This is a genomic window from Pseudomonas sp. FP1154 (assembly GCF_030687245.1).
Taxonomy (GTDB): domain Bacteria; phylum Pseudomonadota; class Gammaproteobacteria; order Pseudomonadales; family Pseudomonadaceae; genus Aquipseudomonas; species Aquipseudomonas rhizophila.
Genome location: NZ_CP117465.1, coordinates 1,204,694 through 1,262,364, shown reverse-complemented (window position 1 = coordinate 1,262,364; position 57,671 = coordinate 1,204,694). Strand labels below are relative to the sequence as shown.

50 protein-coding genes and 2 pseudogenes (2 of these 52 running past the window's edge) are annotated in these 57,671 nt (G+C 60.4%); 15 read left to right on the top strand and 37 right to left on the bottom strand.

Translation table 11 applies throughout. From position 1 onward, the window contains the following. The 8 genes and pseudogenes from rpoS to PSH91_RS05640 form a co-directional block, all read right to left on the bottom strand. Positions 1–575, bottom strand: partial view of an RNA polymerase sigma factor RpoS gene (gene rpoS / locus PSH91_RS05675; RefSeq protein WP_047227588.1) — the 5' portion only. The gene continues 433 nt to the left of window position 1, outside the view; 575 of the gene's 1,008 nt are visible here — the first part of the coding sequence; the start codon lies at positions 573–575; the stop codon falls past the left edge of the window. A 106-nt stretch (positions 576–681) separates the two neighbouring features. Continuing rightward, entirely contained in the window at positions 682–1,527 is an 846-nt protein-coding gene (locus tag PSH91_RS05670; protein WP_047227587.1) for a peptidoglycan DD-metalloendopeptidase family protein, read from the bottom strand. A 226-nt stretch (positions 1,528–1,753) separates the two neighbouring features. Next, positions 1,754–2,389, bottom strand: coding sequence for a protein-L-isoaspartate(D-aspartate) O-methyltransferase (locus tag PSH91_RS05665; protein ID WP_171061419.1), 636 nt, complete (start codon positions 2,387–2,389; stop codon positions 1,754–1,756). Positions 2,390–2,430: 41 nt separating this feature from the next. Further along, positions 2,431–3,180, bottom strand: a complete 750-nt coding sequence (gene surE, locus PSH91_RS05660) for a 5'/3'-nucleotidase SurE (protein WP_047227585.1) — start codon at positions 3,178–3,180, stop codon at positions 2,431–2,433. After that, positions 3,168–4,226 carry a tRNA pseudouridine(13) synthase TruD gene (gene truD / locus PSH91_RS05655; RefSeq protein ID WP_305467549.1) on the bottom strand — a complete coding sequence of 353 codons (1,059 nt, stop codon included), beginning with the start codon at positions 4,224–4,226 and terminating at the stop codon, positions 3,168–3,170. Before truD ends, surE begins: the two co-directional genes overlap by 13 nt. Continuing rightward, positions 4,223–4,696: a 2-C-methyl-D-erythritol 2,4-cyclodiphosphate synthase gene (gene ispF / locus PSH91_RS05650; RefSeq protein ID WP_047227583.1), complete on the bottom strand. Its 474-nt coding sequence runs from the start codon at positions 4,694–4,696 to the stop codon at positions 4,223–4,225. The genes truD and ispF overlap by 4 nt, the downstream gene beginning before the upstream one ends. A gap of 93 nt (positions 4,697–4,789) precedes the next feature. Further along, positions 4,790–5,638 carry an S-formylglutathione hydrolase gene (gene fghA, locus PSH91_RS05645; protein ID WP_305467547.1) on the bottom strand — a complete coding sequence of 283 codons (849 nt, stop codon included), beginning with the start codon at positions 5,636–5,638 and terminating at the stop codon, positions 4,790–4,792. A gap of 8 nt (positions 5,639–5,646) precedes the next feature. Next, positions 5,647–6,760, bottom strand: a pseudogene (locus tag PSH91_RS05640) (S-(hydroxymethyl)glutathione dehydrogenase/class III alcohol dehydrogenase). A gap of 107 nt (positions 6,761–6,867) precedes the next feature. Between PSH91_RS05640 and PSH91_RS05635 the strand changes: the two are divergent. Beyond that, on the top strand, positions 6,868–7,764 hold the full coding sequence (locus PSH91_RS05635; protein ID WP_047227581.1) for a LysR substrate-binding domain-containing protein: 897 nt from the start codon (positions 6,868–6,870) through the stop codon (positions 7,762–7,764). Positions 7,765–7,899: 135 nt separating this feature from the next. Here the strand turns inward: PSH91_RS05635 and ispD are convergent, their stop codons facing one another. The 23 genes from ispD to rpsB form a co-directional block, all read right to left on the bottom strand. Beyond that, on the bottom strand, positions 7,900–8,607 hold the full coding sequence (gene ispD, locus PSH91_RS05630) for a 2-C-methyl-D-erythritol 4-phosphate cytidylyltransferase (RefSeq protein WP_288912099.1): 708 nt from the start codon (positions 8,605–8,607) through the stop codon (positions 7,900–7,902). Further along, positions 8,604–8,882 carry a cell division protein FtsB gene (ftsB, locus tag PSH91_RS05625; protein ID WP_047227579.1) on the bottom strand — a complete coding sequence of 93 codons (279 nt, stop codon included), beginning with the start codon at positions 8,880–8,882 and terminating at the stop codon, positions 8,604–8,606. The genes ispD and ftsB overlap by 4 nt, the downstream gene beginning before the upstream one ends. A 170-nt stretch (positions 8,883–9,052) precedes the next feature. After that, positions 9,053–10,342: a phosphopyruvate hydratase gene (gene eno / locus PSH91_RS05620; RefSeq protein WP_047227578.1), complete on the bottom strand. Its 1,290-nt coding sequence runs from the start codon at positions 10,340–10,342 to the stop codon at positions 9,053–9,055. A gap of 159 nt (positions 10,343–10,501) precedes the next feature. After that, entirely contained in the window at positions 10,502–11,347 is an 846-nt protein-coding gene (kdsA, locus tag PSH91_RS05615; protein WP_047227577.1) for a 3-deoxy-8-phosphooctulonate synthase, read from the bottom strand. 4 nt (positions 11,348–11,351) lie between these two features. Continuing rightward, positions 11,352–12,983, bottom strand: a complete 1,632-nt coding sequence (locus tag PSH91_RS05610) for a CTP synthase (protein WP_047227576.1) — start codon at positions 12,981–12,983, stop codon at positions 11,352–11,354. A gap of 298 nt (positions 12,984–13,281) precedes the next feature. Next, positions 13,282–14,583, bottom strand: coding sequence for a tRNA lysidine(34) synthetase TilS (tilS, locus tag PSH91_RS05605; protein ID WP_173407339.1), 1,302 nt, complete (start codon positions 14,581–14,583; stop codon positions 13,282–13,284). 131 nt (positions 14,584–14,714) lie between these two features. Further along, on the bottom strand, positions 14,715–15,662 hold the full coding sequence (locus PSH91_RS05600; protein ID WP_047227574.1) for an acetyl-CoA carboxylase carboxyltransferase subunit alpha: 948 nt from the start codon (positions 15,660–15,662) through the stop codon (positions 14,715–14,717). A gap of 151 nt (positions 15,663–15,813) precedes the next feature. Further along, positions 15,814–19,335, bottom strand: a complete 3,522-nt coding sequence (gene dnaE, locus PSH91_RS05595; protein ID WP_305467543.1) for a DNA polymerase III subunit alpha — start codon at positions 19,333–19,335, stop codon at positions 15,814–15,816. Positions 19,336–19,431: 96 nt separating this feature from the next. Continuing rightward, the gene (gene rnhB, locus PSH91_RS05590) at positions 19,432–20,076 is read right to left on the bottom strand and encodes a ribonuclease HII (RefSeq protein ID WP_160891751.1); all 645 of its coding nucleotides are present in this window, start codon (positions 20,074–20,076) and stop codon (positions 19,432–19,434) included. Between the two features lie 11 nt (positions 20,077–20,087). Continuing rightward, positions 20,088–21,218, bottom strand: a complete 1,131-nt coding sequence (gene lpxB / locus PSH91_RS05585; protein ID WP_173407340.1) for a lipid-A-disaccharide synthase — start codon at positions 21,216–21,218, stop codon at positions 20,088–20,090. Positions 21,219–21,220: 2 nt separating this feature from the next. Further along, complete coding sequence (gene lpxA / locus PSH91_RS05580; protein WP_047227570.1) at positions 21,221–21,997, bottom strand: acyl-ACP--UDP-N-acetylglucosamine O-acyltransferase; 777 nt, start codon at positions 21,995–21,997, stop codon at positions 21,221–21,223. Further along, the gene (fabZ, locus tag PSH91_RS05575; RefSeq protein WP_047227569.1) at positions 21,994–22,434 is read right to left on the bottom strand and encodes a 3-hydroxyacyl-ACP dehydratase FabZ; all 441 of its coding nucleotides are present in this window, start codon (positions 22,432–22,434) and stop codon (positions 21,994–21,996) included. Before fabZ ends, lpxA begins: the two co-directional genes overlap by 4 nt. 108 nt (positions 22,435–22,542) lie before the next feature. Continuing rightward, positions 22,543–23,598, bottom strand: coding sequence for a UDP-3-O-(3-hydroxymyristoyl)glucosamine N-acyltransferase (lpxD, locus tag PSH91_RS05570; protein ID WP_047227568.1), 1,056 nt, complete (start codon positions 23,596–23,598; stop codon positions 22,543–22,545). Positions 23,599–23,601: 3 nt separating this feature from the next. Continuing rightward, positions 23,602–24,105, bottom strand: coding sequence for an OmpH family outer membrane protein (locus PSH91_RS05565; RefSeq protein WP_047227567.1), 504 nt, complete (start codon positions 24,103–24,105; stop codon positions 23,602–23,604). A gap of 45 nt (positions 24,106–24,150) precedes the next feature. After that, positions 24,151–26,526 carry an outer membrane protein assembly factor BamA gene (gene bamA, locus PSH91_RS05560; protein WP_047227566.1) on the bottom strand — a complete coding sequence of 792 codons (2,376 nt, stop codon included), beginning with the start codon at positions 26,524–26,526 and terminating at the stop codon, positions 24,151–24,153. A 74-nt stretch (positions 26,527–26,600) separates the two neighbouring features. Next, on the bottom strand, positions 26,601–27,953 hold the full coding sequence (gene rseP / locus PSH91_RS05555) for an RIP metalloprotease RseP (protein ID WP_076386185.1): 1,353 nt from the start codon (positions 27,951–27,953) through the stop codon (positions 26,601–26,603). 52 nt (positions 27,954–28,005) lie between these two features. Further along, positions 28,006–29,196, bottom strand: coding sequence for a 1-deoxy-D-xylulose-5-phosphate reductoisomerase (gene ispC, locus PSH91_RS05550; protein WP_047227596.1), 1,191 nt, complete (start codon positions 29,194–29,196; stop codon positions 28,006–28,008). Next, positions 29,193–29,999, bottom strand: a complete 807-nt coding sequence (locus PSH91_RS05545; protein ID WP_047227564.1) for a phosphatidate cytidylyltransferase — start codon at positions 29,997–29,999, stop codon at positions 29,193–29,195. Before PSH91_RS05545 ends, ispC begins: the two co-directional genes overlap by 4 nt. Beyond that, complete coding sequence (gene uppS / locus PSH91_RS05540) at positions 29,999–30,754, bottom strand: polyprenyl diphosphate synthase (RefSeq protein ID WP_047227563.1); 756 nt, start codon at positions 30,752–30,754, stop codon at positions 29,999–30,001. Before uppS ends, PSH91_RS05545 begins: the two co-directional genes overlap by 1 nt. Before the next feature lie 13 nt (positions 30,755–30,767). Next, a complete protein-coding gene (gene frr, locus PSH91_RS05535) occupies positions 30,768–31,325 on the bottom strand; it encodes a ribosome recycling factor (RefSeq protein WP_047227562.1) in 558 nt (185 codons plus the stop codon). Then, positions 31,322–32,065, bottom strand: coding sequence for a UMP kinase (gene pyrH, locus PSH91_RS05530; protein ID WP_024779012.1), 744 nt, complete (start codon positions 32,063–32,065; stop codon positions 31,322–31,324). Before pyrH ends, frr begins: the two co-directional genes overlap by 4 nt. Positions 32,066–32,275: 210 nt before the next feature. After that, positions 32,276–33,142, bottom strand: coding sequence for a translation elongation factor Ts (gene tsf / locus PSH91_RS05525; protein WP_047227561.1), 867 nt, complete (start codon positions 33,140–33,142; stop codon positions 32,276–32,278). A gap of 191 nt (positions 33,143–33,333) precedes the next feature. Further along, positions 33,334–34,071, bottom strand: a complete 738-nt coding sequence (rpsB, locus tag PSH91_RS05520) for a 30S ribosomal protein S2 (protein WP_003198231.1) — start codon at positions 34,069–34,071, stop codon at positions 33,334–33,336. 350 nt (positions 34,072–34,421) lie between these two features. Between rpsB and map the strand changes: the two genes are divergently transcribed. The 3 genes from map to dapC all read left to right on the top strand — a co-directional run bounded on the left by map (position 34,422) and on the right by dapC (position 39,272). Continuing rightward, positions 34,422–35,204, top strand: coding sequence for a type I methionyl aminopeptidase (gene map, locus PSH91_RS05515; RefSeq protein WP_047227560.1), 783 nt, complete (start codon positions 34,422–34,424; stop codon positions 35,202–35,204). A 42-nt stretch (positions 35,205–35,246) separates the two neighbouring features. Beyond that, a complete protein-coding gene (locus PSH91_RS05510) occupies positions 35,247–37,949 on the top strand; it encodes a [protein-PII] uridylyltransferase (RefSeq protein WP_107321573.1) in 2,703 nt (900 codons plus the stop codon). 123 nt (positions 37,950–38,072) lie between these two features. Further along, entirely contained in the window at positions 38,073–39,272 is a 1,200-nt protein-coding gene (gene dapC, locus PSH91_RS05505) for a succinyldiaminopimelate transaminase (RefSeq protein ID WP_047227558.1), read from the top strand. 318 nt (positions 39,273–39,590) lie between these two features. On the opposite strand, the gene PSH91_RS05500 is transcribed toward dapC, so the two are convergent. Then, a complete protein-coding gene (locus PSH91_RS05500) occupies positions 39,591–39,953 on the bottom strand; it encodes a DUF6124 family protein (protein WP_305467536.1) in 363 nt (120 codons plus the stop codon). Between the two features lie 484 nt (positions 39,954–40,437). Here PSH91_RS05500 and PSH91_RS05495 point away from each other — a divergent pair, with 484 nt between their 5' ends. After that, entirely contained in the window at positions 40,438–40,833 is a 396-nt protein-coding gene (locus PSH91_RS05495) for a type II toxin-antitoxin system PemK/MazF family toxin (RefSeq protein WP_210643046.1), read from the top strand. A gap of 9 nt (positions 40,834–40,842) precedes the next feature. Here PSH91_RS05495 and PSH91_RS05490 read toward each other — a convergent pair whose 3' ends face one another. Then, positions 40,843–42,489, bottom strand: coding sequence for a Na+/H+ antiporter (locus tag PSH91_RS05490; protein WP_305467534.1), 1,647 nt, complete (start codon positions 42,487–42,489; stop codon positions 40,843–40,845). A gap of 373 nt (positions 42,490–42,862) precedes the next feature. Between PSH91_RS05490 and PSH91_RS05485 the strand changes: the two genes are divergently transcribed. From PSH91_RS05485 to PSH91_RS05470, 4 genes are all read left to right on the top strand, one after another. Next, on the top strand, positions 42,863–43,171 hold the full coding sequence (locus PSH91_RS05485) for an arsenate reductase (protein ID WP_231990599.1): 309 nt from the start codon (positions 42,863–42,865) through the stop codon (positions 43,169–43,171). Positions 43,172–43,203: 32 nt separating this feature from the next. Beyond that, complete coding sequence (dapD, locus tag PSH91_RS05480; RefSeq protein ID WP_047227554.1) at positions 43,204–44,238, top strand: 2,3,4,5-tetrahydropyridine-2,6-dicarboxylate N-succinyltransferase; 1,035 nt, start codon at positions 43,204–43,206, stop codon at positions 44,236–44,238. A gap of 76 nt (positions 44,239–44,314) precedes the next feature. Next, on the top strand, positions 44,315–45,520 hold the full coding sequence (locus tag PSH91_RS05475; protein WP_160891648.1) for an aminotransferase class V-fold PLP-dependent enzyme: 1,206 nt from the start codon (positions 44,315–44,317) through the stop codon (positions 45,518–45,520). After that, the gene (locus tag PSH91_RS05470; protein WP_305467533.1) at positions 45,517–45,921 is read left to right on the top strand and encodes a SufE family protein; all 405 of its coding nucleotides are present in this window, start codon (positions 45,517–45,519) and stop codon (positions 45,919–45,921) included. Before PSH91_RS05475 ends, PSH91_RS05470 begins: the two co-directional genes overlap by 4 nt. 117 nt (positions 45,922–46,038) lie before the next feature. Here PSH91_RS05470 and tcdA read toward each other — a convergent pair whose 3' ends face one another. Further along, complete coding sequence (gene tcdA / locus PSH91_RS05465; protein ID WP_003198205.1) at positions 46,039–46,851, bottom strand: tRNA cyclic N6-threonylcarbamoyladenosine(37) synthase TcdA; 813 nt, start codon at positions 46,849–46,851, stop codon at positions 46,039–46,041. Between the two features lie 399 nt (positions 46,852–47,250). On the opposite strand from tcdA, the gene dapE reads away from it, so the two are divergent. The 3 genes from dapE (at position 47,251) to PSH91_RS05450 (ending at position 49,671) form a co-directional block, all read left to right on the top strand. Continuing rightward, positions 47,251–48,402 carry a succinyl-diaminopimelate desuccinylase gene (gene dapE / locus PSH91_RS05460; protein ID WP_047227551.1) on the top strand — a complete coding sequence of 384 codons (1,152 nt, stop codon included), beginning with the start codon at positions 47,251–47,253 and terminating at the stop codon, positions 48,400–48,402. Then, positions 48,402–49,211 (top strand): putative RNA methyltransferase, encoded by an 810-nt coding sequence (locus tag PSH91_RS05455; protein ID WP_305467532.1) that lies wholly within the window; start codon positions 48,402–48,404, stop codon positions 49,209–49,211. Before dapE ends, PSH91_RS05455 begins: the two co-directional genes overlap by 1 nt. A gap of 82 nt (positions 49,212–49,293) precedes the next feature. Next, positions 49,294–49,671: a hypothetical protein gene (locus PSH91_RS05450; RefSeq protein WP_047227549.1), complete on the top strand. Its 378-nt coding sequence runs from the start codon at positions 49,294–49,296 to the stop codon at positions 49,669–49,671. 177 nt (positions 49,672–49,848) lie between these two features. Here PSH91_RS05450 and PSH91_RS05445 read toward each other — a convergent pair whose 3' ends face one another. Beyond that, a complete protein-coding gene (locus tag PSH91_RS05445; RefSeq protein ID WP_003184959.1) occupies positions 49,849–50,058 on the bottom strand; it encodes a cold-shock protein in 210 nt (69 codons plus the stop codon). A gap of 226 nt (positions 50,059–50,284) precedes the next feature. Here PSH91_RS05445 and plsB point away from each other — a divergent pair, with 226 nt between their 5' ends. The 3 genes from plsB to PSH91_RS05430 are packed head-to-tail and all read left to right on the top strand — an operon-like array spanning position 50,285 to position 53,958. Then, positions 50,285–52,786, top strand: a complete 2,502-nt coding sequence (plsB, locus tag PSH91_RS05440; protein WP_305467530.1) for a glycerol-3-phosphate 1-O-acyltransferase PlsB — start codon at positions 50,285–50,287, stop codon at positions 52,784–52,786. 51 nt (positions 52,787–52,837) lie between these two features. Next, on the top strand, positions 52,838–53,236 hold the full coding sequence (locus tag PSH91_RS05435; RefSeq protein WP_047227547.1) for a YbaY family lipoprotein: 399 nt from the start codon (positions 52,838–52,840) through the stop codon (positions 53,234–53,236). A 32-nt stretch (positions 53,237–53,268) separates the two neighbouring features. Next, on the top strand, positions 53,269–53,958 hold the full coding sequence (locus tag PSH91_RS05430; protein ID WP_076386199.1) for a DUF4197 domain-containing protein: 690 nt from the start codon (positions 53,269–53,271) through the stop codon (positions 53,956–53,958). Positions 53,959–54,094: 136 nt separating this feature from the next. On the opposite strand, the pseudogene PSH91_RS05425 reads toward PSH91_RS05430, so the two are convergent. Then, positions 54,095–57,165, bottom strand: a pseudogene (locus tag PSH91_RS05425) (efflux RND transporter permease subunit). 6 nt (positions 57,166–57,171) lie between these two features. Next, on the bottom strand, positions 57,172–57,671 hold the final stretch of the coding sequence (locus tag PSH91_RS05420) for an efflux RND transporter periplasmic adaptor subunit (protein WP_305467528.1). The gene runs 601 nt beyond the window's last position; only the last 500 of its 1,101 coding nucleotides appear in the window; its start codon lies beyond the right edge, outside the window; the stop codon is at positions 57,172–57,174.

Here is a 57,671-nt window from a genome sequence, read left to right as displayed (position 1 = left end):
GTGAGTTCACGGGCAGCCCGCAGGTAGACGTTCAGCTCCTTGACCACATGGATCGGCAACCGGATGGTCCGGGTCTGATTCATGATCGCCCGTTCGATGGTTTGACGAATCCACCAGGTCGCGTAGGTCGAGAAACGGAAGCCTCGCTCGGGGTCGAATTTCTCGACAGCGCGAATCAGCCCCAGGTTACCCTCTTCGATCAGGTCCAGCAGCGATAGGCCACGATTGACGTAGCGTCGGGCGATTTTCACCACCAGGCGCAGGTTGCTTTCAATCATGCGTTTTCGCCCGGCCGGGTCGCCACTTTGCGACAGACGCGCAAAATGAACTTCTTCCTCGGGGGAGAGCAGCGGCGAGAAGCCGATTTCGTTGAGGTACAGCTGAGTGGCGTCCAGCGCCCGTGTGTAATCGATGTACTTATGTTGTTTAAGCGAAGCGGAGTGTCTGGATTTGGCACGAACGGAAGGTGGAGTCGCCCCTTCATCATTCGACATCGAATCCATAGCGATGCCGGTCTCCATAAGGAGAACCTCATCGTCGATGTCAAACTCCGGCACTTCTTTACTGAGAGCCATTGTTATAGTCCTTTGGTGAGTTCGACCTCAAGCTCAAGCGACGCCTTTATCCTTGGCAACGCTGGAGCCTGTTCCCTCTACGTGACGGAACAGGCTGACAATCAAATCAACGACGTGGCAGGAATTGCAGCGGATCGACTGGCTTACCTTGTCGGCGAATCTCAAAATGCAGTTTCACCCGGTCCGTTCCCGTTGATCCCATTTCGGCAATTTTTTGCCCGACCTTGACCTGCTGCCCCTCCCGAACCAACAGCCTGCGGTTGTGACCGTAGGCACTGACGTAGGTATCGCTGTGTTTGATGATCACGAGTTCGCCGTAGCCCCTTAAACCACTCCCGGCGTACACAACCGTGCCATCAGACGCGGCTAAAACAGGCTGTCCCAAATCCCCGGCGATATCAATTCCTTTATTCAAACTACCGTTTGAAGAGAATTTTCCAATAAGAACGCCATTAGAAGGCCATCCCCAGCCGCTCGGGCTGGGGCCTGGCGCGGGGGTAGGAGCAGGTGTCGGTTTGCTCGCGACGGACGGTACTGTTGCCGTTGCGGCACCGACCGGACGTTGAATCACCGTGGTTCTACTCGACGACGAAGCCGTCGAACCGGACTGAGTCACCACCGCGGTAGGCGTTGAACCACTGCGCCCATCAAAGCGAATTCTCTGACCCGGATGAATCGTATAGGGCGCAGGAATGTTGTTTCGCGCTGCGAGGGCTTTGTAGTCCCAGCCATAGCGAAAAGCGATGGAAAACAGCGTATCACCGCGACGGACTACATACTGACCGGTCGTTACTGTAGGACGTTGAGGCGTTGCGTTGGTGCGATCGACAACCCGGACGTTACCCGACGGGGTACTGGAGCAACCGACCAGCAAGGTACTCAAGACAAGGCCAGTCACCAGGCGCTGAAAGCTCGTGATACCCATACGCTGCGCAATGACTGTGAGACTCACCCGCCGCTCCCTTTGTGGTGGTTGAAAAATTGGAAACTGCCTGTGCAGGCAACGGTATTACAAATACAGCTGGCCGCAACCCCACCTCTATTAATGAAGCGCGAGGCGCTGCCGCACACGTTTGCTCGACGCCGTTGCAATCCGTTTAACCAATCAACGGTTAATTGATCAGCGCCGGTGTAAGACACAACCCACGCCACGGAATTCAGCGTCTGTTTATAAATGCTCAGGCCAATGGCCCGTTAAGCAACGGAACAAACCGAACCGCCCCCAGCACGTGACGTGAAAAACCCTGTTCTTCGCGCACGATCAGCATCAACTGCTGGACTTCACCAGCCCCCACCGGAATGACCAGCCGGCCGCCGGGGGCCAGTTGATCCAGCAAGGCCTGGGGCACATCAGTGGCAACGGCGGTCACGATGATGCCGTTATAAGGTGCCAGGGCCGGCCAGCCTTCCCAGCCATCACCCCAGCGAAACACCACATTGCGCAGGTTCAGTTCCACCAGGCGTTCCTTGGCGCGATCCTGCAGCACCTTGATCCGCTCCACGGAAAATACCCGCTCCACCAGCTGCGACAACACCGCCGTCTGGTAACCCGAACCGGTGCCAATCTCCAGCACCTTGTCCAGCGGGCCCGCCTCCAGCAGCAACTCGCTCATGCGGGCCACCATATAAGGCTGGGAAATGGTCTGGTTGTGGCCGATCGGCAATGCGGTGTCTTCGTAGGCGCGATGGGCCAAGGCTTCATCGACGAACAAATGCCGTGGGGTACGGCGAATCACTTCCAGCACCTGGGCGTTGGAAAGGCCTTCTTCATACAGCCGTTGAATCAGGCGCTCCCGGGTACGCTGGGAGGTCATGCCGATTCCGCGGCGCAGTATATCGTCTTGCTCGCGAGCCATCAGCGCAGCCCCTCCAGCCAGCCATCGAGCGTTCGAAAAGCATCGTTGAAGGTCCGATCCAGCTGCAACGGCGTTATCGAGACATAGCCTTGCATCACTGCATGAAAATCGGTGCCCGGCCCGCCATCCTCGGCATCACCGGCGGCGGCGATCCAGTAACCGGCCTTGCCCCGGGGATCGACCACCTGCATGGGCTTGGCCGCGCGGGCACGATGACCCAGGCGAGTGAGCTGGATGCCTCGGATGTGATCCAGTGGCAGGTTCGGAATGTTCACGTTCAGCACCGTGCGCGGTGGCAGGTCCAGCTCGCCATGGGCCTCGACCAACTTGCGAGCGAAGTAGGCGGCGGTAGGCAGATTATCGACTTGCCGCGAAACAAACGAAAAGGCAAACGACGGATGCCCGAGGAAACGGCCCTCAAGGGCGGCGGCCACGGTGCCGGAATAAAGCACGTCATCCCCCAGGTTGGCCCCCAGGTTGATGCCCGAAACCACCATGTCCGGCTCGCGCTCCAGCAAGCCGTTGAGGCCCAGGTGCACGCAGTCGGTCGGGGTGCCGTTGAGGCTGATGAAACCATTATCCAGATAGCACGGGTGCAATGGTCGGTCGAGCGTCAGCGAACTGCTGGCGCCGCTTTTGTCCTGGTCCGGGGCGATGACCACACATTCGGCAAAATCCGCCAGCGCAGCATAAAGCGCGGCAAGGCCGGGTGCTGTCACCCCGTCGTCGTTAGAAATCAGAATACGCATGGGCTGTCCGTCTGCCCCACCGGCACCAGATCGACGAGTTCGCGCACCAAGACAGTGGCGAAACATCCGGCCGGCAGGACGAATTCCAGTTGCAGAATGTCAGGCGAGGGATAATGCCACGACAGGCCGCCAATGGGCAGTCGCAGGATGCGACGTTCGTGACTCATTCCCGCGTTTATCAACCAGTCGCGCAGATCGGCCTCCGCCTCGGCGATGGCCTGCTCCAGATCATGGACCGCGCCGGCGGCAGGCGAAGGTCCCTCGCCCCACTGCGGCCCGGTGGGGTGCAGGTCGAGAATCGCTAGGCGTGGGTCACTGCACTCGGCCTCGCCGGCGGGGAAAAAACTGCGGCTGTCGGTGAAGGCCAGCAAGTCGCCCACCTGCGCGTGCTGCCAGGTGCCATCGGCCACCCGAGCCGCCAACACCCGGTTGAACAGAAAACTGCGGGCGGTGGACAACAGCCGCGAACGCACATTGCGCTGTTCCGGCAAAGCCTTGCGCGCGGCCCAGGCGCGGGCATCGACGAGGTTACCGCCGTCATGCCCGAAGCGCTGGGCGCCGAAATAATTGGGAATGCCCAGCCGGGCGATCTGTTGCAGACGCGCATCGATCGCCGCTGGGTCGCCCTTGAACTGGGTCAGGCGCAAAGTAAAGCCATTGGCCGAGTGCGCGCCGCGTTGCAGCTTGCGTTTATGGCGACCGGTCTTGAGGATCTTCAGCGTTTCGTTTTCCGCCGCCGACAGGTCCGGGTCGGCCTTGCCCGGCAACTGGACGCTGAACCACTGGCGGGTCAGCGCCTGGCGGTCCTTGAGACCGGCATAACTGACGGTGCGCAACGATACGCCGGCGGCCTTGGCAATTCGCCGAGCCGCTTCTTCAGTGTTCAAACCGCGTTTTTCAACCCAGATCCATAAGTGCTCGCCTTCGCCCGTGAGCGGGATGTCGAGCACTTCGTCGACCTGAAAATTTTCAGCAGTGGCCTTGAGTACTGCGCTGCCCAGCGACTCGCCGTAGGCACGGGGGCCTAATAGTTCCAGTTCGGTCATGGGCGCAGCAACAAGGCAACGCTATGAACGGCAATGCCTTCTTCGCGACCGACGAAACCAAGTTTCTCGGTGGTGGTGGCTTTCACGTTGACCTGGTCCAGCTCAACTTGCAGGTCCTCGGCAATCAACCGACGCATCGTTTCGATGTGTGGCGCCATTTTTGGCGCCTGGGCGACGATGGTGTTATCGACATTGCCGACTTTCCAGCCCTTGGCGTGGATCAGCGAGACCACGTGGCGCAGCAGCACCCGGCTGTCGGCGCCCTTGAACTGCGGGTCGGTGTCGGGGAAATGTCTGCCAATATCCCCCAGCGCGGCGGCGCCAAGCAAGGCGTCGCTCAAGGCGTGCAGCAGGACGTCACCGTCAGAATGCGCGAGCAGCCCGAAGCTGTGTGCAATACGCACGCCGCCCAGAGTAATGAAGTCGCCTTCAGCGAAACGGTGAACATCGTAGCCGTGGCCAATACGCATAAAAAAACGCCCCGATTTTTGTCAGGGCGTGATTCTACCTGCATTCAGCGTGGGGAGCGCCCTCAATTAGCTCCCTCGCCAAGGGGAAACAGACTAAGAGCCCCCTAAAGCGTGGGCATGATGTTGCAAGTGATCCTCAATGAAGCTGGCGATAAAGAAGTAGCTGTGGTCGTAGCCCGGTTGCAGGCGCAGCTCCAACGGATGACCGGCAGCCTTGGCCGCTTGCTGCAAGGCTTCGGGCTTGAGCTGGTTGGCCAGGAAATCATCGCGATCGCCCTGATCCACCAGCAACGGCAGCTTTTCGCCAGCTTCGGCGATCAATGCACAGGCATCCCACTCACGCCACTTCGAGCGGTCTTCCCCCAGATAACGAGAAAACGCCTTCTGGCCCCACGGGCAATCCATCGGATTGTTGATCGGCGAAAACGCCGACACCGAGCGGTAACGCCCTGGGTTACGCAAAGCGCAGACCAGCGCGCCGTGGCCACCCATGGAGTGACCACTGATGCCGCGCTTATCCGAGGCCGGGAAATGCGCTTCGACCAAGGCCGGCAATTCCTGCACCACGTAGTCATGCATCCGATAGTGCCGCGCCCACGGTTCCTGCGTGGCGTTCAGATAAAACCCCGCACCCAGGCCAAAGTCCCAGGCACCGTCCGGATCGCCCGGCACGTCGGCGCCGCGCGGGCTGGTGTCCGGCGTGACAATAATCAGGCCCAGTTCGGCAGCCATGCGCTGGGCGCCGGCCTTTTGCATGAAGTTCTCGTCGGTGCAGGTCAATCCGGACAACCAATACACCACAGGCAACTTGCCGCCCTGCTCGGCCTGGGGCGGCAGGTACACGGCAAACACCATGTCACAACCAAGCACTTCGGAACGATGCCGGTAACGCTTGTGCCAGCCGCCGAAGCTTTTCTGGCAGGAAATGTTTTCAAGACTCATGACCGACCTCAGAAATGAATAACGGTACGGATGCTCTTGCCTTCATGCATCAGGTCGAACGCCTTGTTGATATCTTCCAGGCCCATGGTGTGGGTGATGAAGGTATCCAGCGGAATCTCGCCCTTCTCGGCCATTTCCACGTAGCTTGGCAATTCGCTGCGCCCGCGCACGCCGCCAAACGCCGAACCGCGCCAGACGCGCCCGGTCACCAACTGGAACGGACGGGTGGCGATTTCCTGGCCGGCCCCGGCCACACCGATGATCACCGACTCGCCCCAGCCCTTGTGGCAGCATTCCAACGCGGCACGCATCAGTTGCACATTGCCGATGCACTCGAAGGAAAAGTCCACGCCGCCGTCCGTCATGTCGACGATGACTTCCTGGATCGGACGGTCGAAATCTTTTGGGTTGACGCAATCGGTGGCGCCCAGTTGCTTGGCGATTTCGAACTTGGCCGGGTTGATGTCGATGGCAATGATGCGCGATGCCTTGGCTTTCACCGCACCAATCACCGCCGACAGGCCAATGCCGCCCAGGCCGAAGATCGCCACGGTGTCACCCGGCTTGACCTTGGCGGTGTTGAGGACCGCGCCGATACCGGTGGTGACGCCGCAACCCAGCAGGCAGACTTTTTCCAGCGGCGCTTTCTTTGGGGATTTTCGCCACGGAAATTTCTGGCAATACGGTGTATTCGGAGAACGTCGAGGTCCCCATGTAGTGGAAAATCGTCTCCCCCTTGTAGGAAAAGCGCGAGGTGCCATCTGGCATCAAGCCTTTGCCTTGGGTGGCGCGAATCGCCTGACACAGGTTGGTCTTGCCCGACTTACAGAACTTGCACTGCCCGCATTCCGGCGTGTACAGCGGAATGACGTGATCGCCCACCGCCACCGACGTCACGCCTTCGCCGATGGCCTCGACAATAGCGCCGCCTTCATGGCCGAGGATCGACGGGAAGATCCCTTCCGGGTCGGCGCCCGACAAGGTGTAGGCATCGGTGTGGCAGACACCCGAGGCCACCACGCGCAGCAACACTTCGCCCGCCTTGGGCATGGCGACGTCGACTTCAACGATTTCCAGGGGTTTCTTGGCCTCGAAGGCAACGGCCGCGCGTGACTTGATCATGGGGAGTCTCCAGCAAATAAAAACAAGACAGGGAGTGTAATCCCTCACCGGACGATGAATAATCCAACCAAAAGCAAAACATTATTGCTGCACAGGGATAATCATTCATGTCCGATAACCGCTGGGAGGGCATTGACGAATTCGTCGCCGTGGCCGAATGCAGCCAATTCACCGCCGCCGCCGAACGCCTGGGGGTTTCGTCTTCCCACATCAGTCGACAAATCGTACGGCTTGAAGAGCGTCTGCAGACACGACTGCTGTATCGCAGTACCCGCCGGGTCACTCTGACCGAGGCCGGCCAGACGTTCTTGCAGCATTGCCAGCGCCTACAGGACGGACGCGAAGAAGCACTGCGGGCGGTGGGCGACCTCACCAGCGAACCCAAAGGCATGTTGCGCATGACCTGTGCCGTGGCCTACGGCGAGCGGTTCATTGTGCCGCTGGTGACACGGTTCATGACGCTTTATCCGCAATTGCGGGTGGACATCGAACTGAGCAACCGCCCCCTCGATCTGGTTCACGAAGGCCTGGACCTGGCGATTCGCCTGGGCCGTTTGCAGGACTCGCGCCTGGTTGCCACGCGCCTGGCGCCACGGCGCATGTACCTGTGCGCATCGGCGTCCTACCTGGAGCGCTACGGTCGCCCCCATAGCTTGTCGGAATTGAGCCGCCACAATTGCCTGATCGGCAGCTCCGACCTCTGGCAACTGGAGCAGAACGGGCGGGAATTTTCCCAACGAGTGCAGGGAAACTGGCGTTGTAACAGCGGGCAGGCGGTGCTGGATGCGGCTTTGCAAGGGGTGGGATTGTGTCAGTTGCCGGATTATTACGTGTTGGAGCATTTGCACAGCGGGGCGTTGATATCGCTGTTAGAGGCTCACCAGCCGCCGAATACAGCGGTGTGGGCGTTGTATCCGCAGCAACGGCATTTGTCGCCGAAGGTGCGCAAGTTGGTGGATTACTTGAAGGAGGGGTTGGCGCAGCGGCCGGAGTATCGGGGGTAACACTGGTTTTTATGTTATCTGAGCGATTGCTATCGCGAGCAGGCTCGCTCCCACACTGGATCTTCAGCGGCTACAAATTTTGTGTACAGCCAAAGTGCCTTGTGGGAGCGAGCCTGCTCGCGATGGCGATTCCACTTAATGGCGATTCGCCCAACGCTGGCGCAACCACTCCAGATCTTCAGGGCGTGTGACCTTGAGGTTATCGGCCCGCCCTTCGATCAGGCGTGGCGCTTGACCTGCCCATTCCATGGCGGACGCTTCGTCGGTAATCATGGCATCGGCCACCAGGCTGTCAGCCAGGGCCCGGTGCAGGGCTCCGAGACGAAACATTTGCGGCGTGTAGGCTTGCCAGATGACGCTGCGGTCAACGGTTTCCACTACACGGCCGTGCTTGTCGACTCGTTTGAGGGTGTCACGCGCCGGCACAGCCAGGAGGCCGCCGACCGGATCATTCGCCAGTTCCCTGAGCAATGTGTCCAGATCGTCCCGGGCCAGGTTGGGCCGGGCGGCGTCGTGCACCAAGACCCAGTCGTGATCATCGGCACCCTGTCCGTGAAGATGCAGCAAGGCATTGAGCACCGAATCCGAACGTTGTTCGCCACCGTCCACGCGCTGGATGCGTGTATCGCTGGCGCAGGCCAGGGTCGGCCAATAAGGGTCATCGTGTGCAACACTGACCACCACGCCTTTTACGGTCGGATGATCGAGGAAACAGCCAAGGCTGTGTTCGAGAATTGTGCGTCCGCCCAGTTGCAGGTATTGCTTGGGACGGTCCGCAGCCATACGGGCGCCAACGCCCGCGGCAGGAATCACGGCCCAGAAGGCCGGCAAACGGATACTCATTGGGCCAACTGGTAGAGGGTTTCGCCCTCTTTAACCATGCCCAGTTCATGGCGAGCCCGCTCTTCAACAGTCTCCATGCCTTTTTTCAGTTCACTGACTTCGGCGTCCATCACCCGGTTACGCTCCAGCAACGCCTCGTTTTCGGCATGCTGTTCGGCAATCTGCTGAGTCAGGTCCGCCACTTGCGCCAGGCTGCCATTACCCACCCAAAGGCGGTACTGCAGGCCAGCCAGCAACAGGAGCAAGACAAGAAACAACCAATTGGGACTGCGCATCGAATCTCAGGTTTCCAGTGAAAAAGACAGCCATGCCACACTTTGAAGCGTCTGATAGCACGAAGCCTGGAAAAACCAGGCTTGTGCTTGATAAGGCATCAGATTAGAGGCAAAACCGCCGCTATTGCGACTTTTTTGACATCATCCGGTGTCTTTTTACCATCTACCGCTTAACCGCGAAACTCGGCACGACCGTTGTACTTGGCCTTGCCGTTCAACTGCTCTTCAATACGCAGCAGTTGGTTGTACTTGGAGACGCGATCGGAACGGCACAGCGAACCGGTCTTGATCTGGCCTGCCGCAGTGCCCACGGCCAGGTCGGCAATGGTCGAATCTTCGGTTTCGCCGGAGCGGTGGGAGATCACGGCAGTGTAGCCGGCGGCCTTGGCCATCTGGATGGCTTCCAGGGTTTCGGTCAGGGTGCCGATCTGGTTGAACTTGATCAGGATCGAGTTGGCGATCTTCTTATCGATGCCTTCTTTCAGGATCTTGGTGTTGGTGACGAACAGGTCGTCGCCTACCAGCTGGGTTTTTTCGCCGATCTTGTCGGTGAGGATTTTCCAGCCGGCCCAGTCGGACTCGTCCAGGCCATCTTCGATGGAGATGATCGGGTAGCGCTCGGTCAGGCCCTTGAGGTAATCGGCAAAACCTTCGGCGGTGAACACCTGGCCTTCACCGGACAGGTTGTACTTGCCGTCTTCGAAGAACTCACTGGCCGCGCAGTCCAGGGCCAGGGTCACGTCGGTGCCCAATTTGTAACCGGCGTTGGCCACGGCTTCGGAGATCACTTTCAGTGCGTCTTCGTTGGACGCCAGGTTCGGTGCGAAACCGCCTTCGTCGCCAACGGCGGTGCTCAGGCCACGGGCCTTCAGCACAGCCTTGAGGTGATGGAAAATCTCGGTGCCCATGCGCAGGCCTTCGGAGAAGGACTTGGCGCCCACCGGCTGGACCATGAATTCCTGGATGTCGACGTTGTTATCGGCGTGCTCGCCACCGTTGATGATGTTCATCATCGGCACCGGCATCGAGTAGACACCCGGGGTACCGTTGAGGTTGGCGATGTGTGCGTACAGCGGCAGGTCCTGGTCCTGGGCGGCAGCCTTGGCAGCGGCCAGGGACACGGCGAGGATCGCGTTAGCGCCCAGGGTGGCTTTGTTTTCGGTACCGTCGAGCTTGATCATCGCGTGATCGAGGGCTTTCTGGTCGGCAGGATCCTTGCCCAGCAACAGGTCACGGATCGGACCGTTGATGTTGGCGACGGCTTTGAGCACGCCCTTGCCCAGGTAACGGCTCTTGTCGCCATCACGCAGCTCCAGCGCTTCGCGCGAGCCAGTGGAAGCACCGGACGGCGCGCAGGCGCTGCCGATGATACCGTTGTCGAGAAGCACGTCCGCTTCAACAGTGGGGTTGCCACGGGAGTCGAGAACTTCACGACCTTTGATGTCGACGATTTTTGCCATTGTTGTAAACACTCCAAAGTTGACGAAACGCTGTAACAGTAAGGCTTGCCGACGACGGTCCCGAAGGACGTCATCGCTGGCAAGCCATGCTCCCACAAAAGCAGTGCGGCCAGCGGGCCAGAGCGATAATCGAGCGGTACTTTACCGGAGAAAACCGCGTTACGCGGTTTCTATCGTCGGAAAACTCTTGACCAGTTCGTCCAACGCCTTGAGCTGAGACAAGAAGGGTTCCAGCTTGTTCAAGCGCAAGGCACAAGGGCCGTCACACTTGGCATTGTCCGGGTCCGGGTGGGCCTCGAGGAACAGACCTGCCAGGGACTGGCTCATGCCGGCCTTGGCCAGGTCGGTGACCTGGGCGCGACGCCCCCCAGCGGAATCGGAACGACCACCGGGCATTTGCAGCGCGTGGGTCACGTCGAAGAACACCGGGTATTCGAACTGCTTCATGATGCCGAAACCAAGCATGTCCACCACCAGGTTGTTGTAGCCGAAGCTCGAACCACGCTCGCAGAGGATCAACTGGTCATTGCCGGCCTCTTCGCATTTGCTCAGGATGTGTTTCATCTCCTGGGGCGCGAGGAACTGGGCTTTCTTGATGTTGATCACCGCACCGGTCTTGGCCATCGCGACCACCAGGTCGGTCTGGCGCGACAGGAAGGCCGGCAGCTGGATGATGTCGCAGACCTCAGCGACCACTGCGGCCTGGGCAGGCTCGTGGACGTCGGTGATGATCGGCACGCCGAAGGCTTGCTTGATGTCCTGGAAGATGCGCATGCCCTCTTCCAGGCCCGGGCCACGGTAAGAGGTCACGGACGAGCGATTGGCCTTGTCGAAACTGGCCTTGAAGACATAAGGGATGCCCAGCTTCTGGGTGACCTTCACGTACTCCTCGCAGACCTGCATCGCCATGTCGCGGCTTTCCAGTACGTTCATGCCGCCGAACAGCACCATGGGCTTGTCGTTGGCAATCTCGATGTCGCCGACGCGAATGATCTTCTGGGCCATCGTTTTATGCCTTCTTCTGGTGTTGAGCCAAAGCGGCTTTCACGAAACCACTGAACAGCGGGTGGCCGTCCCGAGGCGTCGAGGTGAACTCGGGGTGGAACTGGCAAGCAACGAACCATGGATGATCCGGGGCTTCGACCACCTCCACCAGCGCGCCGTCACCGGAACGACCGGAGATTTTCAGGCCGGCTTCGATCAGTTGCGGCAGCAGGTTGTTGTTCACTTCGTAGCGATGGCGGTGACGCTCGACGATCACATCCTTGGCGTAGCAATCGTGCACCTTGGAGCCGGCTTCAAGCAGGCATTCCTGGGCACCGAGACGCATGGTGCCGCCCAGGTCGGAGGCTTCGGTGCGTACTTCCACGGCGCCGGTGGCATCTTCCCACTCGGTGATCAGGCCCACGACCGGGTGACCGCTGGCGCGATCGAATTCGGTGGAGTTGGCGTCCTTCCAGCCCATCACGTTACGGGCGAACTCAATGACCGCCACTTGCATGCCCAGGCAGATGCCCAGGTAAGGCACCTTGTTTTCGCGAGCGTATTGAACAGCGGTGATCTTGCCTTCCACGCCCCGCAAGCCAAAGCCGCCCGGCACGAGGATCGCATCGGCGCCTTCGAGCAGACCGGTGCCCTGGTTCTCGATGTCTTCAGAGTCGATATAGCGCAGGTTGACCTTGGTACGGTTGCTGATACCGGCGTGACTCATCGCCTCGATCAGCGACTTGTAGGCATCCAGCAGCTCCATGTACTTGCCGACCATGGCGATGGTGACTTCGTGTTCCGGGTTGAGCTTGGCATCGACCACCGCTTCCCATTCGGACAGGTCGGCGCTGGCGCACTGCAGGCCGAAACGCTCGACGACGAAATCGTCCAGGCCCTGGGAGTGCAGGATGCCCGGGATCTTGTAGATGGTGTCAGCGTCTTCCAGGCCGATCACCGCACGCTCTTCAACGTTGGTGAACTGGGCGATCTTGCGCCGCGAAGAAATATCGATCGGATGATCGGAGCGGCAGATCAGCACATCCGGCTGCAGGCCGATGGAACGCAGTTCCTTGACCGAGTGCTGGGTGGGCTTGGTCTTGGTTTCGCCAGCGGTGGCGATGTACGGAACCAGGGTCAGGTGCATCAGCATCGCGCGCTTGGCGCCGATTTCGAAACGCAACTGGCGGATGGCTTCGAGGAACGGCTGGGACTCGATGTCACCCACAGTGCCGCCGATTTCGACCATCGCCACGTCGGCGTCGCCGGCACCCTTGATGATGCGGCGCTTGATTTCGTCGGTGATGTGCGGGATGACCTGGATGGTCGCCCCCAGGTAATCACCACGGCGTTCTTTGCGCAGCACGTGTTCGTAGACACGGCCGGTGGTGAAGTTGTTGTTCTGGGTCATGGTCGTGCGGATGAACCGCTCGTAATGGCCCAGGTCCAGGTCGGTCTCGGCGCCGTCGTGGGTGACGAACACTTCACCGTGCTGGAACGGGCTCATGGTGCCCGGGTCGACGTTGATGTACGGGTCCAGCTTGAGCATGGTGACCTTAAGTCCCCGCGCCTCCAGGATGGCCGCCAATGAAGCCGAGGCAATGCCTTTCCCCAATGAAGAAACAACACCGCCCGTGACGAATATGTAGCGCGTCATGAAAAACCCTAGAAGTCTGCGTTAAAGCGGTCCGAGCCGCCGGGGAAAGCGAAGGAAGGCCGAAGCCCCCGATCACCTGCATTAATCACAGTGCACCTTTCAAAAAAACCGCCGCGTTGGGACAGACCGGAAGTGAAATCACCGGTACGTTGCTCGCTACACATTTTTTGGAATCGCCCAGCAAAGACTGCTTGGTAATCGGCAACTCCTGCAATTCAGGCGAATCCACAGAAGTTGTATCAAGAAGGGAGCGTAGTCTACCGGAAAGCCCCTTTCAGCTCAAACCCAGATCTTGGTTTCATGGCTGCCAGATCAGTTGCCAGTTGCCATCAATGCCGCTGTCGAGTCCTGGCAGGTTCGCCACCGCCAGCAATTGCTCGTCCCGATACAGCAGTGGCAATCGACCGCGCGCAAACGCCGGCACGCCTCTTTCGTTGAGCAAACGCTTGAGGTCCCGGTGGCCACGGCCGGGCAACATCATGGCTTCACCTCCCTGACGATAGCGGACGCAGAGCGGTCCGTCGGGCATTTTACCGTCGAGGGTCACCGTGCCGTTGTCTGGCAGGGTCAATGCTTGAGCAGTCAGCGTCCATTCTACGGGGCCTGCGGCCGGTCGCAGCCAGCGGTCGGATAACCACCAGACGCGTCCGCCGGTGCGGTGCAGTTCGCCACCGGCCAGCCGCCAGATCGGCCGGGCATCGTCCGCTGCATCGCGCAACGAGTCCCAGCCAGACCAATGATCACTGTCGGGCAGCGTTGTCATTGAAACCAGCCAATGACTCAACGCATTACGCTGACGGGCCGGCGACAAGGCTCGCAACGGGGCCAACTCAAGCGACCGCAACCCAAGCCAGTCGAACGCGCAGGGCGTGATGGCTCGATCCAGATCGATTCGCGCCAGGTCATCCAGCAAGCCTTGCGCCTCACTCAGGTGCGCAGCGCTGCGGGCGAAGGTCGTCGAGGCTTGGGGCCACTGCTCGGTCAATACCGGGAAAATTCGCTGGCGCAGGAAATTGCGCGCGTACCGGTGATCGTCGTTGGAAGGGTCTTCGATCCAGTTCAAGCCCTGTTGCGTCGCGTAGGCTTCCAGCTCCGCCCGGGACACATCGAGCAAGGGTCGCAGCAAGTACCCCTGGCCCAGAGGACGCTGCCGAGGCATCGCCGACAAGCCCCTCACCCCTGCCCCACGCAACAAACGAAACAACAGGGTTTCAGCCTGATCGTCGCGATGTTGACCGGTGAGTAGCACTTCATTGCTGTGGAGCAGCGCCACGAAGGCAGCATAGCGCGCCTCCCGGGCGGCACGCTCGACGCTGGCACCGGCCGGGACTTGCACGTTCACTACTTCCAGCGGCACCCCAAGGGCCTTGCAGACCGAGCGACAATGGTCCGGCCATGCATCGGCCACAGCCTGAAGGCCATGATGGACGTGGACAGCACGTAACGGTGGCAGGGCTTCATTTTTGGAGAGAGACGCGAGCAGGTGCAGCAGGACGGTGGAATCGAGGCCACCGGAGAAGGCGATGCGCCAGGTGACGGCGTTGCGCCAGGGGGATAGCTGTGTGAGGAGCCGGGTTGGCAGATCCGCGCTTGGGTTCATAGGAGTCAGCCTTGGCACAAACAACTGTGGGAGCGAGCCTGCTCGCGATGGCGGTATATCAGTCAACTCATTTGTTGAATGTTAAACCGTATCGCGAGCAGGCTCGCTCCCACATGGGCATTGCGGTCGGATCAGAGACCGTAGCTCATCAGCCGCTCATAGCGACGGGCCAGCAGCGCCTCGTTGTCGAACTTCTTGAGCATCGACAGTTGCGAACTCAGCTCGGCACGAATCAGCGCCGCAGCCGCGGCCGGATCACGATGAGCGCCGCCTACAGGCTCGCTGATCACTTTATCCACGATACCCAGGCCTTTGAGACGCTCAGCGGTGATGCCCATGGCTTCGGCGGCATCCGGCGCCTTCTCGGCGGTTTTCCACAGGATCGAGGCGCAGCCTTCCGGCGAGATCACCGCGTAGGTGGAGTATTGCAGCATGTTCAGCTGATCGCAGACACCAATGGCCAGCGCACCGCCGGAACCACCTTCGCCGATCACGGTGGCGATGATCGGGGTTTTCAGTCGCGCCATTACGCGCAAGTTCCAGGCGATCGCTTCGCTCTGGTTACGCTCTTCGGCGTCGATGCCCGGATAAGCGCCCGGCGTATCGATGAAGGTCAGGATCGGCATCTTGAAGCGCTCGGCCATTTCCATCAGGCGGCACGCCTTGCGATAGCCTTCCGGACGCGGCATGCCGAAGTTGCGGCGCACCTTTTCGCGGACTTCGCGGCCTTTCTGATGGCCGATGACCATCACTGGCTGGTCGTCCAGACGGGCGACGCCACCCACGATCGCGGCGTCGTCGGAGAAATGCCGATCGCCGTGCAGCTCATCGAACTCAGTGAAGATGTGCTCGATATAGTCCAGGGTGTAGGGACGACGCGGATGACGCGCCAGGCGGGCGATCTGCCAGCTGGTCAGCTTGCCAAAGATGTCTTCGGTCAGCGTGCGGCTTTTGTCCTGCAGACGAGAGATTTCATCGCCGATATTCAGCGAATTGTCATTACCGACCAAGCGCAACTCTTCGATCTTGGCTTGCAGGTCGGCGATCGGCTGTTCGAAATCTAGAAAATTCGGGTTCATAGGCGTCCGTCTTGGGTCGACGTCCAAGAGAGCTTGGGCCGGCCGGTTGTCTATTCGCGCCCTACCTTAAGGGAGAGGCGCGTTCAGGTCGAGATTAAAAATTCGGGTCGAGATCAGGGCCGCTCCAAGGTTCAGGAGTGGCACCTGGCCGTCAACGGTATTGGAGGAAGACGTTGTCTTTGCCGAACTGGTCACGCAAGGCTTGAATCAACGCATCCGCCGGATCGATCCGCCAGCCTTCGCCGAACTGCAGCACAGCCTTGGCGTCGGGGCGCACGTACTCCATGGTAATCGGGCAAGCACCGCGATGGCGCTTGAACAACTCCCCCAGCCAGCGTAGCTGATCGCCCTTGAGATCCTGGGTCTGCAATTTCAGGCGCAGGCTCTCGGCCAGGTTGGTCCGGGCATCTTCCATGCTCATCACCCGTTTGACCCGCAGCCGCAGGCCACCGGAAAAATCGTCGTTGCTGACTTCGCCTTCCACCACAACCATCGCGTCAGTCTGCAACAGCGACTGGGCCGAATGGAACGCATCGGCAAACAACGACGCCTCGATGCGCCCGGAGCGGTCGTCGAGGGTGATAAAGCCCATCTTGTCGCCCTTTTTGTTTTTCATTACCCGCAGGGCAATGATCATACCGGCGACGGTCTGCGTGTCACGCGCCGGCTTCAGATCAATGATGCGCTGGCGGGCGAACCGGCGGATCTCGCCTTCGTACTCGTCGATCGGGTGACCCGTGAGGTACAGGCCCAAGGTGTCTTTCTCACCCTTGAGACGCTCCTTGAGCGTCAGCTCCTTGGCCTTGCGGTGATTGCCGTAGACATCGGCATCTTCCTCGACAAACAACCCGCCAAACAGGTCGGCGTGACCACTGTCATGGGTCCGGGCGGTTTGCTCGGCGGCCTTGATCGCTTCTTCCATGGCCGCCAGCAGCACCGCGCGGTTGCGGTCGATATTGGCCTGGTAGGCCTTGGGTTCATCCTGGAAGTACGGGCCCAGACGGTCCAATGCACCGCTGCGGATCAAACCGTCGAGGGTACGTTTGTTGATGCGTTTGAGATCGACCCGGGCGCAAAAATCGAACAGGTCCTTGAACGGTCCGTCCTGACGGGCTTCGGTGATGGCTTCCACCGGTCCTTCACCCACGCCCTTGATCGCCCCCAGTCCATAAATGATGCGGCCTTCGTCGTTCACCGTGAACTTGAACTCCGAAGCGTTCACGTCCGGCGCGTCGAGGCGCAACTTCATGGTCCGCACTTCTTCGATCAAGGTCACGACCTTGTCGGTGTTGTGCATATCCGCCGACAGTACCGCGGCCATGAATGGCGCCGGGTAGTGGGCCTTCAGCCACGCGGTCTGGTACGACACCAGACCATAGGCGGCCGAGTGGGATTTGTTGAAGCCGTAACCGGCGAATTTTTCCACCAGGTCGAAGATGTTACCGGCCAGGTCCGCATCAATGCCGTTGTTCGCACAACCCTCAATGAAACCGCCGCGCTGCTTGGCCATTTCCTCGGGCTTTTTCTTACCCATCGCCCGACGCAGCATGTCCGCGCCGCCGAGGGTGTAACCGGCCATTACCTGGGCAATCTGCATCACCTGTTCCTGGTACAGGATGATGCCGTAGGTCGGTGCCAGGACCGGCTTGAGGCCGTCGTACTGATAATCCGGGTGCGGGTACGCCAGCTCGGCGCGCCCGTGCTTACGGTTGATAAAGTCATCCACCATGCCCGATTGCAGCGGGCCCGGACGGAACAGGGCCACCAGTGCGATCAGGTCTTCGAGGCAGTCGGGCTTGAGCTTTTTGATCAGCTCCTTCATGCCCCGGGATTCAAGCTGGAACACTGCCGTGGTTTCGGCTTTTTGCAACAAGCTGTAGGTCGGTTTGTCATCCAGCGGAATAAACGCGATGTCCAGCGGCGCATCGCCGACCTTGGCTCGATCACGGTTGATGGTTTTCAGCGCCCAGTCGATGATCGTCAGGGTCCGCAGACCAAGGAAGTCGAACTTCACCAGGCCCGCCGCCTCGACGTCATCCTTGTCGAACTGGGTCACCAGGCCGTCGCCCTCTTCATCGCAATAGATCGGCGAGAAGTCAGTCAGCTTGGTCGGCGCGATCACCACGCCCCCGGCGTGCTTGCCGACGTTACGCACCACGCCCTCAAGCTTGCGGGCCATCTCCCAGATTTCCGCGGCTTCTTCATCGACCTTGATGAAGTCCCGCAGGATTTCTTCCTGCTCGTAGGCTTTTTCCAGGGTCATGCCGACTTCGAACGGGATCATCTTCGACAGACGATCCGCCAAACCGTAGGACTTGCCCTGCACCCGCGCCACGTCACGCACCACAGCCTTGGCGGCCATGGAACCGAAGGTGATGATCTGGCTCACCGCGTTGCGGCCGTATTTCTCGGCCACGTAATCAATCACCCGGTCGCGACCGTCCATGCAGAAGTCGACGTCGAAGTCGGGCATGGACACCCGTTCCGGGTTGAGGAAACGTTCGAACAGCAGGTCATATTCCAGCGGGTCGAGGTCGGTGATCTTCTGCACGTAAGCCACCAGGGAGCCTGCACCCGACCCCCGGCCTGGCCCCACCGGCACGCCGTTGCTCTTGGCCCACTGGATAAAGTCCATCACGATCAGGAAGTAACCGGGGAAGCCCATCTGGATGATGATATCCAGCTCGAAATTCAACCGGTCGACATAGACCTGGCGCTTGGCCTCGTAATCTTCGGTGGTGTCCTTGGGCAAGAGAACGCTGAGGCGCTCATCCAGGCCATCGAAGGACACCTTGCGGAAATACTCGTCGATGGTCATGCCATCGGGGATCGGGAAGTTGGGCAGGAAGTGCTTGCCCAGCTTCACTTCGATGTTGCAGCGCTTGGCAATCTCGACCGTGTTTTCCAGCGCCTCGGGCAGGTCGCTGAACAACTCGGCCATTTCCTCGGCGCTTTTGAGGTACTGCTGATCGCTGTAGTTTTTCGGACGACGCGGATCATCGAGCGCCCGGCCTTCACCGATGCAGACGCGGGTTTCGTGGGCCTCGAAATCTTCCTGCTTGATGAAGCGCACGTCGTTGGTCGCCACCAGCGGCGCGCCGATCCGGTCGGCCAGGGCCACGGCGGCATGCAGGTGTTCTTCGTCGTTGGGGCGATTGGTGCGTTGCACTTCAATGTAGAAGCGGTCCGGGAACACCGCCATCCAATCGCGGGCCAGTACTTCGGCTTCTTCTGGATTGCCACTGAGCAGGGCCAGGCCGATTTCACCTTCCTTGGCCGCCGACAGCATGATCAAACCTTCATTGGCCTCAGCTACCCATTCGCGCTCGATGATGATCGAGCCGTTGCGCTGGCCATCGATAAAACCGCGGGAGATCAACTCGGTGAGGTTGCGGTAACCCACGGCGTTCATCACCAGCAGGCTGATGCGGCTCAGCGGCGCGTCCGGGTCTTTGTTCGACAGCCACAGGTCGGCCCCGCAGATCGGCTTGATCCCGGCGCCCATGGCATTTTTGTAGAACTTGACCAGCGAACACATGTTGTTCTGGTCGGTGACCGCCACAGCAGGCATGTTCATGCCCACCAGGGTCTTGACCAGTGGCTTGATCCGCACCAGGCCATCGACCAGGGAGTATTCAGTGTGCAGGCGTAGATGAACGAATGAAGCCGGCATAGTGATCCTGCGTTAAGTCATGAAAACAACAAGGCCCGGATTGTACCGAGCCTTGGGTAAAACATCAGCATGATTGCCTTGCCACAAAAGCCTGCATCAAGAGACCGCAGTCTGATGACTTACGATCAAACCCTCACGGGCTTCATAAGCCAGTCGCACCGGCGCGAACGAGCGCCGATGGATCGGCGTTGGCCCAAGGCGCGCCAGCGCTTCCAGATGAACGGGTGTCGGGTAGCCCTTGTGGCCGCCGATGCCGTAGCCCGGGTAAATCAATTCAAAGGCGCTCATTTCCCGATCACGGCTGACCTTGGCCAGAATCGATGCCGCCGCAATGGCCGGCACCTTGCCGTCCCCCTGAACGACTGCTTCGGCGCGCATAGACAGCTTCGGGCACCGATTGCCATCGATCATCGCCAGTTTCGGGGTGATGTGCAGGCCTTCCACGGCACGCTGCATCGCAAGCATGGTGGCGTGCAGGATATTCAGCTCGTCGATCTCTTCCACTTCAGCCCGTGCAATGCACCAGCTCAGGGCTTTCTCACAGATTTCGTCGTAGAGCTTTTCGCGACGGGCTTCGGTGAGCTTCTTGGAGTCGTTGAGGCCCAGAATGGGCCGGTTTGGATCGAGAATCACCGCTGCCGTCACCACTGCGCCGCACAACGGACCACGACCGACCTCATCAACACCGGCCACCAGTTCTTCAACTTCAGCCACCAGATTGAAGTCCAGGCCCATCTGCAATTTCACGTTACTCATGGTTTGGCGCCGATCAGGGTCAATACTGCGTCGGCGGCCTGGTTGGAGGCATCGCGGCGCAAGGTACGGTGAATGTCATCAAAGCCCCGGGTCTGCTCCTGGCCACCGTCGATCAAGGGCGACAGCGTACGGGCCAGCGCATCGGCGGTTGCCTCGTCCTGCAGCAATTCAGGCACCAGCAAGCGCTGGGCCAACAGATTGGGCAAGGAGATGTAAGGGCTCTTGACCATGCGTTTGAGGATCCAGAACGTCAACGGCGCCAAGCGATAGGCGACCACCATCGGGCGTTTATACAGCAACGCCTCAAGGGTAGCAGTGCCGGACGCAATCAACACGGCGTCACACGCAGCCAGTGCGAGATGAGAGCGGCCATCGAGCAATGTGACAGGCAGATCGCGCCCGGCCAGCAGCGCTTCAAGCTGAGCCCGTCGCTGCGGGCTGGCACAGGGCAGAACAAAACGCACGCCGGGACGCATCGCTCGCAGACGCTCGGCGGCGTCGAAGAACAAGCCTCCCAGGCGACTGACCTCGCCGCCACGGCTACCGGGCATCAAGGCCACCAGCGGGCCGTCGGGCAGGCCCAACGTTTGACGCGCCGCGTCACGATCCGCTTGCAGGGGAATGGTATCGGCCAGGGTATGGCCGACAAACCGTACCGGCACGCCCTTCTCTTCGTAGAATCGGGCTTCGAACGGCAGCAGCGTGAGCATCAGGTCGCAGCCTTCGCGGATTTTCAACACGCGCTTCTGCCGCCAGGCCCAGACCGAGGGGCTGACGTAGTGCACCGTCTTGATACCGGCCTGACGCAACTTGAGTTCGATATTGAGAGTGAAATCCGGCGCATCGATGCCGATGAACACATCCGGTTTTTCGTCGATCAGGGTCGCGATCAGCTTCTTGCGGCGAGCCAGCAGTTCGCGCAGACGTCCGAGCACCTCAACCAGCCCCATCACCGACAGGCGTTCCATGGGGAAATATGACGCCAGCCCTTCGGCCTGCATCAAGGGGCCACCGACACCGATGAACTCCACTGCTGGGTGCTGCGCCTTGAGCGCACGCATCAGACCGGCACCCAGAATGTCACCGGAAGCCTCTCCCGCCACCAGTGCTATACGCAAGTTAGCCATGGTTAGCGAGTGATGCCGCGAGTCGAGGACTGGATGGAGTCACGGAATATCGCGACTTCCGGGAACTGCGCCGAAGCCTCGGCCAGCTCGACAAGGGCCTGTTCGACGGTCAACCCCTGGCGGTACACAACCTTGTAGGCGCGCCGCAATGCCGTGATCGCCTCTTCGCTGAAACCACGACGGCGCATGCCTTCGAAATTCATACTGCGGGCTTCGGCCGGGTTACCGAACACAGTGACATAGGCCGGTACGTCCTTGCCGATGGCGGTGCCCATGCCCGAGAAGCTGTGGGCGCCGATATGACAATATTGATGGACCAAGGTGAAACCGGACAGGATCGCCCAGTCGTCCACATGCACGTGGCCAGCCAACGCGGTGTTGTTGACCAGGATGCAATGGTTGCCAATGACGCTGTCATGACCGATATGGGCGTAGGCCATGATCAGGTTATGGTTGCCCAGAGTCGTTTCGGAACGATCCTGAACGGTGCCACGGTGAATCGTCACGCCTTCGCGGATCACGTTGTGATCGCCAATGACCAGCCGGGTTTCTTCACCTTTGTACTTGAGATCGGGCGTGTCCTCGCCTACCGAAGAAAACTGGTAGATGCGGTTGTGCCGACCGATCCGGGTCGGACCCTTGAGAACTACATGGGGCCCGATCACCGTACCCTCGCCGATTTCCACACCTGGGCCGATGATCGACCATGGGCCGACCTCGACATCGGCGGCCAGGACTGCCGCCGGATCGATGATTGCGCGAGGGTCAATCAAACTCATAGTTTGCGTTCCGCACAGATGATTTCAGCGGAGCAGACTGGCTTGCCGTCGACCGAAGCCTGGCATTCGAACTTCCAGATCTGGCGCTTGCAACTGATGAATGTGGCTTCGAGGATCAGCTGATCGCCCGGGGTGACCGGCTGGCGAAAACGCAGCTTGTCGGAGCCCACGAAGTAGTAAAGCGTGCCGTCGGCAGGCTTCACGTCGAGCATTTTGAAACCAAGGATCCCGGCAGCCTGAGCCATTGCCTCGATGATCAGCACGCCGGGCATGATTGGATGCGCGGGAAAGTGACCATTGAAGAACGGTTCGTTGATGCTGACATTCTTGTAGGCGCGAATCCGCTTGCCTTCAACGTCAAGTTCCACCACCCGGTCCACCAGCAGGAACGGGTAACGGTGAGGCAGGTATTCGCGAATCTCGTTGATGTCCATCATTTCGGGGGGAAGCCTATGTAAAGATTGGAAGCGCACGATCGACGCGCGCCCCTCTAGCAAATCAAGGAGGCAGTCTAGCGGCTGTGCACACTTGATATGGAAATGGTATCAGCCATCTGATGAAGCATTACCGTCAGGGGTCACGTCCCCTACACGCTTTTCCAACTGACGCAAACGCCGCGCGATGTCATCGAGCTGGCGGATTCGGGCCGCGCTCTTGCGCCATTCGGCCGCCGGTTGCATCGCCGTGCCGGAAGAATAAGCACCCGGCTCGGTGATCGAATGGGTCACCATGGTCATTCCGGTGAGGAATACGTTGTCACAAATATCAATATGCCCCACCAGCCCCACGCCACCGGCGAGCATGCAATGCTTGCCGATCCGGGTGCTGCCGGAAATGCCTACGCAGGCGGCCATGGCGGTGTGATCACCGACCTGGACGTTGTGGGCGATCTGAATCTGGTTGTCGAGCTTGACGCCATTGCCGATGACCGTATCAGACAGGGCACCCCGGTCGATCGCGGTGTTGACACCGATTTCCACGTCATCACCGATGGTCACGCCGCCGATCTGGGCGATCTTTTGCCAGATCCCCTTCTCCTTGGCAAAACCGAAACCTTCACCGCCCAGTACCGCACCCGACTGGATCACCACCCGCTTTCCGATACGCACGTCGTGATACAACGTGACCCGGGGAGCAAGCCAGCCACCCTCACCGATCTCGCAGCGCGCACCGATGAAGCAATGGGCGCCCAGCGTGACGCCCGGGCCGACCCGGGCGGCGCTTTCAATGACGACAAAAGGACCGATGCTGGCCGTGGGATCAACCACCGCATCCGCCGCGATGACCGCGCTGGGATGAATGCCGGGGGCCGACTTGGGCTTGGGGTCGAACAGGTGGGAAATCCGCGCATACGCCAGGTAGGGATCCGGTACGATCAGCGCATCGCCCGCGAACCCGTCAGCATCGGCAGGCTTGAGCAACAGCGCTGCGGCCCGGCTGTCGGCCAGGTATTTGCGATATTGAGGATTTGCCAGGAAGCTCAACTGAGCTGGGCCAGCCTCTTGCAAAGTGGCTAGCCCAGTGATGACCTTCTCCGGGTCGCCACGCAGGGTGGCGCCGAGGAACTCAGCCAGTTGGCCGAGCTTGATAGTCGCTGTCATGGATTACTTCAGCTGATTCATGCGCTCGATAACCTGGCGCGTGATGTCGTACTGGGGTTTGACGTCAATCACTGCACCACGCTCGAACACCAGGTCAAAACCACCTTTCTTGATGACTTCTTCCACCGCCCGATCGAGCTTTGGCTTGAGCTGCTTGAGCATCTCGCGGTCGGCAACGGCTTTCGCTTCGTTCAGCTCCTTGGACTGGAACTGGAAGTCACGGGCCTTTTGCTTGAACTCAAGCTCCAGACGCTCACGCTCGCCCTGGGCCATTTTGTCGCCACCGGAAACCAGACGATCCTGGATACCCTTGGCGCTGCTCTCCAGGCTCTTGAGCTTGGTCAGCTGCGGGCCGAACTTCTTCTCGGCATCCACGGCGTATTTCTTCGCCGCGTCGGATTCCAGCAGGGCCATCTGATAGTTCAGTACGGCAATCTTCATGTCGGCAAAAGCCGGACCTGCGACCATCAAGGTCGCCAGGAGAACCAATTGAGTCAACTTACGCACGATGTACTCCTACAAAATCCATTGTCGTTATCTTGGGTCAGACGCTTAAAACGTCTGGCCGAGGGAGAATTGGAACACTTGGGTTTCAGCGTCATCCGGTTTCTTGATCGGCATCGCCAGGGCGAAGCTCAAAGGACCGAGCGCGGTGACCCAGGTCACACCCACGCCTACGGAACTTGCCATGTTGCTCAGGCTGATGTCGTTGCACTTGGTATTGGACCTGGTGCCGTCGGCGTTGGTGGTGTCCTCGCACGAAGAGTCGAATACGTTACCCACGTCCCAGAATACCGAGGTACGCAAGGAGCGCTGATCCTTGACGAACGGCATCGGGAACAACAGCTCGACACCGCCCTGGATCAGGACATTACCACCGAACGGCAGCGGATCCTGGTCCGGATCACGTATGGTTCCCGGGTTGGTGCCCCGGCTCGGCGTACTGCGCGGACCAAGAGTGCTGTCCTTGAAGCCACGGACCGAGTTGAAACCGCCGGCATAGTAGTTCTCGTAGAACGGCAAGCCGTCGGTGGAACCATAACCGTCGCCATAACCCAGCTCAGTGTGCAGGCGCATGGTGTAATTATCAGACAGCGGCTGGAACAGTTGGCCACGATAGTCGAGCTTGAAGAACGAGAGGTCGCTGCCAGGGGTGGTAGTTTCCAATACCAGGCTCTGGGAACGACCACGGGTCGCCAGCACACCTTTGTTCAGGGTCGATTCGGACCAACCGACAGACGCCTTGAAGTTCAGGTACTTGTCGCCTTCCTTTTCAACGAAGTCAAAAATCTCGTCAACGGTATAACGCCCGGTGCTGATCTCGTCCTGCTGGGCGGTGAGACCGAACGTCAGACGCGAAGTCTCGCTGATTGGATAACCCACGTTGACGCCTGCACCCAGGCTGTCCACGGCATAGCTGGAGATGTCGGAGTCGAGCTCGTCATAGTCAGTGGTGCGATAGAAGGCGTTGTAGCCCAGGCTCACACCGTCTGCAGTCCAGTAGGGGTCGACAAAACCGAAGTTGTAGCGGGTCTGGTATTCGCTGCGGGTCAAGCCAACGCTGACCCGGTTACCGGTACCCAGGAAGTTGTTCTGGGTGATCGAACCACCGAGGATCAGGCCGGCGCTCTGGGCGAAACCGACGCTTGCGGTGATCGAGCCGGACGCCTGCTCTTCAACGCTGTAGTTCACATCGACCTGGTCATCGACGCCCGGTACTGCCGGCGTCTCGACGTTGACTTCCTTGAAGAAGCCCAGGCGCTCCAGACGGGTCTTGGACTGGTCGATCAGGTAGGTCGACGCCCAGCCACCTTCCATCTGGCGCATTTCACGGCGCAGCACCTCATCTTCGGACTTGGTGTTGCCACGGAAGTTGATGCGGTTGACGTAGGCACGCTTGCCCGGATCCACGGCGAAGGTGATGTCGACGGTATGGTCTTCATCGTGCGGTTGCGGCACGCCGTTGACGTTGGCGAAGGTGTAGCCCTCGTTGCCCAGACGACGGGTGATCAGCTCGGAAGTGGTGGTCATCAGCTTGCGCGAGAACACCTGGCCCTTCTGCACCAGCAGCAGAGAGGTGACCTGGTCTTCAGGCACCTTCAGGTCGCCGCTGAGCTTGACGTCACGAACGGTGTACTTGTCGCCTTCGTTGACGTTGACGGTGATGTAGACGTGCTTCTTGTCCGGGGTGATGGACACCTGGGTCGAAGCGATGTCCATGTTGATATAGCCGCGGTCCAGGTAGTAGGAACGCAGACGTTCCAGGTCACCGGAGAGCTTTTCACGGGCGTACTTGTCGTCGTTCTTGAAGAACGACAGCCAGTTGGTGGTCTTGAGTTCGAACAGGTCGATCAGGTCTTCATCAGGGAAAACGGTGTTGCCCACCACGTTGATGTGCTGGATCGCCGCCACGGTGCCTTCATTGATGTTGACCTTCAGGCCTACGCGGTTGCGCGGCTGCGGCACCACTTCGGTGTCGACGGTGGCCGAGTAACGGCCCTGGGCAACGTACTGGCGTTGCAGCTCGTTACGAACACCTTCGAGGGTGGCGCGCTGGAAGATCTCGCCTTCGGCCAGGCCGGACTGTTTGAGGCCCTTCATCAGGTCTTCAGTGGAGATCGCCTTGTTGCCTTCGATCTCGATACTGGCAACCGATGGACGCTCAACTACCGTGATGACCAGTACATTGCCATCACGACCCAGCTGGATATCCTGAAAGAAGCCGGTTTTGAACAGCGCGCGAGTGGATTCCACCAGACGCCGATCATCCGCCTGCTCGCCGACGTTTAACGGCAAGGCACCAAAGACACTACCCGCGGAGACCCGCTGGAGGCCATTGACGCGAATATCAGAGATAGTGAAGGACTCGGCGTGAACTTCGGCGATCATCAATACGGTGAGAACCGCAGTTAGCAGCAGACGTTTCATGAAGTCCTTTCTTATTCCAACTGGCAATAAACAAACTGCCGCAAAATGCGGCAGATTCGCAATTCAGCGAAGCGTTACAGACGACCCAGATCGTTGACCAAGGCAAGCAACATTACCCCGACCACCAAGCTGATACCGATCTGTATCCCCCAACCTTGCACCCTATCCGACAAGGGACGACCACGCGCCCACTCGATCAGATAAAACAACAAATGCCCCCCATCCAGTACCGGAATGGGCAGCAAATTCAGAACCCCCAGGCTAATGCTCAGATAAGCAAGGAAATTCAGGAAATCAGCGACGCCCGACTGGGCAGAAGCGCCCGCCACTTTAGCAATGGTTATCGGTCCACTCAAGTTTTTTACCGAGAGCTCGCCGAACAACATTTTCTTGAGCGAATCGAGGGTCAGGATGCTCATGGTCCAGGTACGACGCGCGCCCTCGCCAATCGCCGCCAAAGGGCCGAAACTGACCTCGCGGATCATTTCCGGTGGCCAGTCGACAGCCTTGACGCCGGCACCCAGATAGCCGGTCGGCGCCTTGCTCTCGCCACGGGCGCCCAGGGTTACCGGGACGTCGATCGGCGCACCATCGCGCTCGACGCGCAGCACTATCTTGCTATCCGGACGTACACGAACCGAATCGACCACCTGCTGCCAGTCACTGACCGGCAGGCCATCGAGCGCCAGCAGCCGATCACCGGTCTTCAGGCCTGCAGCCTGGGCCGGGCCTTTCGGGTCGAGTTCGGCGAGTATCGGCGGCAAGGCCGGACGCCATGGCTTGATCCCCAGGGAACGGATCGGATCCGGCTCGTCGGCGCCCTTGAGCCAGTTGTCCAGGATCAGTTCGCGAGGCGAATCCACCGTGGAACCCTGCTCGCGCACCATCAATTGCAACGAACCGCTCTCACCCAGGCGACGCACCAGTTGCAGGTTGACCGCCGCCCAGCCCGATGTCGGCTCCCCATCGATGGCAACGATTTCCTGCCCGACACCCAGCCCGGCACGGGCGGCGACGCTGCCGGCCTCCACCCCACCGATGACCGGACGCACCTGCTCGCTGCCCAGCATGGCCAGGGCCCAGAAAAAAACCATGGCCAGCAAAAAGTTGGCTATCGGCCCCGCCGCCACGATGGCAATACGCTGACGGACGGTCTTGCGATTGAAGGATTGGTCGACCTGATCGGCCGGCACTTCACCTTCGCGCTCGTCGAGCATCTTCACGTAGCCGCCCAGCGGAATGGCTGCCACAACGAATTCGGTGCCCTTTTTGTCATGCCAGCGCAGCAGCGGCATGCCGAAACCGACGGAAAAACGCAGAACCTTGACGCCACAGCGCCGCGCGACCCAGAAATGACCGAATTCGTGAAAAGTGACCAACACCCCCAATGCAACCAGGGTGCCGACAATCATATAGAGCGCGCTCATCTGTTTTCTCCGCAATCCTGCCCAGGACAATCCTGGCTAACGTACCGCAGCCTCAACGCCCGTGACGCTTCAACCATTGGCCCGCCAGCTCACGAGCCCTGGCGTCCGCCGTGAATACCGCATCAAGGTCATCGAGCGAAACCACAGCCTCGAGGTTCAAGACCTCCTCGATGATACTCGCGATCTCGAGGTAACGGACACGTCCGTCGAGAAACGCTGCAACCGCCACTTCATTGGCAGCATTGAGCATGGCCGGAGCACTGTTGCCTGCCTCAGCCGCTTGTCGCGCCAGACGCAGGCATGGAAAGCGCTGCTCATCAGGCGCCTGGAAATCCAGGCGGGCAATGGCGAACAGGTCCAGCGGCGCCACGCCCGAATCAATCCGCGCAGGCCAGGCCAGCGCATTGGCGATCGGAGTACGCATGTCCGGGTTGCCCAATTGAGCCAGCACCGAACCGTCTATGAAATCCACCAGGGAGTGAATCACGCTCTGCGGGTGAATCACCACTTCCACCTGGGACGGCTTGGCATCGAACAACCAGCAGGCCTCGATCAGTTCCAGGCCCTTGTTCATCATGCTGGCCGAATCCACGGAAATCTTGCGCCCCATGGACCAGTTCGGGTGAGCACAAGCCTGCTCGGGTGAAACATGCACCAACTCTTCCAGCGGAGTCTGCCGGAACGGACCGCCGGAAGCCGTCAGTAAAATCCGCCGGACCCCCACTGCGCCCAGGCCGCGGGAAAAGTCCTGCGGCATGCATTGAAAAATCGCATTGTGCTCGCTGTCGATGGGCAGCAGCACCGAACCGCTTTTGCGCACGGCCTGCATGAACAGCGCGCCGGACATGACCAGTGCTTCTTTATTGGCCAGCAGGATTTTTTTGCCTGCCTCTACCGCCGCCAGCGTTGGACGCAAACCCGCCGCGCCGACAATCGCCGCCATCACCGCGTCGACTTCAGGATCGGAGGCGACCTGACACAACCCTCCCTCCCCCACCAGCACACGGGTAGGCAAGCCTGCCGCGCGCAAGTCGTCCTGCAAGGCGCGGGCAACGCCAGCCTCAGGCACCACGGCGAAACGCGGGGTATGGCGTATGCACAGCGCCAGCAGCTCACTCAAGCGAGTAAAACCACTGAGGGCAAATACCTGATAGCGCTCCGGGTGACGGCCGATGACATCAAGCGTACTCAGGCCGATCGAACCGGTAGCACCCAGGACGGTAATTTGTTGAGGGCGACTCACGATGCCGCCATCCATAGCAGCACGGCAAAGATCGGAATCGCAGCGGTCAGGCTGTCGATGCGATCCAGCACGCCACCATGGCCGGGCAGCAGATTACTGCTGTCCTTGATGCCGGACTGACGCTTGAACATGCTTTCGGTCAGGTCGCCGACCACCGATACAAATACGATGAGAGCAGCCCCAAACAGGCCCATCAGCAACTGCCCGGCACTCCACTCCCGCACGACGCCGACCACCGCTGTGATCACCAGGCTCAAGGCCAGGCCTCCATAGACCCCTTCCCAGCTCTTGCCGGGACTGACCTTGGGAGCAAGCTTGCGCTTGCCAAACGCCCGTCCGGAGAAATAGGCACCGACATCCGCCCCCCAGACCAACACCATCACAGCCATGATCTGCCAGTTGCCCAACGGGCCTTGCTTGATCCAGATCAGCCCTTGCCAGGCCGGCAGCAGGATAAGCAGGCCAATCACCAGCTTCGCGGCAGCACCTGCCCAATGATGCGTGGTCCGCGGATAGGTCAACACCAGGAAGGTCGCCGTGGCCCACCACAATACCGCTGCCCCCAGAACCCAGGGCGCGATACCCGGCACCAGGTACATGACGAACAGCATCGCCGCCACGGCCACGGCATAGGCCACGCGCGCAGACTGCGCCGGGAAGCCCGCCAAGCGCGCCCACTCCCATGCCCCCAAGGTCACGACCAATCCGATGAACAGCGCGAAACTGGCACCTTCAAGCAGGAAAAATCCACCCAGGGCGATGGGCAACAGGATCAGAGCGGTGATGATTCGTTGTTTAAGCATTAAACCCGGGCTCCAGCTTCGATCTGCTCGCTCGTTTTACCGAAACGACGCTGACGGGAAGCGAAATCGGCCAGCGCCGTGCGCATGGCTTCGTGTTTGAAGTCCGGCCAGAACAGGTCGGAGAAATACAGCTCGGCGTAAGCCAGCTGCCAGAGCAGGAAGTTACTGATGCGATGCTCGCCACCGGTACGAATGCACAGGTCCGGCAACGGCAAGTCGCCAGTGGCCAGACAGGTCTGCAGCAGCTCAGGCGTGATGTCTTCCGGCCGCAGATGCCCGGCCTGGACCTCCCGCGCCAGCCGCTGGGCTGCCTGGGCGATGTCCCATTGGCCGCCATAGTTGGCGGCAATCTGCAGGACGAACCGATTGGCACCCGCCGTGGCGGCCTCGGCTTCGCGCATCGCAGCCTGCAACTCGGGATGAAAGCGCGAGCGGTCACCAATGATGCGCAGGCTGATGCTGTTGTCGTTGAGGCGCTTGGCCTCACGCCGCAGAGCCTTGAGGAACAGATCCATCAAGGCGCTGACTTCATCGGCCGGACGCTGCCAGTTCTCGCTGGAGAAGGCGAACAGGGTCAGCACCTCGACCCCGGCCTCGGCACACACCTCGATGACCGCGCGAACTGCATCGACCCCCGCCTTGTGCCCGGCCACGCCAGGCATAAAGCGCTTCTTGGCCCAGCGATTATTGCCATCCATGATGATCGCCACGTGACGCGGAATCGCAAACGGCACGGCCTGTTTGGTCTTTTCCATGAAAACGAGACCCTTATACGGCCATCAGGTCTTTTTCTTTCTGCGCCAAATCCGCATCGATCTTAGCCACGTACTTCTTGGTCAGATCATCAATCTCGCCAGCGGCGCGACGCTCTTCGTCTTCACTGATTTCCTTTTCCTTGACCAGATCCTTGAGCTGGCTGTTGGCATCACGACGGATGTTGCGCACGGCAACGCGAGCGTCTTCAGCCACATCACGGGCCTGCTTGGTGAAGCCCTTACGGGTTTCCTCGGTCAGGGCAGGCATGGAAATCAGCAGCAACTCACCCAGGTTGGTCGGGTTCAGATTCAGGCCGGCACTGCCGATGGCCTTGTCGACCGCGCCCAGCATGTTGCGCTCAAAGGCAACGACTTGCAGGGTCCGGGCATCCTTGACGGTGATGTTGGCCACTTGCTTGATCGGCGTATCAGCGCCGTAGTACGGCACCATCACGCCTTCGAGAATGCTTGGGTGCGCCTGGCCGGTACGAATGCGACCGAAGTTGTGTGCCAGCGATTCCACGGATTTCTGCATGCGCTCTTGAGCGTCTTTCTTGATTTCGTTGATCATTGTTGTACTTCCTCGATCAGTGTTCCTTCGGCGCCGCCATGCACGATATTCAGCAGGGCGCCGGGCTTGTTCATGTTAAAGACGCGCAGCGGCATCTTGTGGTCGCGGCACAGACAGATAGCCGTCAGGTCCATGACACCCAGCTTGCGATCCAGTACTTCATCGTAGGTCAGATGATCGAACTTCTCGGCATGCGGATCTTTGAACGGGTCAGCGGTATAGACGCCATCGACCTTGGTTGCCTTGAGCACGACATCGGCATCGATCTCGATCGCTCGCAAGCAGGCGGCCGAATCCGTGGTGAAGAACGGATTGCCGGTGCCGGCGGCAAAAATCACCACTTCCTTGGCATTGAGGTGGCGCATGGCTTTGCGGCGGTCGTAGTGATCGGTCACGCCGACCATGGAAATGGCCGACATTACGATGGCCGAGATATTGGCACGCTCCAGCGCATCGCGCATAGCCAGGGCGTTCATCACAGTGGCCAGCATGCCCATGTGGTCGCCCGTAACCCGATCCATGCCGGCCGCGCTCAGCGCTGCGCCGCGGAACAGGTTGCCGCCGCCGATGACCAGGCCGACCTGAACGCCAATTCCGACCAACTGGCCGACTTCCAGCGCCATGCGATCCAGCACTTTCGGATCGATCCCGAACTCTTCCGAGCCCATCAGGGCCTCGCCGCTAAGCTTGAGTAGAATGCGTTTATAGCGAGCCTGATAACCACTGCCCTGCTGAGCCATTGCGAATCTCTCCTGCGGCGTATTTTCGAAAATTCTTTCAGGCTGTTTGCAGCCTGCGTTCACTCTAGCTTGACGCTGACACAGCGCCATCGAAACACGGCTTTGTAAGCCAGTTCCGACAGGAAACCAATAAAAATCGGTATCCCATCCAAAAAGAGGCTGCGCGCGTGAGCGGGCAGCCTCTTCAGGGCGACAGTTAAAAAAACCGTCTTATTGCTTGGAAGCAGCCGCTACCTGAGCAGCAACTTCGTCAGCGAAGTTGTCGACTGGCTTCTCGATGCCTTCACCTACCGCAAAGCGAGTGAAGGAAACGATTTCAGCGCCGCCTTTCTTGGCCAGGGCACCCACGGTGATTTCCGGGTCCTTGACGAAAGCTTGCTCAACCAGGCTGGCTTCAGCCAGGAACTTGCTGATGCGGCCGCCGATCATTTTTTCAACGATTTCAGCTGGCTTGCCTTTCATCTTGTCTTCGTTGAGGCTCATGAACACGGCTTTTTCGCGTTCGATGGCTTCAGCGGAAACTTGCGATGGCAGCAGGAACTCAGGGTTGCTGGCCGCTACGTGCATGGCGATGTCCTTGGCCAGTTCAACGGAACCGCCCTTGAGGACAACTGCAACACCGATCTTGTTACCGTGCAGGTAAGTACCGACCACGTCACCTTCAACGCGAGCCAGACGACGGATGTTGACGTTCTCGCCGGTCTTGCCGACCAGAACCAGACGATCAGCTTCACGAGCTTCGATCAGCGGAGCGACATCAGTCAGTTTGTCAGCAAAGGCTTTTTCGACGCTGGCAGCGACGAATGCCTTGAAGTCATCCTGCAGAGCCAGGAAGTCGGTCTGGGAGTTGACTTCCAGCAGAACGGCGACCTTGCCGTCGTCCTTGATGGCGATGGCGCCTTCAGCGGCGACGTTGCCGGCTTTCTTGGCAGCCTTGATGGCGCCCGAAGCACGCATGTCATCAATGGCTTTCTCGATGTCGCCGCCAGCCTTGGTCAAGGCCTTCTTGCAGTCCATCATGCCTTCGCCGGTACGCTCGCGCAGTTCTTTGACCAACGCTGCAGTAATCTCTGCCATTTCAAAATCCTCTTGGATAGGTTTTCAACCATTCCACCCGATTGAACGGGCGTGCAATTCTTCCCGAACCACCCTTGTTAGCCGCTGCACGTTACAGATGCTGTAGCTGCGCTGCTGACAAATGGTTTTCGAGGTGGCAAAAAGGGGGCCAAGCCCCCTTTTTGCTTACTGAGTCAACGCCAGGGCGTCAATTACTCAGCGGCTGCTGCCGGAGCTTCTTCAGCGAAGACTTCGGTGCCGCCATTAACATTGTTGCGACCACGGATAACAGCGTCAGCCATCGAACCCATGTACAGCTGGATGGCGCGGATGGCGTCATCGTTGCCTGGGATGATGTAGTCAACGCCTTCCGGGCTGCTGTTGGTATCGACAACGCCGATGACCGGGATACCCAGCTTGTTGGCTTCGGTGATCGCGATGCGCTCGTGGTCAACGTCGATCACGAACAGTGCGTCAGGCAGACCGCCCATGTCCTTGATACCGCCCAGGGAGCGGTCCAGCTTCTCAAGATCGCGAGTGCGCATCAGCGCTTCTTTCTTGGTCAGCTTGGCGAAAGTACCGTCTTCGGACTGCACTTCAAGGTCACGCAGACGCTTGATGGAAGCGCGAATGGTCTTGAAGTTGGTCAGCATGCCGCCCAACCAGCGGTGATCGACGTACGGCGAACCGCAACGTGCTGCTTCTTCAGCAACGATCTTGCCAGCGGAACGCTTGGTGCCGACGAACAGAATCTTGTTTTTGCCCTGGGCCAGGCGCTCTACGAAGGTCAGTGCTTCGTTGAACATCGGCAGGGTTTTTTCAAGGTTGATGATGTGGATCTTGTTACGCGCGCCGAAAATGTACTTACCCATTTTCGGGTTCCAGTAACGGGTCTGGTGACCGAAGTGCACACCGGCCTTCAGCATATCGCGCATGTTGACTTGGGACATGATAGTTCCTTGATAAGTCGGGTTTGGCCTCCACGTATCCCAATGACCAACCAGCGGCCTATATAAGCCGAAGGCACCCAGGTCATCGTGTCGACACGTGTGTGGATTTAAGCTTGCGGGGTCATCCCCGGAAAGCGGCGCATTTTATACCACAGCAAGGGCGAAAACGGAACACGGATTCTGAAAACCCCTATGGAAGGGGTTTTATCCCCTCGCCACAGAGTTCCATCCAGGCGATAGGGTTCATTGCGCTGATCGTCTGTTAGAATCGCCTCTTTCAGGGCCGCGCTGCTCATCATCCGCCGCCTATTTCGTTTTGAACAGCGCCGCCGGGCGCAGAGAGAGCCTGTATGACCGTCACCCTCAAGACCCCCGAGGACATCGCAAAAATGCGTGTCGCCGGCAAACTCGCCGCCGACGTGCTGGAAATGATTGCCGAACACGTCAAGCCGGGCGTTACCACCGAAGAACTGGACCGGATCTGCCACGACTACATCGTCAACGAGCAGAAAGCCATTCCTGCCCCGCTCAACTATAAAGGCTTCCCCAAGTCGATCTGCACCTCGATCAACCACGTGGTCTGCCACGGCATCCCCAACGAAAAGCCGTTGAAGGATGGCGACACCCTGAACATCGACGTTACCGTCATCAAGGATGGTTACCACGGTGACACCAGCCGCATGTTCCATGTCGGCAACGTGCCGGAATGGGCCCAGCGCCTGTCGAAAGTCACCCAGGAATGCATGTACATGGCCATCGAACTGGTGAAACCGGGCTGCCGCCTGGGAGACATCGGTGAAGTGATCCAGAAACACGCGCAGAAGAACGGCTTTTCGGTGGTGCGCGAATTCTGCGGCCACGGTATCGGCAAAGTGTTCCATGAAGAACCGCAGATCCTGCACTACGGCCGTGCCGGCACCGGCATGGAGCTGCAAGCGGGCATGACCTTCACCATCGAGCCAATGATCAACCAGGGTCGCGCCGACACCAAGGTACTGGGCGACGGCTGGACCGCCATCACCAAGGACCGCAAGCTGTCGGCCCAGTGGGAACATACCTTGCTGGTTACCGAGACTGGGTACGAGATCTTCACCCTGCGCAGCGATGACACCATCGCTCGCGTTTCCGCCTGATCCACAACCCAGCTATAGATAGAAAGAAAGGAAAGCCATTCGATGCCGCAGGTGGATCCCGAACTCTTCGACCGCGGCCAGTTCCAGGCTGAACTGGCCCTGAAGGCAAGCCCCATATCGGCCTTCAAGAAGGCGATCCGCCAGGCTCATGAAGTGCTCGACCAGCGCTTTCGCAGTGGCCGGGATATTCGCCGGCTGATCGAAGACCGTGCCTGGTTCGTCGATAACATCCTGCAAAAGGCCTGGGAGCAGTTCAACTGGAGCGAAGACGCCGACATTGCCCTGGTGGCGGTGGGCGGCTATGGGCGCGGTGAGCTGCACCCTTACTCCGACATTGATCTGCTGATCCTGCTGGACAGCGCCGACCATGAAGTTTTCCGCGACTCCATCGAGCGTTTCCTGACGCTGCTGTGGGACATCGGCCTGGAAGTCGGTCAGAGCGTGCGCTCGGTGCAGGAATGCGCCGAAGAGGCCCGCGCCGACCTGACGGTGATCACCAACCTGATGGAAAGCCGCACCATCGCCGGTCCCGAGCGCCTTCGCCAGCGTATGCTCGAGGTCACCAGCACCGCGCACATGTGGCCCAGCAAGGACTTTTTCCTGGCCAAGCACGCCGAACAAAAGGCCCGCCACCACAAGTACAACGACACCGAATACAACCTGGAACCCAACGTCAAAGGCTCCCCTGGCGGATTGCGGGACATCCAGACCATCCTGTGGGTTGCCCGTCGCCAGTACGGCACTCTGAACCTGCGCGCCCTGGCTGGCGAAGGCTTCCTGGTGGAAAGCGAAAATGCCCTGCTGGCCTCGTCCCAGGAATTCCTGTGGAAAGTGCGCTACGCCTTGCACATGCTTGCCGGGCGATCCGAAGACCGCTTGCTGTTCGATCACCAGCGCTCCATCGCGGGCTTGCTGGGTTTCGAGGGCCAGGATGCCAAGCAGTCCATCGAAAACTTCATGCAGCAGTACTACCGGGTGGTGATGAGCATCGCCCAGCTCAGCGAACTGATCATCCAGCACTTCGAAGAGGTCATCCTCGCCCCCGAAGACGAAGAACCGCCGCAGCCGATCAACTCACGCTTCCAGCTCCACGATGGTTACATCGAAGCGCGCAACGCCAATGTATTCCGCCGTACGCCGTTCGCCATGCTGGAGATTTTCGTGCTCATGGCCCAGCAGCCGGAAATCAAGGGGGTGCGCGCCGACACCATTCGCCTGCTGCGGGAAAACCGTCACCTGATCGATGACGACTTCCGCCACGATATCCGCAACACCAGCCTGTTCATCGAGCTGTTCAAGTGCAGGATCGGGGTGCATCGCAACCTGCGGCGGATGAACCGCTACGGCATTCTGGGGCGCTACCTGCCGGAGTTCGGTTTCATCGTCGGTCAGATGCAGCACGACCTGTTCCACATCTATACGGTCGATGCCCACACGCTGAACCTGATCAAGCACCTGCGGAAGTTGCAATACACCCAGGTATCGGAAAAATTCCCGCTGGCCAGCAAGCTCATGGGCAAGCTGCCCAAGCCCGAACTGATCTACATGGCGGGGCTTTACCACGACATCGGCAAGGGTCGCCAGGGCGACCACTCCGAGATCGGCGCGGTGGATGCCGAGGCGTTCTGCCAGCGCCATCAACTGCCGGTATGGGACAGCCGGCTGATCGTCTGGCTGGTGCAGAATCACCTGGTGATGTCGACCACCGCCCAGCGCAAGGACCTGTCCGACCCGCAGGTGATCCACGACTTCGCCCAGATCGTCGGTGATGAAACACGTCTGGATTACCTCTACGTGCTGACCGTGGCCGATATCAATGCCACCAACCCGAGCCTGTGGAATTCCTGGCGCGCCAGCCTGTTGCGCCAGCTCTACACCGAGACCAAGCGTGCCCTGCGCCGCGGCCTGGAAAACCCGGTGGACCGCGAAGAGCAGATCCGTCGCACCCAAACTGCCGCCCTGGACATCCTGGTGCGCGGCGGCACCGATCCGGACGACGTCGAACAGCTCTGGTCGCAGTTGGGCGATGACTATTTCCTGCGCCACACTGCCGGCGACGTCGCCTGGCACAGCGACGCGATTCTGCAGCAACCGGCCGATGGCGGGCCGTTGGTGCTGATCAAGGAAACCACCCAGCGCGAGTTCGAGGGCGGCACGCAGATTTTCATCTACGCCCCGGACCAGCACGACTTCTTCGCCGTGACTGTGGCGGCGATGGACCAGCTCAACCTCAACATTCACGACGCCCGGGTCATTACCTCCAGCAGCCAGTTCACCCTCGACACCTACATTGTGCTCGACACCGATGGCGATTCGATTGGCGACAACCCGACGCGGGTCAAACAGATCCGCGACGGTCTCACCGAGGCCCTGCGCAACCCGGCGGATTACCCGACCATCATCCAGCGCCGGGTCCCGCGCCAGCTCAAGCACTTCGCCTTCGCTCCCCAGGTAACGATCCACAACGACGCCCAGCGTCAGGTCACGGTGCTGGAGCTCAGCGCCCCGGACCGCCCTGGCCTGCTGGCGCGGGTCGGGCATATATTCCTGGAGTTCGACCTGTCGTTGCAGAACGCCAAGATCGCCACCTTGGGCGAACGGGTGGAAGACGTGTTCTTCATCACTGACGCGCATAACCAGCCGCTGTCCGATCCGCAGCTGTGCAGCCGCTTGCAGGACGCGATTGTCCGGCAGTTGAGCGTCAACCAGGAACCTGATGCTCACCCGACACGGATCAGCATCTGAACGAACAAATTTCCCCCTGTGGGAGCGAGCCTGCTCGCGATGACGGCAGAACATCCAGCACAGATGTTTCCTGACATACCGCTATCGCGAGCAGGCTCGCTCCCACATTAAAAGAGGCCCCCGATGAACAACGCTCTGAACCAGTTGCAGCCCTACCCGTTCGAAAAGCTCCGCGCCCTGCTGGGCAGCGTCACGCCCAACCCGGACAAACGCCCCATCGCGCTGTCCATCGGCGAGCCCAAGCACCGCTCGCCAAGCTTTGTGGCTGAAGCCCTGGCCAGCAATCTGGAAAAAATGGCCGTGTACCCGACCACCCTCGGCATCCCGGAATTGCGTGAAGCCATCACCGGCTGGTGCGAGCGCCGCTTCAACGTGCCGAACGGCTGGCTGGACCCGGCGCGCCACGTGCTGCCGGTCAATGGCACCCGTGAAGCTCTGTTTGCCTTCACCCAGACCGTAGTCAACCGTGGCGACGACGCCCTGGTGGTCAGCCCGAATCCGTTCTATCAGATCTATGAAGGCGCCGCGTTCCTGGCCGGAGCCAAGCCACACTACCTGCCGTGCCTGGACGAAAACGGCTTCAATCCGGATTTCGATGCGGTCTCGCCGGACATCTGGAAACGCTGCCAGATTCTGTTCCTGTGCTCCCCGGGCAACCCGACCGGTGCGCTGATCCCGGTGGATGTGCTGAAGAGGCTCATTGCCCTGGCCGACGAGCACGACTTCGTGATTGCCGCGGACGAGTGCTACAGCGAGCTGTACTTCGACGAACAGACCCCGCCACCAGGGCTGCTCAGCGCCTGCGTCGAGCTCGGCCGCCAGGATTTCAAGCGCTGCGTGGTGTTCCACAGCCTGTCCAAACGCTCCAACCTGCCAGGCCTGCGCTCCGGTTTCGTGGCCGGCGATGCGGACATCCTCAAGGGCTTCTTGCTGTATCGCACCTACCACGGCTGCGCGATGCCGGTTCAGACCCAACTGGCGAGCATCGCCGCATGGAACGACGAAGTGCACGTACGGGCCAACCGCGCGCTGTACCGGGAAAAGTTCGACGCGGTACTGGAAATCCTCAGCCCGGTACTGGACGTGCAACGCCCCGACGGTAGCTTCTACCTGTGGCCGAACGTAGCGGGCGATGATGCGGCGTTCTGCCGTGACCTGTTCGAACAGGAACACGTGACCGTGGTACCGGGCTCGTACCTGTCCCGCGAAGTGGATGGCGTCAACCCAGGCGCCGGACGCGTGCGCATGGCCCTGGTCGCGCCATTGGCTGAATGTGTGGAAGCGGCGGAGCGGATTCGCGCGTTCATTCAGCGTCGGGGTTGATGGCTGCACCAGGACTTGAGCGAACTGCTGTTGTGGCGAGGGGATTTATCCCCGCTGGGCTGCGAAGCAGCCCCAAAGCAGTCGACTCAATTGTCCTGACACACCGAGTTGCCGGGTTTTAGGGCTGCTTAGCAGCCCAGCGGGGATAAATCCCCTCGCCACAGGTTCAGTGCTTTACTGGGATTTTTGTGTTTGCCTTTCGATTTATCGCGAGCAAGCTTTGCTCCCACAGTGGTTTGGTGTTGTTCACAAAGTTTGTGATCGATACCGGATCCTGTGGGAGCAAAGCTTGCTCGCGATGAGGCCGGCACGATTACATCAAGTCCGAAGCTCTACCCGATCCAGGCACTTGTTCGCCAACAACATCCCCAACTCAATCATCTGGGCCACTCCCAATGCTACATGTCGTCGCGAGCCGTCCTGATCGAAGGCAAGGTCATTGAGCACTGCATTGGCCGAAGCCAGGGTTTCGCTGAGATTGGCCAGCAACACTTCGGTGTCGATACCGTCAGCCACAGTGAATAGCTGTACTGAGGGCTTGGGTTCTGACTCGCTGTCGTCAGGTTTGAGATAGTGATCCAGCACACGATCAGCGGCTTCTTGCAGTTTTTCGGGTGCGTAATCGCCGTAGGGGAAAGTGGATGCGGGCTTTGGTGCGTTTTGAGTCTCTTTGTTGTCCATCAAAATTGCTCCCTAGAGCTGAAGTATGTAAAGCCCCGCGCTTGGATAGCGCAGAAGCCCGTGCTCCTAGAGGTTTTGTTCGGATTCTTACGTCCGGTCGCTGAATTGGCAGCGACACCCAGAGGCTAGAGCCCTCGCTTCCGACGGACAACCTTAAAAACTTGTCGGAAACTTCGGCGTGTCTGACAGACCACGGTCTGTCTGCTCAGACAAGAAAAGACATAAAACGTACCGCGAACGCCAAGCCGCTGATTTCGCTTACTTTGTACACCGAAAGATCTCATTCAACCCTGTTACGAGGGTTCAAGCTGGCTTGAATTCGCTATCCCCTGTAGCCATAATCCTCCCCGTCACCAGCGAAAGCTGGCAGGAGTCTGGGTCCCTCTCGAGGTTGACCCAGCGGCGCAGAAAGGGCGAAGCAAGCTCAACTGCGTGTCGATTGAAGCCGCCTTCGGGCGGCTTTGCTTTTTTATGAGGATAAGGAATGCCTCTTTATTACCATCCCAAGCAAGGCGATGTTCTTCTTTGCGACTTCACGCGGGGCTTTGTTGCGCCTGAAATGCTGAAGATCCGCAAGGTGGTGGTGATCTCTCCTACTGCCACACACAGTCGCAAGCTCTGCACTGTGGTGCCGATTTCCTCCACAACTCCACAAACTCAGCAGGACTGGCACCACCTGCTCCGCACCAACCCCCTCCAGTCCGATGGCTACAAAGAGCTGTGGGTGAAGTGCGACATGATTTATACCGTGAGTTTTGAACGTCTGGACAAGCTGCATAAAAAGACTCGATCCAAGGGCCGAGAGTACTTCGTTCCTCGCCTGGGCTCTGAAGACATGCAAGGCGTGATCGCCGGTGTGAAGGCCTACCTTCCGCTCTAACCCCAACCGTTATTTACCCAACCCCAAATTCGCCTCCGCCAGATCCAACTCCCCCAGCACCTCTCGCAGCACATCATCCCCAATCTGGTGATGACGGCTGAGGCGATACAACTCCAGCCGCTGCGCCCGATAGGCCTTCAAGCGCAGCCGGCGTTCCAGCAGGTCCATCTCAAACGCCAGCGCCTGGGCTTCGGCGGAGTCGTTGAACACCTCCAACTGATGGCGATATTCAGACATCAACCGCGCCTTGACCTCGGTCGCCAGCGCCGCTTGGGTCGCGTCGGGCGCGCTGGCAGCCTCGCTCGTTTCGTCCACTTCCAATGCATGGATCGCCGCTTCAGCAGTTTTGCGCCAGGCATCGCGCACTTCGTGGCGGCGCTTGTCATCGGGGCTTTTCTCGATACCTCGCAGCAGCAATGGCAGGGCGATGCAGGCGGCGATCAATGACAGCAGAATCACCCCGGCGGCAATGAAGATCAGCAAGTCTCGCTCGGGAAACGGCTCACCCGCCGCCAACAGCATCGGCACCGACAGCACGCCCGCCAGTGTCACCGCTCCGCGCACCCCGCCGAAGGTCAGCAACCAGCAGGAGCGCGCAGTCGGCACGAGCGTCAGCTCGCCCTTGCCACGCCAGCGGCGCAATAGCCCGGACAGGCGCCAGGTGCTTTGCACCCAGACAAACCGCAGCACCAGCAACACCAGGAAAATCGCCACCACGTCCAGGCAGCGGTAGAACAGCGTCGGCCACAATGTGGTTTCGTGGCTGGTCACCGCCTTGGCGATGTCCGGCAATTGCAGGCCCAGCAGCAGGAAGATCAAGCCGTTGAAGGCGAACTCCAGCAGTGACCAGACGCTGCGGTTGAGCAACCGCGTGCCGGTCTGGCGCGGCAGCAGGTCGAGCCAGCTCTGCATCATGCCGGCCGCCACTGCCGAGAGAATCCCCGAAGCGCCCAAACGTTCAGCCAGCACATAGGCCGCGAATGGCAACAGCAACATGAACACTACGTGGGTGGCCGGGTCGTCCCAGCCGCGCCCGATCATCCAGGCCCGCATACGGCCCACCAGCCAACTCAAGGCCACGCCGACCAGCAGTCCACCGATCGCCACCAGCACGAAGGTCAGGCTCGCGTTGGCCAGGGAAAACACCCCGGTGATGGCCGCCGCCAGGGCGAACTTGAAGGTGACCAGGCCCGAGGCGTCGTTCATCAGCGCTTCGCCCTGGAGCATGTGCATCAGGGGGCCGGGCAAGCGGTCGCGAGCAATCGCCGACACCGCCACCGCGTCGGTCGGCGACAGGACCGCCGCCAGGGCAAACGCCACCGGCAGCGGGATGCTCGGCAGCAGCCAGTGAATGAAATAACCGGCGCCCACCACCGTAAACAGCACCAGCCCCACCGCCAGCGTCAGGATCGGCCCGCGCAGGCGCCAGAATTCGCGCTTGGGCATACGCCAGCCGTCGGAGAACAGCAGCGGTGGCAGGAATAAAAACAGGAACAACTCCGGATTGAGCGTTACATGCAAACCCAGGGATGGCCAGGCCAGCAACGCCCCTGCGCCGATCTGCACCAAGGGCAACGGCAGCGGAATCAACCGCCCGATCAGCCGCGAAACACCCACCAGCGTCAACAGGATCAGCACGGTATAAGCGCTTTGCATAACGAGTTTCCATTTACAGCGACACACATCCGGCAACAGCTTGCCGTTGAAGTGCCATATTAACCGCCTAGCATTAACTTGGCCGTTACACCTATGTCGCAGTCAGCCCTGTGGAATGAGCCTGTGGGAGCAAAGCTTGCTCGCGATGAACGATGGCGCAGTCTTGCAGTTGAACCGTGTCGCCTGTATCGCGAGCAAGCTTTGCTCCCACAGACTCGCCCACAGGTTTGGGTGCATGCCGATCTGGCGTCGCGAAACCGTCCGGTCATGGCATAATCCTTGACCTTTTATTTCCAGCACCTGCAAAGGGGGCAATTCCTTGACCGATTCAAGTAAAACGTTGCACCTTTTCGGTATCAAAGCCTGTGACACGATGAAAAAGGCGCGCACCTGGCTCGATGAACACGCTGTGCACTACGACTTTCACGATTACAAGACCGCCGGCATCGACCGTGAGCACCTGACCCAATGGTGCAACGAGCATGGCTGGCAAGTGGTGTTGAACCGTGCCGGTACGACCTTTCGCAAACTCGACGACGAACGCAAAGCCGATCTCGACCAGACGAAAGCCATCGAACTGATGCTCGGCCAACCCTCGATGATCAAGCGCCCGGTGCTTGATCTCGGTGACCGAACCCTGATTGGCTTCAAGCCAGATATATATGCGGCAGAAATCAAGTAAGCCTGCCCAGTCCATTTTGTAGAGGTAATTTCATGTCCAATACTCTGTTCAGCCTGGCCTTCGGTGTCGGCACGCAAAACCGTCAAGGTAGCTGGCTGGAAGTGTTCTACGCCCAACCGTTGCTCAACCCTTCGGCCGAGATCGTCAAGGCCATCGCGCCGATTCTGGGCTATAGCGAAGGCAACCAGGCCATCACCTTCACCACCGCCCAGGCTTCGCAACTGGCTGACGCGCTCAAGGGCGTCGATGCCGCGCAAGCCGCGCTGCTGACCCGTCTGGCCGAGAGCCACAAGCCGCTGGTCGCCACCCTGCTGGCTGAAGACGCCCCACTGAGCTCCACGCCCGAGGCCTACCTCAAGCTGCATCTGTTGTCGCACCGTCTGGTCAAGCCTCACGGCCTGAACCTGACCGGTATTTTCCCGCTGCTGCCGAACGTGGCCTGGACCAGCCAGGGCGCAATCGACCTGGGCGAACTGGCCGAGCACCAGCTCGAAGCCCGTCTACGCGGCGAGCTGCTGGAAGTGTTCTCGGTGGACAAGTTCCCGAAAATGACTGACTACGTGGTCCCGGCCGGCGTGCGTATCGCCGATGCCGCGCGGATCCGCCTGGGCGCCTACGTAGGCGAAGGCACCACAGTGATGCACGAAGGTTTCGTCAACTTCAACGCCGGCACCGAAGGGCCGGGCATGATCGAAGGCCGTGTATCGGCTGGCGTATTCGTTGGCAAGGGGTCTGACCTGGGCGGCGGTTGCTCGACCATGGGCACCCTGTCGGGCGGCGGCAACATCGTGATCAAGGTCGGTGAAGGCTGCCTGATCGGTGCCAACGCCGGCATCGGCATTCCGCTGGGCGACCGCAACACCGTGGAGTCGGGCCTGTACGTGACCGCCGGCACCAAGGTGGCGCTGCTGGACGAGAACAACCAACTGGTCAAGGTGGTCAAGGCCCGCGAGCTGGCCGGCCAGCCCGATCTGCTGTTCCGCCGCAACTCCGAGACCGGCGCGGTGGAATGCAAAACCCATAAATCGGCCATCGAGCTGAACGAAGCACTGCACGCCCACAACTAAGCCGCTTCACACCATCACCTGTGGGAGCAACCTTGCTCCCACAGGGTCCGGCGTAACTCCAGCAGGGCCCGAAAGCATGTTGATTCCCTCTCCCTGGCGCGCCGATTTCCCGGCCATCGCCGCCTTGCAACGGCAAGGCCAGACCTACCTGGACAATGCCGCCACCACGCAAAAACCCCAAGCCCTGCTGGACGCCCTGGCGCATTACTACGCCAATGGCGCGGCCAACGTGCACCGCGCACAGCATCTGCCGGGCGCCCATGCGACCCAGGCATTCGAAGACAGCCGACTCAAAGTGTCGCAATGGCTCAATGCCGGGGATTGCGGGCAAATCGTCTTCACCCATGGCGCCACTTCGGCGCTGAATCTTCTGGCCTATGGGCTGGAACATCTTTTCAATCCGGGCGATGAAATCGTCATCAGTGCCCTGGAACACCACGCCAACCTGCTGCCGTGGCAACAACTGGCCGAGCGTCGTGCGCTGACGCTGGTGGTGTTGCCGCTGGGTGCCGACGGGGTGATCGATATCAGCGCCGCCGCCGAACTGATCGGCCCACGTACGCGCCTGCTGGCGGTGAGCCAGCTGTCCAACGTGCTGGGCACCTGGCAGCCCTTGCCAGCGCTATTGGCCCTGGCCAAGGTCCAAGGCGCGCTGACGGTGATCGATGGCGCCCAGGGTGTGGTTCATGGCCGTCACGATGTGGAGGCACTGGGCTGCGACTTTTATGTATTTTCCAGCCACAAGCTCTATGGCCCCGAAGGACTGGGCGTGTTGTTCGGCCGCACCGAAGCGCTTCATCAACTGCGTCATTGGCAGTTCGGCGGCGAGATGGTGCAACAGGCCGACTACCACAGCGCCACGTTCCGTCCGGCGCCACTGGGCTTCGAAGCCGGCACGCCGCCGATTGCCAGTGTGATCGGCCTGGGCGCGACCCTCGACTACCTGTCCGGCCTCGACCCGCAGGCAGTCAGCGACCATGAAACTGCACTGCATGACTACCTGCTTCACGGGCTGCTGGCGCGCAATGGCGTCCGCCTGGTGGGCAATCCGAGCCTGGCCCTGGTCAGCTTCATGGTCGAAGGCGTGCACAACGCCGACGTGGCCCACTTGCTGACCGAACAAGGCATCGCTGTACGCGCCGGGCATCACTGCGCCATGCCGCTGTTCAAACATCTGAAGCTGTCGGGGGCGATTCGCGTGTCGCTGGCGCTGTACAACGACTCCGCCGATATCGAACGCTTCTTCGAGGCTCTGGACCAGGCCCTGGAGATGCTCCGATGAGCCTGCCGGCCGACGCGGCCACAGCGCTGCAAGTGTTTCAGGACGCATCGGGTTGGGAACAACGCGCCCGGCTGCTGATGCAATGGGGCGAGCGCCTGCCGCCCTTGAGCGATGCGGATAAGTGCGACGCCAATCTCGTCCATGGTTGTGAAAGTCAGGTGTGGTTGGTGGGACGGCTGCAGGACGGACATTGGCAGTTTGCCGCCAGCAGCGATGCGCGGTTGATTCGTGGGCTGGTGGCGTTGCTGCTGGCGCGGGTCAACGGCTTGTCGGCTGACGAGTTGCAACAGGTGGATTTGCCGGATTGGTTCAATCAGTTGGGATTGTCGCAGCAGTTGTCGCCTTCGCGCAGCAATGGTTTGAATGCGGTGTTGAAGCGGATGCTTGAGTTGACTGAATGATCGCCATCGCGAGCAGGCTCGCTCCCACAGGGGATCCGTGTCGTACACAAAACTTGTGTTCCATGAGATCCAATGTGGGAGCGAGCCTGCTCGCGATGAGGCCATCAGCCCCAGTGCTCAAACCTGAGGCTTAACCCGGTCCGCCGGCCGCCGCACACCCGCCACAATCTTATCCACAGCCTTGGTCGCCGCGACCATGCCGAACGTCGCCGTGACCATCATCACCGCACCAAACCCGCCAGCACAGTCGAGCTTGACGCCATCGCCGACAAAGCTCTTCTGCAAGCAAATGCTGCCGTCCGGTTTCGGGTAGCGCAGTTGCTCGGTGGAGAACACGCAGGGCACGCTGTAATGGCGGGTCACGGTACGGGAAAAACCGTAATCGCGGCGCAGGGTGGAACGCACTTTCGAGGCCAGCGGGTCGTTGAACGTGCGGTTCAAGTCGCACACCTGGATCAACGTCGGGTCGATCTGCCCACCCGCGCCGCCGGTGGTGATGATCTGGATCTTGCGGCGCTTGCACCAGGCGATCAGCGCCGCCTTGGCGTTGACGCTGTCGATGCAGTCGATCACGCAATCGATGTTCGGCGTGATGTATTCGGCCATGGTGTCGCGGGTGACGAAATCCGCCACGGCATGCACCGTGCAGTCGGGGTTGATGCCGCGCAGGCGCTCGGCCATCACCTCGACCTTGGGTTTGCCGACGGTGCTGTCCAGGGCGTGCAGTTGGCGGTTGGCATTGCTGACGCAGACATCATCCAGGTCGAACAGCGAAATCTCGCCCACGCCGCACCGGGCGATGGCTTCCGCCGCCCAGGAACCGACGCCGCCCACCCCGACAATCGCCACATGGGCCGCCCGCAGGCGCTCCAGGCCTTCGATGCCATACAAACGGGCGATACCGGCAAACCGTGGATCTTCTGTACTCATGACCATTACCCCAAAAACCGGCGCGCATTATAGGGCTTTGCTGCGGCAATTCGAGCCGGTCGCGAAATGAATCCGACCAATTTCCCTTGTGGGAGCGAGCTTGCTCGCGATAGCGGTGTGTCAGTCAATATTGATGCGGCTGATCCGACGCCATCGCGAGCAGGCTCGCTCCCACAGGTTTCGTGGTCCAACTGACCAGCACCAGGGGCCCACCGGGGTCGTTTTGCTATAAGATAACCGCCATTTTGTAAGCCTCGACCGAATACAATCCAACGGTCGAACTCAGGACCTGTGGGAGCGGGCTTGCTCGCGAAGGCGTCATCACTGACGCTAAAAGCTTCGCGAGCAAGCCCGCTCCCACATGGACTGTGATCTCCTTTCCAGCTTTCGGAGTTTTCCATGACGGCCCACGCCGACCTCTCGCCGACCCTGCAACTCGCCTGCGACCTGATCCGCCGTCCGTCCGTGACGCCGGTGGATGCCGATTGCCAGAAACTGATGATGCAGCGCCTGGGCAGCGCGGGCTTTACGCTCGAACCGATGCGCATCGAGGATGTGGATAACTTCTGGGCCAGCCATGGCAAGCATGACGGCCCGGTGCTGTGTTTCGCCGGGCACACCGACGTGGTGCCGACCGGTCCGGTTCAAGCCTGGCAGCTCGACCCGTTCGATGCGGTCATCGATGAACACGGCATGCTCTGTGGCCGTGGCGCGGCAGACATGAAAGGCAGCCTGGCGGCTATGGTGGTGGCAGCGGAACGGTTTGTCGCCGACTACCCGGACCACAAAGGCTCGATCACCTTTCTGATCACCAGCGACGAAGAAGGCCCGGCCCACCACGGCACCAAGGCCGTGGTCGAGCGCCTCAAGGCCCGCCAGGAACGCCTGGACTGGTGCATCGTCGGCGAGCCGTCGAGCACCACCCTGGTGGGTGACGTGGTCAAGAACGGCCGCCGCGGCTCCCTCGGCGCAAAACTGACGGTGCGCGGCAAGCAAGGCCACGTGGCCTATCCGCACCTGGCGAAGAACCCCATCCATCTGGCCGCGCCGGCCCTGGCAGAGTTGGCCGCGGAGCATTGGGACCACGGCAACGACTTCTTCCCGCCCACCAGTTTCCAGATTTCCAACCTCAACGCCGGCACTGGCGCGACCAACGTGATCCCCGGCGACCTGGTGGCGGTGTTCAACTTCCGCTTCTCTACCGAGTCCACCGTCGAAGGCTTGCAAAAACGCGTCGCCGATATCCTCGACAAGCATCAACTGGACTGGCACATCGATTGGGCGTTGTCGGGCCTGCCATTCCTCACCGAACCAGGCGCTTTGCTGGATGCCGTGTCTTCGAGCATCAAGGATGTCACCGGTCGCGAGACGAAAGCCTCCACCAGCGGTGGCACCTCCGATGGCCGCTTCATCGCTACCATGGGCACCCAAGTGGTGGAACTGGGGCCGGTCAACGCGACCATCCACCAGGTCAACGAGCGCGTGCTGGCGGCCGACCTCGACGTGCTGACCGAGATCTACTACAAGACGCTGATCAAGTTGCTCGCCTGATGCTCGCCTGCCCGATCTGCAGTGAACCGCTGAACGCGGTGGACAACGGCGTGGTGTGCCCGGCCGGCCATCGCTTCGACCGCGCGCGGCAGGGTTACCTGAACCTGCTGCCGGTGCAGCACAAGAACAGCCGCGATCCCGGCGATAACCAGGCGATGGTCGAAGCCCGCCGCGACTTCCTCAACGCCGGGCATTACGCCCCTGTCGCCCGGCGCCTGGCCGAACTGGCCGCCGAGCGCGCGCCCGGTCGCTGGCTGGACATCGGCTGTGGCGAGGGTTACTACACCGCGCAGATCGCCGACGCCTTGCCGGATGCCGATGGCTACGCCCTGGACATTTCCCGCGAGGCGGTCAAACGCGCCTGCAAACGCGATCCACGGCTGACCTGGTTGATCGCCAGCATGGCCCGCGTACCGCTGGCGGACGGCTGCTGCCAGTTTCTGGCCAGCGTGTTCAGCCCGCTGGACTGGCAGGAGGCCAAACGCCTGCTCAGCCCCGGTGGCGGCCTGATGAAGGTCGGCCCGACCAGCGGCCACCTGATGGAATTGCGCGAGCGACTGTACGACGAAGTGCGCCAGTACACGGATGACAAACACCTGGCCCTGGTGCCGTCGGGCATGGTGCTCGATCACAGCGAAACCCTCGAGTTCAAGCTCATGCTCACAAGTGGCCAGGACCGCGCCAACCTGTTGGCGATGACGCCCCACGGCTGGCGCGCCAGTGCCGAACGCCGCGCCAGCGTGATCGAGCAGGCCGAGCCGTTCGAGGTCACGGTGTCGATGCGCTACGATTATTTCGTTCTTCAATAACTTTTAATTCCCGGCCTCGGGCAACCGCCAGAGGCCAGTTAAATCCGCGAATGGATTTTTCAAGACCGCAGTGAGGACATCCATGCGCCAACCCGATATCGAGATTTACCTCAAAGACGCCGACGTCGATCACAAGGCCATTGCCGCGTGGCTCGGCCAGGCCCTGGGCCCGTGCAGCGACTGGGTCCAGAAAGGCCAGACCTACAAGTGCAAGGCCGGCGATATCCCGGTGACCTGGCTACCCAAGGCCGTGGGTAAATGGAACAGCCTGTACCTGGAAAGCGACCAGACCCCGTGGGAAGACGACATCGCCTGCGCCCGTGCAGCCTTTGCCGCGCTGAACGTCGAAGTGCGCTGCGCACCTGGGTCGTGGGTGGAGGAAGAAGGTGAGGAATCGGCCGATCGCTGGATTCGCATCAGCGCCGATGGGGAAGAAGAGATTACCTGGAAGACGGCGTGACTATCTGAGGGCCACCCTCGCGATGCCCGCCGCAGATACAAAGGTAAAAGCACAACCCATGTGGGAGCGAGCCTGCTCGCGATAGCGGTGTGACAGTCAATGATGCATTGCCTGATACACCGCTATCGCGAGCAGGCTCGCTCCCACAAGGGGTTTTGTGTCGCCAGTGAATGCGGGTTACAACCCCACCACATCCTCAGCCTGCAAGCCCTTCTGCCCTTCCACCACCGCGTACTCGACCTGCTGGCCTTCAGTCAGAGAACGATGGCCTTCGCCACGGATCGCGCGGTAATGCACGAATACATCCGCCCCGCCTTCACGCTGGATGAAGCCGTAGCCTTTGGCGTCGTTGAACCACTTCACATTGCCGGTTTCGCGTGCTGCCATGATTGCTCACTCCCATTTTTATTTTTAAGTCGGCCTTTCGATAGAAAGCCGTACGATCTTCGCCGCCGTCCGGCCGTCCACGAGGAAGGCAGAGGCAGTCAGCCGCCCGAGTATATGACAGACGTAAAAACTCTCAACTGACTTTACTTCGGCGCTTTTTTGCCGATTTTCGACGAATCCGGCACACTAGCCGCCGCTTTATCTTATCCACTCATGCAGAAGCCGTATGACCCGTTCCCCGTTCCGCCGTCTTGTGTTTGGCACCCTGCGCCGACTGTTGTACCTCTGGGTTCGCTCCGAGACGATCAATCAGTCGTCCTTCACCCTCAACCTCGACCGCAGTCGTCCGGTGTTCTACGTCCTGCAAAACCCTTCGCTCACCGACCTGGCGGTGCTCGACACCGAGTGCACCAAGGCTGGCCTGCCCCGCCCGGTACTGCCGGTGTCCGTGGGCAACCTGTTGGAACCGGCGGCGTTTTTCTACCTGACCCCGGCACCGAACTGGCTCGGCCGGCAGGACAAACGTGGCGCACCGCCGACCCTGACGCGACTGGTCAATGCCCTGACCCACAACGCCGCCGAAGACGCACAGATCATCCCGGTCAGCGTGTTTTGGGGGCAGTCGCCCGACAGCGAATCCAGCCCGTGGAAACTGTTGTTCGCCGACAGCTGGGCTGTCACTGGCCGGCTGCGGCGCTTGCTGAGCATCATGATCCTGGGGCGCAAGACCCGCGTGCAGTTTTCCGCGCCGATCCATTTGCGCGAACTGATCGAGCACGACAAGGGCCACGAACGCACCGTGCGCATGGCCCAGCGGATCCTGCGGATACATTTTCGCAACTTGAAAGCGGCGGTCATTGGCCCGGACATTTCCCACCGACGCAACCTGGTCAAGGGGCTGCTGAACCAGCCTCTGGTCAAACAGGCGATTGCCGACGAGGCCGAGCGGGAAAAAATCGCCCCGGAAAAAGCCAAGGCCCAAGCGCTGCGTTACGGCAACGAAATCGCCTCGGACTACACCTACACCGCGATCCGTTTCCTGGAAGTGGTGCTGAGCTGGTTCTGGAACAAGATCTACGACGGTATCAAGGTCAACCACATCGAAGGCGTGCAGAAGGTCGCTCAGGGCCACGAAGTCATCTACGTGCCGTGCCACCGCAGCCATATCGACTACCTGCTGCTGTCGTACCTGCTGTTTCGCAACGGCCTGACCCCGCCGCACATCGCCGCCGGCATCAACCTCAACATGCCGGTGATCGGCGGTCTGCTGCGTCGGGGCGGGGCGTTTTTCATGCGTCGCACCTTCAAGGGCAACCCGCTCTATACCGCGGTGTTCAACGAATACCTGCACACACTGTTCACCAAAGGCTTTCCGGTGGAGTATTTCGTCGAGGGCGGTCGCTCGCGCACCGGACGCATGCTGCAACCCAAGACCGGCATGCTCGCCATCACCTTGCGCAGCTTCCTGCGCTCATCGCGCATGCCCATCGTGTTCGTGCCGGTCTACATCGGCTATGAGCGCGTCCTGGAAGGCCGCACCTACCTGGGTGAACTGCGTGGGGCGAGCAAGAAGAAAGAATCGATCTTCGACATTTTCAAGGTCATCGGCGCCCTCAAGCAGCGCTTCGGCCAAGTAGCGGTGAACTTCGGTGAGCCGATCAAACTGGCGGAGTTTCTCGACGGCGAACAGCCGGGTTGGCGCCAACAGGAGCTGGGCCCGCAATTCAAACCGGCCTGGCTCAACGCAACCACCCACCGCCTCGGCGAGCGGGTGGCCCGGCACCTGAACGAAGCGGCGGCCATCAACCCGGTCAACCTGGTCGCCCTGGCGCTGCTGTCCACCAGCCGCCTGGCCCTGGACGACCGTGCCATGGCCCGGGTGCTGGACCTGTACCTGGCGTTGTTGCGCAAAGTGCCGTACTCGCCTCACACCACCTTGCCCGAGGGCGATGGTCGAGCGCTGATCGAGCACGTCAAAGGCATGCACCTGCTGTCGGAACAGAGCGATGCCCTGGGCAAGATTCTGTATCTGGACGAGCAGAATGCCGTCCTGATGACCTACTACCGCAACAACGTGCTGCACATCTTCGCCCTGCCGGCGTTGCTGGCGAGTTTCTTCCAGAGCACCTCGCGCATGAGCCGCGAACAGATCCTGCGCTACACCCGCGCCTTGTACCCCTACCTGCAATCGGAGCTGTTCATTCGCTGGTCACTGGAAGAACTGGACGCCGTGGTCGACCAATGGCTCGAAGCGTTCGTCGAACAAGGGCTGCTGCGTTTCGAAAAAGACCTGTATCTGCGCCCGGCCCCGAGCTCACGGCATTTCGTGCTGCTGACCCTGTTGTCCAAGAGCATCGCGCAGACCTTGCAGCGCTTCTACATGACCGTCTCCCTGCTGCTCAACAGCGGCCAGAACAGCATCAGCGCCGAAGAACTGGAAGACCTCTGCACGGTCATGGCCCAGCGCCTGTCGATCCTGCACGGCTTGAACGCACCGGAGTTCTTCGACAAGAGCCTGTTCCGGCATTTCATCCAGACAATGCTGGACCTGGACGTACTGCGCCGGGACGAAGCGGGCAAGCTAAGCTATCACGAGCTGCTGGGTGAACTGGCCGAAGGTGCGGCCAAGCGGGTCCTGCCGGCGGAGATCCGTTTGTCGATCCGTCAGGTGGCGTTGCATCGCAGTGAAGATGCGGCAGATCAGGTCATCCCGGTGGTTGCGGACTGACCCCACAGGCGCCAGGTTCTCTCTGGCGCCCTCAATATGGAAATGCCCCCAATGAAAAAGCTTCTTCTCGTCGCCGTTGCCACGTTACTCAGTGCCTGCTCCAGCGCACCGCTGGCGAGCAAAAACAGTCTCGACGGTGAAGTGTTCTACCTGCAGCGCATCGCCCTGCCGCCTACCGCTGTCTTAAGCGTGAGCCTGCAGGATGTGTCCCTGGCCGACGCCCCCGCGGTGGTGCTTGATGAACAGAGCGGTCCGGTCAAGGGCCAGGTCCCGCTGCCGTTTCACCTCAGCTATGATCCGGCCCAGGTCAAACCCGGCCATCGCTATGCCGTGAGCGCGCGCATTGAAGTGGACGGCCAGTTGATGTTCATCACCACCGAACAACACACCGTGCAGCTCGATGGCAAAGATCCACAGCCGCTGAAGATCCGCGTCAACGCCGCCCGCTGATTTCTCTTTCTAATTTTTTCAAGGAAGCTGCCATGCTCCGCTCTACGCTCCGTTTCACCAGCCTGTGCGCCGGCCTGTTGTTCTGCGCCAACACCATGGCCCTGTCCCTGGCCGACCTCTCGCAGAAGGACGCCACCGGCGGCCTCAAGGACGCACTGACCCAGGGCGCCCAAGTAGCCGTCAAGCAGTTGGGCACACCCGGTGGCTTCAGCAACAACCCCGAGGTGAAGATCGAACTGCCGGGCAAGCTCGGTAAAGTCGCCAGCAAGATGAAAGCCTTTGGCATGGGCGATCAGGTCGAACAACTGGAAGCCAGCATGAACCAGGCCGCTGAAGCCGCTGTGGTCCAGGCCCAGCCGATCCTGGTCAATGCCGTGAAGAACATGAGTGTGAGCGATGCCAAGGGGATCCTGAGCGGCGGCAACGATTCCGCCACGCAGTACCTGAACAAGAGCAGCCGCGAGCAGATCCGCGCCAAGTTCCTGCCCATTGTCAAGCAAGCCACCGACAAGGTTGGCCTGGCGCAGAAATACAACACGTTCGCAGGCCAAGCGGCGACCTTCGGCGTGCTGGACGCCAAAAGCGCCAACATCGAAAACTACGTGACCGAACAAGCGCTGGACGGTTTGTTCGAGATGATCGGCAAACAGGAAGCCACCATCCGCCAGAACCCTGCGGCGGCGGCGAGCAGTTTGGCCAAGAAGGTGTTTGGTACGCTCTGAGATTCAGCGCAAAAACACTGTGGGAGCGAGCCTGCTCGCGATAGCGGTATCAGCCATAACATCTGTGTTGACTGATACTCCGCCATCGCGAGCAGGCTCGCTCCCACATTTGATCTTCAGTGCTATCAGGATCGTGTCAGGTCTTCTTGACCCTGAACCACGCCGCATACAACGCCGGCAGGAACAACAGCGTCAACGCCGTCGCCACGATCAGCCCGCCCATGATCGCCACCGCCATCGGGCCAAAGAACAGGCTACGTGACAGCGGAATCATCGCCAGCACCGCCGCCAGCGCGGTGAGCACAATCGGGCGGAACCGTCGCACAGTGGCTTCGATGATCGCCTGCCACGGGGCGAGCCCCGCCTTGATGTCCTGTTCGATCTGGTCCACCAGAATCACCGAGTTGCGCATGATCATCCCCGACAAGGCGATGGTGCCCAACATGGCAACGAAACCGAACGGCTGGCGGAACACCAGCAGGAACAGCGTGACACCGATCAGCCCCAGGGGCGCGGTGAGAAACACCATGGCCGTGCGGGAAAAACTGCGCAGTTGCAGCATCAGCAACGTCAGCACCACGACGATGAACAGCGGCACGCCGGCGTTCACCGATTGCTGGCCACGGGCGGCATCCTCTACCGTACCGCCCACTTCCAGCAGATAACCGTCCGGCAGCTCGGCACGAATCGGGGCCAGGGTCGGGAAGATCTGCTGCACCAGGGTCGCCGGTTGTTCCTTGCCATAGATATCAGCCCGCACGGTCACACTTGGCAGGCGATTGCGGTGCCAGATAACGCCTTCTTCGAAGCCGTATTCCAGCGTCGCGATCTGTGACAGCGCAACGCTTGTGCCATTGTCGGTCGGCACCGCCAGGCTCGGCAGCAGGGACAATTCGGTGCGCTCATGCACCGTGCCGCGCAGCAGAATCTCGATCAGTTCGTTGTCTTCCCGGTATTGGCTGACGCTGGAGCCGGTGAGGGAACTGCGCAAAAAGCTCGACAGGTTAGCCGTACTCACGCCCAACGCTCGGGCGCGGTCCTGATCAACGTTCAGGTACACCACCTTGCTCGGCTCTTCCCAATCCAGATGCACGTTGGCCACGTAGGGATTTTCACGAACCTTGGTCGCCACTTTCCGCGCCAGGGCCCGGACTTGTTCGATGTGCTCACCGGTCACGCGAAACTGCACCGGATAACCCACTGGCGGGCCATTTTCCAGGCGCGTGACCCGCGAGCGCAGGGCCGGGAACTGCTCGTTCAACGTGGTGATCAACCAGCTGCGCAGGGGCTCGCGGTCTTCGATGGTCTTGGCCAGCACCACGAACTGGGCGAAGCTGGGTGCCGGCAGTTGTTGATCCAGCGGCAGGTAGAAACGCGGTGAACCGGTGCCGACATAAGCCACGTAGTTGTCGATGCCCGCGTGGTCCTTGAGCAGCGCTTCAAGGCGCTTGACCTGCTCGGCGGTGTTGCTCAGGGACGCGCCTTCGGCCAGCTTCAGGTCGACCATCAGCTCAAGTCGCCCCGAGGCCGGGAAGAACTGTTGTGGCACGAAACGGAACAGCGCCACCGAGCCCACAAATAACAGCACGGTCAGCACGATGACGGTTTTGCGCCGCCGCACGCACCACTCCACCAAGCGCCGCGCCGGACACGCTGGTAGAACGGCGTGCCGTAGGGGTTGAACTGGCCATCAGCGGTGCCGTGTTTGGCGGCATGAATTTTCGCCAGGTCCGGCAACAGTTTCTCACCCAGGTACGGCACGAACACCACCGCGGCCACCCAGGAGGCCAGCAGCGCCAGGGTAACGACCTGGAAAATCGAACGGGTGTACTCACCGGTGCCTGACTGCGCCGTGGCGATCGGCAGGAAACCCGCAGCGGTGATCAGCGTACCGGTGAGCATCGGGAATGCGGTGCTGGTCCAGGCATAGCTGGCGGCCTTGATCCGGTCGAAGCCCTGCTCCATTTTGATCGCCATCATCTCGACCGCGATGATCGCGTCATCCACCAGCAGACCCAACGCCAACACCAGCGCGCCAAGGGAAATCTTGTGCAGGCCGATGCCCAGGTAATACATCGCGGCGAAGGTCATCGCCAGCACCAGCGGAATCGCCAGGGCGACCACCATCCCGGTTCGCAGCCCGAGGGAGAAGAAGCTCACCAGCAACACGATCGTCAGGGCCTCCACCAGCACCTGGACGAACTCGCCAACACCGGTTTTCACCGCCGCCGGCTGGTCCGAGACCTTACGCAATTGCATGCCGGCCGGCAGGTTGTTCTGGATACGGGCAAACTCCGCCTCCAGGGCCTTGCCCAGAATCAGAATGTCGCCGCCGTCCTTCATCGCCACGGCCAGACCAATGGCATCTTCGGCCATGAAGCGCATGCGCGGGGCTGGCGGATCGTTGAAACCGCGATGCACATCCGCGACATCGCCGATACGGAACGTGCGATCAGCGACACGAATGGGAAAGTCGCGGATCTCTTCTACTGTCTGAAAATTTCCCGATACCCGTAGTTGGACTCGCTCGCTGCCGGTTTCGAAAAAGCCTGCGGTCGATATTGCGTTCTGCTCTTCCAACGCCTGCTGGACTGCCGCCAGCGGCACGCCGAGGGTCGCCAGCTTAACGTTCGACAGTTCGATCCAGATTTTCTCGTCCTGCAAACCCAGCAGTTCGACCTTGCCCACATCCTTGACTCGTTGCAGTTGGATCTGGATGCGATCGGCGTAATCCTTGAGCACGCCGTAGTCAAAACCATCGCCAGTCAGCGCATAGATATTGCCGAAGGTGGTGCCGAACTCATCGTTGAAAAACGGCCCCTGGATGCCCGGCGGCAAGGTGTGACGGATGTCACTGACCTTCTTGCGGATCTGGTACCACAACTCGGGAATCTGCGCCGAATGCAGGGAATCGCGAGCCATGAAAGTCACCTGGGATTCGCCCGGGCGGGAGAACGAGACGATTCTTTCGTAATCGCCGGTTTCCATCAGTTTCTTTTCGATGCGTTCGGTGACCTGGCGAGAAACCTCCTCGGCCGTAGCCCCCGGCCAGTTGGTGCGAATGACCATGGCCTTGAAGGTAAACGGCGGGTCTTCGCTCTGGCCGAGCTTGGTGTAGGAAAGCGCGCCGACGATTGCCAGTAGCAACATCAGGAACAGGACGATCTGGCGGTTACGCAGCGCCCATTCGGAAAGATTGAAGCCCATCGGGGATTACTCCTTGGCCGCCAGATTGACCACGCGGTTGGAGCGATCCACCGGCCGCACCTGCTGGCCGTCGAGGAGCACGTGCACACCGGCTGCGACGACCCAGTCATTGGGGCTCAGCCCTTCAAGCACCGGAACGGTTTTTTCGCCAAACGGGCCGACGCGCACCGGGACTTTTTTCAGGGTGTTATTGCCGTTGACTACCCACACGTAAGTGGCGCCGTTCTCGGCGGTGAGTGCAGACAGCGGCACCGACAGCGACACCTGGTCGCCGGTCTGGATAAACACTCGGGCACTCTGGCCCAACTCAGCCGGAACACTGCCGGCGGTGAAGGCAACGCGAGCGGCGAAGGTGCGGGATCTGGGATCGGCGGCTGGCGACAGTTCGCGGATGCGTCCGCTGAAACGCTGATCGGGCTGGCTCCATAACTCCACCGAGACCGGCTGACCAATCTTGAACCGGCCAAAGCCCTGCTCCGGCAGGCTGATCAGCACTTCACGCTCGC

Coding starts and splice junctions, on each gene's coding strand:
- dapE (WP_047227551.1), top strand. CDS start 47,251: ATGACGGCCCACGCCGACCTCTCGCCGACCCTGCAACTCGCCTGCGAC.
- PSH91_RS05600 (WP_047227574.1), bottom strand. CDS start 15,662: ATGAACCCGAATTTTCTAGATTTCGAACAGCCGATCGCCGACCTGCAA.
- PSH91_RS05470 (WP_305467533.1), top strand. CDS start 45,517: ATGAGCCTGCCGGCCGACGCGGCCACAGCGCTGCAAGTGTTTCAGGAC.
- tcdA (WP_003198205.1), bottom strand. CDS start 46,851: ATGAGTACAGAAGATCCACGGTTTGCCGGTATCGCCCGTTTGTATGGC.
- PSH91_RS05610 (WP_047227576.1), bottom strand. CDS start 12,983: ATGACGCGCTACATATTCGTCACGGGCGGTGTTGTTTCTTCATTGGGG.
- truD (WP_305467549.1), bottom strand. CDS start 4,226: ATGACCGAACTGGAACTATTAGGCCCCCGTGCCTACGGCGAGTCGCTG.
- PSH91_RS05500 (WP_305467536.1), bottom strand. CDS start 39,953: ATGGACAACAAAGAGACTCAAAACGCACCAAAGCCCGCATCCACTTTC.
- fghA (WP_305467547.1), bottom strand. CDS start 5,638: ATGAGTCTTGAAAACATTTCCTGCCAGAAAAGCTTCGGCGGCTGGCAC.
- plsB (WP_305467530.1), top strand. CDS start 50,285: ATGACCCGTTCCCCGTTCCGCCGTCTTGTGTTTGGCACCCTGCGCCGA.
- PSH91_RS05475 (WP_160891648.1), top strand. CDS start 44,315: ATGTTGATTCCCTCTCCCTGGCGCGCCGATTTCCCGGCCATCGCCGCC.
- kdsA (WP_047227577.1), bottom strand. CDS start 11,347: ATGGCCCAGAAGATCATTCGCGTCGGCGACATCGAGATTGCCAACGAC.
- PSH91_RS05455 (WP_305467532.1), top strand. CDS start 48,402: ATGCTCGCCTGCCCGATCTGCAGTGAACCGCTGAACGCGGTGGACAAC.
- lpxD (WP_047227568.1), bottom strand. CDS start 23,598: ATGACAGCGACTATCAAGCTCGGCCAACTGGCTGAGTTCCTCGGCGCC.
- surE (WP_047227585.1), bottom strand. CDS start 3,180: ATGCGTATTCTGATTTCTAACGACGACGGGGTGACAGCACCCGGCCTT.
- PSH91_RS05665 (WP_171061419.1), bottom strand. CDS start 2,389: ATGACCTCCCAGCGTACCCGGGAGCGCCTGATTCAACGGCTGTATGAA.
- eno (WP_047227578.1), bottom strand. CDS start 10,342: ATGGCAAAAATCGTCGACATCAAAGGTCGTGAAGTTCTCGACTCCCGT.
- dnaE (WP_305467543.1), bottom strand. CDS start 19,335: ATGCCGGCTTCATTCGTTCATCTACGCCTGCACACTGAATACTCCCTG.
- dapD (WP_047227554.1), top strand. CDS start 43,204: ATGTCCAATACTCTGTTCAGCCTGGCCTTCGGTGTCGGCACGCAAAAC.
- rseP (WP_076386185.1), bottom strand. CDS start 27,953: ATGAGCGCGCTCTATATGATTGTCGGCACCCTGGTTGCATTGGGGGTG.
- lpxA (WP_047227570.1), bottom strand. CDS start 21,997: ATGAGTTTGATTGACCCTCGCGCAATCATCGATCCGGCGGCAGTCCTG.
- PSH91_RS05490 (WP_305467534.1), bottom strand. CDS start 42,489: ATGCAAAGCGCTTATACCGTGCTGATCCTGTTGACGCTGGTGGGTGTT.
- PSH91_RS05635 (WP_047227581.1), top strand. CDS start 6,868: ATGTCCGATAACCGCTGGGAGGGCATTGACGAATTCGTCGCCGTGGCC.
- PSH91_RS05430 (WP_076386199.1), top strand. CDS start 53,269: ATGCTCCGCTCTACGCTCCGTTTCACCAGCCTGTGCGCCGGCCTGTTG.
- ispD (WP_288912099.1), bottom strand. CDS start 8,607: ATGAGTATCCGTTTGCCGGCCTTCTGGGCCGTGATTCCTGCCGCGGGC.
- PSH91_RS05510 (WP_107321573.1), top strand. CDS start 35,247: ATGCCGCAGGTGGATCCCGAACTCTTCGACCGCGGCCAGTTCCAGGCT.
- pyrH (WP_024779012.1), bottom strand. CDS start 32,065: ATGGCTCAGCAGGGCAGTGGTTATCAGGCTCGCTATAAACGCATTCTA.
- uppS (WP_047227563.1), bottom strand. CDS start 30,754: ATGGAAAAGACCAAACAGGCCGTGCCGTTTGCGATTCCGCGTCACGTG.
- ispF (WP_047227583.1), bottom strand. CDS start 4,696: ATGCGTATTGGCCACGGCTACGATGTTCACCGTTTCGCTGAAGGCGAC.
- lpxB (WP_173407340.1), bottom strand. CDS start 21,218: ATGGCTAACTTGCGTATAGCACTGGTGGCGGGAGAGGCTTCCGGTGAC.
- tsf (WP_047227561.1), bottom strand. CDS start 33,142: ATGGCAGAGATTACTGCAGCGTTGGTCAAAGAACTGCGCGAGCGTACC.
- PSH91_RS05435 (WP_047227547.1), top strand. CDS start 52,838: ATGAAAAAGCTTCTTCTCGTCGCCGTTGCCACGTTACTCAGTGCCTGC.
- rpsB (WP_003198231.1), bottom strand. CDS start 34,071: ATGTCCCAAGTCAACATGCGCGATATGCTGAAGGCCGGTGTGCACTTC.
- tilS (WP_173407339.1), bottom strand. CDS start 14,583: ATGAACCCAAGCGCGGATCTGCCAACCCGGCTCCTCACACAGCTATCC.
- PSH91_RS05495 (WP_210643046.1), top strand. CDS start 40,438: ATGCCTCTTTATTACCATCCCAAGCAAGGCGATGTTCTTCTTTGCGAC.
- ftsB (WP_047227579.1), bottom strand. CDS start 8,882: ATGCGCAGTCCCAATTGGTTGTTTCTTGTCTTGCTCCTGTTGCTGGCT.
- map (WP_047227560.1), top strand. CDS start 34,422: ATGACCGTCACCCTCAAGACCCCCGAGGACATCGCAAAAATGCGTGTC.
- PSH91_RS05545 (WP_047227564.1), bottom strand. CDS start 29,999: ATGCTTAAACAACGAATCATCACCGCTCTGATCCTGTTGCCCATCGCC.
- PSH91_RS05485 (WP_231990599.1), top strand. CDS start 42,863: ATGAAAAAGGCGCGCACCTGGCTCGATGAACACGCTGTGCACTACGAC.
- dapC (WP_047227558.1), top strand. CDS start 38,073: ATGAACAACGCTCTGAACCAGTTGCAGCCCTACCCGTTCGAAAAGCTC.
- PSH91_RS05445 (WP_003184959.1), bottom strand. CDS start 50,058: ATGGCAGCACGCGAAACCGGCAATGTGAAGTGGTTCAACGACGCCAAA.
- fabZ (WP_047227569.1), bottom strand. CDS start 22,434: ATGATGGACATCAACGAGATTCGCGAATACCTGCCTCACCGTTACCCG.
- frr (WP_047227562.1), bottom strand. CDS start 31,325: ATGATCAACGAAATCAAGAAAGACGCTCAAGAGCGCATGCAGAAATCC.
- PSH91_RS05450 (WP_047227549.1), top strand. CDS start 49,294: ATGCGCCAACCCGATATCGAGATTTACCTCAAAGACGCCGACGTCGAT.
- bamA (WP_047227566.1), bottom strand. CDS start 26,526: ATGAAACGTCTGCTGCTAACTGCGGTTCTCACCGTATTGATGATCGCC.